Below are 57,671 nucleotides of genomic sequence, written 5' to 3'. Positions count from 1 at the left end.
GGCCGTAAGTAACGAAGTCTGATGCAAATGTCAGATCGTATGCGCCTGTTAGGGCGCGGCTGGTAACAGAGCCTTATAGGCGCATCCGAAAAACCTCCGGCTATGCCGGAGGATATTTATTTGCCTGAAAGCTACCAGTTCTGGTAGTCATCTTATTGATATTTCCACTAAAAAAAATTGCGCAACTGCCGATACTTTTTTCGCCATTGTGTGGCTACTGGCCGCGCGGTTAAGAGGCTCTGGATTCTCTATTACACGAAAAAAGGAAATAACATGTCTTTAAAAAAAATCGCGGTTGTTGGCATGGTTGTCGCGACAATGACGCTGACTGGTTGTGGCGCGATGACCACCGCCGTTAAAAAACGTAACCTCGAAGTGAAAACGCAGATGAGTGAAACCATCTGGCTGGAGCCTTCCAGCGAGAAGACCGTCTACATTCAAGTAAAAAACACTTCTGATAAAGACATGAGCAACCTGCAAACCCTGCTGGCAAACGACCTGTCTGCGAAGGGCTATAAAGTGACCAGTTCACCAGACAGCGCTTACTACTGGGTGCAGGCGAACGTACTGAAAGCGGACAAAATGGATCTGCGTGAAGCTCAGGGCTTCCTGAAGACCGGCTATGAAGGGGCAGCGGTGGGTGCTGCGTTGGGGGCGGGGATCACTGCCTATAACAGCAACTCCTCCGGCGCGGCGCTGGGCGTTGGCCTGGCGGCGGGGCTGATCGGTATGGCCGCGGATGCCATGGTAGAAGACGTGAACTACACCATGGTCACTGACCTGCAAATCTCTGAGCGCAGCAAAGCGAAAGTGACAACGGATAACGTTGCCGCACTGCGCCAGGGCACGTCCGGTATCAAGCTGCAAACCAGCAGCGCGCAGGGCGATCGCGCAAAATACCAGACCCGCGTCGTGTCTAATGCCAACAAAGTGAACCTGAAGTTCGAGGAAGCGAAACCGGTTCTGGAAGCGCAGCTGGCGAAATCCGTCGCTAACATCCTGTAATCTCTCGTGAGTTGGCCGGAGGGGCTTCGCTTCCCCGGTCAACTCACTATTTGACTGGCATTCAGGGCGCTACGGGCTGCCAGTTTTTATCCAGATGATATGCGGTTAACGCCTGGGCTTTCTGTTGTGAATCAACGCCGAGATCGGCCTGGTAGACTTTATCATCACCGTTAATCATAAAACTCATAACACCAGTGTGATCGTAGCTGACGGGCCAGGCAACCATCGCAAAGCCGCTGGTTTTATCGGGAAGGATACGGAAACGATAGCCGTGATAGCCCGTGCCAGGCTCCTGCGGACTAAAGGCCGGGCCAAGCGGGCTTGGCGCTTCGCCGGGCGAAACAGGCCAGTACAGACCATCTTTTTTCCCTTCAGAACTGACAATCTTTTGCGCGTATTTTTGGTTCATCGCAAAGTAGCTTTGCTGAGCATCTACATAGGCGTGTAATGCTTCAATAGCCGCAAGTTCGTTGCGCCCAATCTCACGGGTCAGGATCTCTTCAGCCGCTTCCTTGATATCAAATTGCCAGCCGGAAGCGCTTTTAACAACCGGGATCGGCAGTTGCCAGTCGCTGTCCCCGACCACCAGGTGCGCGGTATTGCCGTCGATGACGGTATTATGGCGGACCTTCCAGTCGCGCAGGAAGCGATCAACCGCATCAGGATCGACGCCTTCCGGTGGCAGAAACTCGCGCCAGTTTTCCCCGAGCAGGTTGTTCATCGCGCTTTCATTCTGCTCGCTTATCGCGGTTGCCAGGGCATCGGTCGCCTGGTCTGGTGTGCTGAAGGATTGCTGTGCCATCGCGGTGGTCGAAACCATGAATAACACCATTCCACTGAGTAGTTTATTTTTCATGTCGCTTCCCTTAACGATGACGGAATTCACGGTGTTCAGCACGGTCGCCGGATAGCTGGCGAGATGGCTGGTTGCGGGCGACCTGCCTGCTTTGAGCCCCTCGCTGCTGCTGCGCCTGCCAACTGGCGGAGCGACTGTCGTTGCCGCTCAGCGCATTGGCCCGCGGTTGGCTGGTCCGTTGTTGAAGATTGCGCTGCTGCACGTTGCGTTGCTGCGCTGGTTGCGTGACCCGTTTCTCTTGTCGCTGAGTGGCGGCCTGGCGATGTTCATGTTGCTGAGCGTTTGCCCGTTTTGCCGTTTGCGGTTTGGTATCGTAACCACGGTAGTTATTACGCTGGGAAATTTGCTTTAGTTGTTGGCTGGATGCCTGACGCTGGGCGTCTTTCGTTCCCGTACGCGCCGTCTGGGGGAAGGTTTTCCCCGTTGATTTTTCCATCTGGCTCAACGCGGCCTGACGCTGGCTATCACGGTTGACCGGTCTTTGCTGGGTTGAGCTTAGGCCCGTAGCCGTGTTAGTGGAGTGGAAGCGGTTATTGAGCTGGCTATTAGGGTACGGCACCCCTTCGCGATAGGCCGGGTTGTGCTGCCAGGTACGGTTGGCATCCGTCAGACGCTGTCCACTGATTTTATTGAAGTTATCAACGTTGATATTGATGTTGTTATCACCGTTGCGGTTATAGCCGCCATGGTTATCCCAGTCATCGTTATGATGGTGATCCCAGTCATCGTCGTCATCCCAGTCAATATTGCTGAAAATGGCATAAGTTGTGGCGACGCCGAGGCTGAAGCCTAAACCGTTAACGAAGCTGTTGCCAAACTGCTCGCCGGGCGTTGGCGGTAGATAGGTTGGCGGATAGGCGGTGTTCGGCCAGGTACCGTAAACCGTATTTGGGTTATAGGTGGGAACGTAAACTACCTGCGGGTCGGCGGATTCAATTTTGATTACCGTTGGGCTTGCTGAAGCAGCGGTCGTGGCTGTTGTGGTTGTTGACTCGCTGGTGACGGTTTTAGCCGGTGCTGCTTTGGTCACGGTGGTAACGGTCTGCTGCGGTGTTGATTGCAATGCTCCGGTCTGTTGCGCCAGCGCACGCAGGCGTTGAACGGAATCCATAACCTCTTTCGGCTGCGCAAGGAATGCATCGCCCAGGCTCTGTACCCACGGCGGATTTTCACCCATCAGCGACATCAGCTGTGGAAACGCCACCAGCGATTTCACGCTGGGATCCCAGGGTTGGCTGGCAACGGCCTGAATGGCGGCATCACCCTGCATTTTGGGATTGTCTTTTGACCACTGCGCGGCCTGGATGACGTTGGCCGGGTAGGTTGAGGCCATCAAAATTTGCGACAGCAGTGAATCCGGATAGAGCGCGATTGGCGCAACCCACTGATCGATTTGTGCCGATGTGTACGTAGGGGCTGCGGTGGGCGCTGGTTGATCGGCCGGGGCAGGGGCCGCTACGGGAGCTGGAGCCGGTGCGGACGGTTGCTGTGCGACGGGGGCTGGAGCTGCTGGCTCCGTTGCGCGACTTTTAACGAACATCACGCCAGAGGCGGCAAACAGCCCGGCACTGCACAGAAGGACAAGCAGATGTGGCTTAAAGGGCAACTTCATAAAATGACTCCAACGAGACAAGCGCTGTGCCGTGAGGCGTTCTGTTGCCGCGAGTATTATTCACCCGTGTTAGATAGTTTTGACTTTTATTGGGGATTCACCCGGCAGGTCCGGAAAAAGAGTGTGAAGATTTATTACACAATTATATCTGATGGCTGAAAAATCGCTGGAATATTCAGCATGTCGCGCTTGAAAATCAACCGTTTCACATCGTTTTTAGGGAACCTAAATTACGCCCCGCCTTGTCGCTACACCATTCTTAACGATTCAGCCAATTTTTTATGTTGCTTTTTTGTAAACGGATTAACACTTAATGAAAATCCTGTTATTGTGCCTTACGCGGTACCGGGCATTTACCCTACTAACTACTGTCTCACAGGAGCGTGAAGAGAATCGCCCATCTACAAAAGCGCCGCATTATGACAATGAGAGCGAGGAGATATCGTCGTGCTAGAAGAATACCGTAAGCACGTAGCTGAGCGTGCTGCCCAGGGGATTGTGCCAAAACCGTTAGACGCAACCCAAATGGCCGCACTTGTCGAGCTGCTGAAGACCCCGCCTGTGGGCGAAGAAGAATTCCTGTTAGACCTGTTGATCAACCGCGTTCCTCCTGGCGTAGATGAAGCCGCTTATGTTAAAGCGGGTTTTCTCGCTGCCGTCGCGAAAGGCGACACCACCTCCCCGCTGGTGACTCCAGAAAAAGCCATTGAACTGCTGGGCACCATGCAGGGTGGTTACAACATTCATCCGCTGATCGACGCGCTTGACGACGCAAAACTGGCGCCGATTGCCGCCAAAGCGCTCTCTTCAACGCTGCTGATGTTCGATAACTTCTACGATGTAGAAGAAAAAGCCAAAGCGGGCAACGAATATGCGAAGCAGGTAATGCAGTCCTGGGCCGATGCCGAATGGTTCCTGAACCGTCCTGCTCTGGCTGAAAAAATCACCGTTACCGTGTTTAAAGTGACGGGTGAAACCAACACCGATGACCTCTCTCCGGCACCGGACGCATGGTCTCGCCCGGATATCCCTCTGCACGCGCTGGCGATGCTGAAAAACGCCCGTGAAGGTATCGAACCGGACCAGCCGGGCGCGGTAGGCCCGATCAAACAGATTGAAGAACTGCAGAAAAAAGGCTACCCGCTGGCTTATGTGGGTGACGTTGTTGGTACCGGCTCTTCGCGTAAATCTGCAACCAACTCCGTACTGTGGTTCATGGGCGATGATATCCCTCATGTACCGAACAAGCGCGGCGGCGGTCTGTGTCTCGGCGGCAAAATTGCACCGATCTTCTTCAATACCATGGAAGATGCGGGCGCACTGCCAATCGAAGTGGACGTTTCGAACATGAACATGGGCGACGTGATTGACGTTTACCCGTTCAAAGGAGAAGTGCGTAACCATGAAACCGGCGAATTGCTGGCAAGCTTTGAGCTGAAAACTGATGTGCTGATCGACGAAGTGCGCGCTGGTGGCCGTATTCCGCTGATCATTGGTCGTGGCCTGACTACCAAAGCGCGCGAAGCGCTGGGACTGCCGCACAGCGACGTATTCCGTCAGGCGAAAGACGTGGCGGAAAGCAGCCGCGGCTTCTCTCTGGCGCAGAAAATGGTGGGCCGCGCCTGCGGTGTGAAAGGTATCCGTCCGGGCGCGTACTGCGAACCGAAGATGACCTCTGTGGGTTCTCAGGATACCACCGGCCCGATGACCCGTGATGAACTGAAAGACCTGGCGTGCCTGGGCTTCTCTGCTGACCTGGTGATGCAGTCCTTCTGTCACACTGCCGCGTATCCAAAGCCGGTTGACGTGACCACGCACCACACTCTGCCGGACTTCATCATGAACCGTGGCGGCGTGTCGCTGCGTCCGGGCGATGGCGTAATCCACTCCTGGCTGAACCGCATGCTGTTGCCGGATACCGTCGGCACCGGTGGTGACTCCCATACTCGTTTCCCGATTGGCATCTCCTTCCCGGCGGGTTCTGGCCTGGTGGCGTTTGCTGCTGCGACCGGCGTGATGCCGCTGGATATGCCGGAATCCGTTCTGGTGCGTTTCAAAGGCAAAATGCAGCCGGGGATTACCCTGCGCGATCTGGTACACGCCATTCCGCTGTACGCGATCAAACAGGGTCTGCTGACCGTTGAGAAGAAAGGTAAGAAAAACATCTTCTCTGGCCGCATCCTCGAAATCGAAGGTCTGCCGGATCTGAAAGTGGAGCAGGCGTTCGAACTGACCGATGCCTCCGCTGAACGTTCCGCTGCCGGTTGTACCATCAAACTGAACAAAGAGCCGATCGTTGAGTATCTGAACTCTAACATCGTTCTGCTGAAGTGGATGATCGCTGAAGGTTACGGCGATCGCCGTACGCTGGAGCGTCGTGTGCAGGGGATGGAAAAATGGCTGGCGGATCCGCAATTGCTGGAAGCCGACGCTGACGCAGAATACGCGGCGGTGATCGACATCGATCTGGCGGATATCAAAGAGCCAATCCTGTGTGCACCGAACGATCCGGACGACGCGCGTCTGCTGTCTGACGTGCAGGGCGAGAAGATCGATGAAGTCTTCATCGGCTCCTGCATGACCAACATCGGCCACTTCCGTGCGGCGGGTAAACTGCTGGATGCACACAAAGGCCAGTTGCCGACGCGTCTGTGGGTGGCTCCGCCAACCCGTATGGATGCGGCGCAGCTGACCGAAGAAGGCTACTACAGCGTGTTTGGTAAGAGCGGTGCGCGTATTGAGATCCCAGGCTGTTCGCTGTGCATGGGTAACCAGGCGCGTGTGGCTGACGGCGCAACGGTGGTTTCGACCTCTACCCGTAACTTCCCGAACCGTTTAGGTACCGGGGCGAACGTCTACCTGGCTTCTGCGGAGCTGGCGGCGGTTGCGGCGCTGATTGGCAAACTGCCGACGGCGGAAGAGTATCAGACCTATGTGGCGCAGGTTGATAAGACGGCGGTGGATACTTACCGTTATCTGAACTTCGACCAGCTGTCTCAGTATACTGAGAAAGCCGATGGTGTGATTTTCCAGACCGCGGTGTAATACGCTAACGCGATTTGTGTAAAAACGCATCAATGCCCGGAGAAGTCTGCTTCTCCGGGCATTTTTATTTCTATTCCTTATACCCGCTACGCTTTTTTTCTGCCGCGCTGCTGCGATAATTACAGCAAGGTGCAATGCGGTATTGGCGCATTGCCGGGAGCAGAGGAAGACATTATGGATTACGAATTTCTGCGCGATATTACCGGACTGGTAAAAGTGCGTATGTCCATGGGCCACGAGGTGGTGGGGCACTGGTTTAACGAAGAAGTGAAAGAAAACCTGGCCTTACTTGATGAAGTGGAACAGGCGGCGCATGCGGTGAAGGGCAGTGAGCGCTCCTGGCAGCGAGCAGGGCATGAATACACGCTCTGGCTGGATGGTGAAGAGGTGATGGTGCGCGCCAATCAGCTGGAATTCTCCGGAGATGAAATGGAAGAGGGGATGAGCTACTACGACGAAGAGAGCTTTTCACTCTGCGGCGTAGAGGACTTTCTTCAGGTCGTGGCGGCGTACCGCGAGTTTGTACAACAATCCTGAGATATTTCAGATATCAATGAAGCCGGGTGAGACGAACCCGGCTTTTTTTCATTGAAATGATTATTTGATTTTTATTAATCATTTTAAAACTGTGATCTGCCGCGTTTGCGATCTGTTTTTGATTGAATATAATCGTTATGATTTTATTTAATCACAACACAACAACAGGCGGGAAGACCATGAACATCAAGAAGGCAATAGAACGCGTACCCGGCGGCATGATGGTAGTGCCGTTGGTTATCGGTGCCATTATCAATACTTTTGCCCCGCAGGCGTTGCAGATCGGTGGATTCACCACGGCTTTATTTAAAAATGGTGCGGCTCCTTTGATCGGCGCGTTCCTGCTCTGCATGGGGGCGGGAATTAGTGTAAAGGCGGCACCACAGGCTTTGTTACAAGGCGGTACGATTACGCTGACGAAATTGCTGGTCGCAATCGCGATTGGTCTCGGGGTTGAACACCTGTTTGGTGCAGAAGGCATCTTTGGCTTGAGCGGTGTCGCCATTATTGCGGCAATGAGTAACTCCAATGGCGGGCTTTATGCGGCGCTGGTTGGGGAATTTGGCAACGAACGTGATGTCGGTGCGATTTCCATTCTGTCTTTGAATGACGGACCTTTCTTTACCATGATTGCACTGGGTGCTGCGGGTATGGCAAACATTCCTGTCATGGCGCTGGTGGCAGTTCTGGTACCGTTGGCGGTAGGTATGATCCTCGGTAACCTCGATGCCAATATGCGTGACTTCCTGACCAAAGGCGGTCCGTTGCTCATTCCTTTCTTTGCGTTTGCACTTGGGGCTGGCATTAATCTGGAAATGCTGCTGCAGGGTGGTCTGGCAGGCATTCTGCTTGGCGTGCTGACCACCTTTGTTGGCGGCTTCTTTAACATTCGTGCCGATCGTCTGGTAGGCGGAAGTGGTATTGCTGGCGCCGCTGCATCCAGTACAGCGGGGAACGCCGTCGCGACGCCGCTGGCGATAGCACAAGCCGATCCATCGTTGGCAGAGGTTGCCGCTGCGGCTGCGCCGTTGATTGCTGCGTCGGTAATTACCACCGCTATTCTGACGCCAATTCTTACGTCGTGGGTGGCGAAAAAACAGGCGCGTCAGGCGGTGCAGGAGAAGAAAGCATGAAAATGATCGTTATCGCCGATGATTTTACGGGGTCTAACGATACCGGCGTACAGTTGGCGAAAAAAGGCGCACGCACTGAGGTCATGCTTACATCGGCACAGAAGCCTTCTCGTCGCGTCGATGTTCTGGTCATCAACACGGAAAGTCGGGCGATGCCTGCAATGCAGGCCGCAGCAGCTGTACAACAGGCGTTAGCGCCATGGTGTGAAGAAGCAATAAAACCGCTGGTGTACAAAAAAATCGACTCGACATTCCGTGGCAACGTAGGGGCTGAAGTTACTGCTGCCATGCACACAGCTGGTCGGACGCAGGCCGTTATTGCGGCGGCGATTCCTGCCGCCGGGCGTACCACACGGGATGGATTATGCCTGGTTCATGGCGTACCGCTGTTGGAGACGGAATTCGCCAGCGATCCGAAAACGCCAATTCTCTCTTCACGTATTGCTGAACTGGTCGCGTTACAAAGCGATATCCCGGTACATGAGGTGTCGCTAGCGGATGTGCGTCGGGGAAGCTTGAGTGCGTTGCTGAGCGGATTCGCGACAGCAGGTGAATGTATGGTGGTGGTGGATGCGCAAGAGGAACGAGATCTCGCGTTGATTGCTCAGGCGGTCTGTGAGCAAAAACAGATGCCACTACTGGTCGGGGCGGCGGGGCTTGCCAATGCGCTACCGGCCGGAACGTTTATGCAAGAAAAGCAGGAATTGCCGGTGTTGGTTGTGGCGGGCTCAATGAGCGAAGCAACGCGACGTCAGGTGGAAAAGGCCTTGTGTCAGGACCGGGCAAAGGTGGTGGACGTTGATGCCGCACGCCTGGCAGGGTCAGCATTCGAGCAGGAAATGGCCTCCGTTATTGAGCAGGCTTGTGGGCTGTTGAGTCAACAACACCACACGATCCTGCGCACCAGTCGGCGTGCTGAAGACCGGGATATGATCGACGCGCTGTGTCGTAACGTGGAAATGAGCCGACAACAACTAGGAGAATTGCTGAGCCAGCGTCTCGGAGTGATAACGCTGCACATTATTGAACAGGCACGTATCGGCGGCTTGTTCCTGACCGGAGGTGATATTGCCACGGCGGTCGCCAGTGCGTTGGGAGCCGAAGGGTATCGCATTCAAAGTGAGGTTGCCCCCTGTATTCCGTGTGGAACGTTTGTGAATAGCGAGATTGATGACTTGCCTGTGATTACCAAAGCGGGCGGATTCGGTTCTGACACGACCCTTTGTGATGCGCTGTATTTTATTGAGGAGATGTACCGTGGTAACTAAAACAATTGCGATTACGATGGGAGATCCGGCGGGGATTGGTCCGGAAATTATTGTTAAAGCGCTACGCGAGGATGAGCTTAACGGTGCGCCGTTAGTGGTGGTTGGGTGCCTGAAAACGCTGCATCGATTGCAGGCCCAGGGGTTGGCCGAAGGGGTGACATTTCGCGCTATTGAACAGGTCGCCGATGCCCGATTTACACCAGATACGATTCATGTGATTGATGAACCGTTGGCACAACCCGATGAACTTGTTCCGGGAACCGTACAGGCGCAGGCGGGCGATCTGGCCTATCGCTGTGTGAAACGCGCGACGGAACTGGCAATGAAGGGCGATGTACATGCGATTGCGACCGCGCCGTTGAACAAAGAAGCATTGCATCTTGGTGGACACAATTATCCCGGACATACAGAACTGCTGGCAACGCTGACGGAAAGTCGTGATTACGCAATGGTGCTGTACACAGACAAACTGAAAGTCATCCATGTTTCCACGCATATCGCTCTGCGCAAATTCCTCGATACGCTCAATGGGCAACGTGTCGAAACGGTGATTGGCATTGCCGATACCTTCCTGAAGCGCGTAGGCTTTGCGCATCCGCGTATTGCCGTTGCGGGAGTGAACCCACATGCCGGTGAGAATGGCCTGTTTGGCGATGAGGAAATCCGTATTGTCGGGCCTGCGATTGAAAATACGAAGGCGAAGGGGATGGATGTTTACGGTCCGTGCCCACCGGATACCGTGTTTTTACAGGCTTATGAAGGCCAGTATGACATGGTCGTGGCGATGTACCACGACCAGGGACATATCCCACTGAAGTTGCTCGGTTTTTATGATGGCGTAAATATCACAGCAGGTTTGCCGTTCATTCGTACTTCTGCCGATCATGGTACGGCATTTGATATCGCCTGGACGGGAAAAGCAAAATCTGAGAGCATGGCCGTATCGATCAAACTGGCAATGCAACTGGCGTAATTTACTGTTATGAAAGGGCAACACCGTCTGGATAAGATAGTGGCGTATTTGAAAAATCATACGCTGGTTACCGTGGAACAATTGGTTGATGCGGTTGACGCTTCACCAGCGACGATCAGACGCGATCTCATTAAGCTGGATGAACAGGGTGTGATCAGCCGTAGCCACGGCGGTGTTGCGTTACGACGCTTTGAAGCGGCGCAGCCGACCACGAACGAAAAGCAACTGCGTTCGCGTGCTGAGAAACGGGCGATTGCGCGTTTTGCCGCCTCAATGGTGCGCGCGGGCGATGCCGTGGTGCTTGACGCCGGTACCACGATGCTGGAACTAGCAAAATGTTTGACGCATTTGCCGCTGCGCGTCATTACCGTTGATCTACACATTGCCCTGTTTTTGTCAGAATTTCGCCAGATAGAGGTGACGATCGTCGGTGGGCGCATCGATGACAGTAGCCAGTCCTGTATTGGTGAGTTTGGCCGGAAAATGTTGCGCAGCGTCTATCCTGATATCGCTTTTATGAGCTGTAACACCTGGAGTATGGAAAAGGGCGTAACCACGCCCACGGAAGACAAAGCGGGATTAAAGCAGGAAATTATTGCTAATGCTCAACGCAAGGTATTACTGGCGGATAGCAGTAAGTACGGCGCGCATTCGTTATTTAACGTCGCGCCGCTCAGCCGCTTTACCGATGTTGTTACCGATGTGAATCTAGCGCCAAACGCGCAGGCTGAATTAAAAGCGCAATCCGTTGCCCTCACGCTGGTTCATCCAGAGTAACGGTAATATCAACCGTGGTCGTGCCAGAGATTATTTAACGTAAGCCAACAGGCTCAGGGAGTCACGTGCCAGCGCTTTGCATTTCTTGGCCGTTGGGATGCCTATACCGCTGAGGTCGCGGTAGCTGTCTTCACCCAACGCTTTCATATTGAAGGTGTCGTAATTACTCAGGTCCCACTGGTTTTGCTGGGCAAAAAAGACCAGTGCGCGACGAATCTGCCCATTTGGCAAATTCTGGTATCCACAGTCATTTTTCAGAAAAACAAAAACTGCCGTTAAATCGGCCATATCTTCGGCTTCGGACTCACTAAGCGCGTAGCTGTTTGCGCATACGGCCATCAGGCTGCCGAACAAAACGGTTCTGAAAAACGTCTTCATTGCTTCTACCACTGCATCACGGAATTTAAACGTTAGCACACTGCGAGCGAAGCGACGACCTTTATTATTAGCCGTTTACTTGACCTTCCCGTAAGGGGAGGGCTTATGCTTAAAAGATAGCCTGCTTAAGCTGCTGAATATAAGGAAGTGATTATGCAACGTCGTGACTTTTTAAAGTACTCCGTGGCGCTGGGCGTCGCGTCAGCGTTACCTCTGTGGAGCCGGAGCGTATTTGCTGCAGACCGTCCCGCATTACCCATTCCAGACCTGTTAACCGCAGATGCCTCTAACCGTATGCAGCTGATCGTGCAAGCCGGACAGTCGAGTTTTGCCGGTAAAACAGCCACGACCTGGGGATATAACGGCAGTTTGCTCGGGCCGGCGGTCAAGCTGAGTAAAGGGCAATCGGTGACGGTGGATATCCATAACCAGCTTGCCGAAGAGACGACGTTGCACTGGCACGGGCTGGAAATCCCCGGTGAAGTCGACGGTGGCCCGCAAGGTATTATTCCGGCGGGTGGGAAACGTTCTGTGACCTTCACACCGGATCAGCGCGCGGCAACCTGCTGGTTCCACCCGCATCAGCATGGGAAGACTGGTCATCAGGTGGCGATGGGCCTGGCCGGACTGGTGCTGATTGAAGATGAAGAGATTCGCAAGCTGCTGCTGCCTAAGCAGTGGGGCATTGATGATGTGCCGGTGATTATTCAGGATAAACAGTTCTCTGCTGATGGTCAGGTTAACTATCAACTGGACATCATGACCGCTGCCGTCGGTTGGTTTGGCGATACGCTGCTGACCAATGGGGCGATTTATCCTCAGCATGCTGCACCGCGCGGTTGGCTGCGTCTGCGTCTGCTAAATGGTTGTAACGCACGCTCACTGAATATCGCGGCCAGCGACAATCGTCCTTTGTACGTTATTGCCAGCGACGGCGGACTGTTGGCGGAGCCAGTAAAAGTAACCGAACTTCCTATGCTGATGGGCGAACGCTTTGAAGTGCTGGTGGATGTGAGCGACGGTAAAGCGTTTGATCTGGTCACTCTGCCTGTGGGTCAGATGGGCATGGCGATTGCGCCATTTGATAAGCCGCATCCGGTGATGCGCGTTCAGCCGCTGCTGATTACCGCTTCCGGCACGTTACCGGGTACGCTGACATCCATGCCGGCGCTGCCATCGCTTGAGGGGCTGACGGTGCGCAAACTGCAATTATCGATGGACCCAATGCTCGACATGATGGGCATGCAAATGTTGATGAAGAAGTACGGCGCTCAGGCTATGGCGGGTATGGATCATGGCAAGATGATGGGCCATATGAATAATGACAATATGGGCCACGGGAGCATGAAGCATGGCAATATGAACCACGGTGAGATGGGGAATATGCAGCATGGTGACATGGGCAACATGAAGCATGGAACATTCGATTTCCATAATGCCAACCGGATTAATGGTCAGGCGTTTGATATGAATAAACCGATGTTTGCCGCGGCGAAAGGTCAACACGAACGCTGGGTGATTTCCGGTCAGGGCGACATGATGCTGCATCCGTTCCACATTCACGGCACGCAGTTCCGTATTCTGTCTGAAAATGGCAAAGCACCTGCTGCGCACCGCGCGGGATGGAAAGATACGGTGCGGGTTGAGGGCGGCGTGAGCGAGGTGCTGGTGAAATTTGACCACGACGCGCCAAAGGAACATGCCTATATGGCGCACTGCCATTTGTTAGAGCATGAGGATACCGGGATGATGCTCGGTTTTACCGTATAAACAGCGGCGGATAGCGGTGGCGCTATGCGCTAAATGTTTATTTCAAAAACGGATTATTACTCTATCGTCGAGTAAAGGCATTCATATACTGATGAGGTTACTCACTCATCACGAGGTATTCATGACCCTTTTGCGAAAAGTACTGACGGCATCTTTTATTATGCTTCTGGCGGTTTCGGCACAGGCTGCGATGAAGATGGAACGCCAACAGATTTCAAAACTGAATTTAAGTCTCGAAATTCCGCAGACGCTCACGCCAATGCCGGACGAAATGGCAAAAATCAAATACCCTTCTGAAAACCGTCCTCAGGTGATTTACGGTGACGAACGCGGTAAAGCGTCTCTAGGTATTACCGCCGGGCGCAACGCGTTGCCTGCCGCTCAGTTGGATATGGCAAAGGATGCGACGCTGAAGATGCTTACCAATTTCAAGCCGCAGGCGGAACCTGTCACGGTTGATGGACATAAAGCGTGGCTGATTACTTTCCGTTCTCAAGCGCCGGATACTGAAATTCTCAATATGCTGCTGATTACCTCGCAAAACGAAAAAGCGGTGCAGGTCTCCTTCAATATGACCAAAGATCTGGTGGCTCAGTATCAGGAAGCCGCAAAAGCGTCGTTACTGTCACTGAAGTTTGAATAAAAAAACGCCCGCTGATTAGCGGGCGTTGTCCATTTTACTTCGCGTCGTCCGGCAACGCATATGCCACAATATAATCGCCCATCTTGGTGCCAAATGAGCCGTGGCCCCCGGCGGATATCACCACATATTGCTTACCGTTAACTTCATACGTCATCGGCGTTGCCTGGCCGCCTGCCGGAAGCCGACCCTGCCACAGTTTTTCACCGTTGCTCATGTTGTATGCGCGCAGATAGTTATCGGCAGTCGCGGCTATAAACAGCACGTTACCCGCGGTGGAGATAGGTCCACCCAGCATCGGCATCCCCATATTGAACGGCACCGGAACCGGCATTGGGAATGGCATGCTGTCCTGTGGCGTGCCAATGCGTTTTTTCCATACCACTTGATTGGTTTTCAGATCTACGGCGGAAATGTAGCCCCATGCTGGCTGTTTACACGGCAGGCCAAATGGTGAAAGGAATGGATTAAGCGTTACGCCGAATGGTACGCCGTACTGCGGCTGAATACCGGACTCTGTGCCAGTACCTTTGGCATCTTTCGGCGGCTCCATCGGATTGCCGGGACCGCGTGGGATCAGCTTAGAAACGAACGGCAGCGCCATCGGGTTGGCAATGGCTACCTGACGGTTGGGATCAACGGAAATGCCGCCCCATTCGAACATGCCGAGGTTACCCGGGAACACCAGAGTGCCTTGCTCTGAAGGCGGGGTAAAAATGCCTTCATAGCGCAGCTGGTGGAACATTACGCGGCACACCAACTGATCAAACATGGTTGCGCCCCACATATCCGCACCACTGAGATCTTTTTGCGGACGGAAACTGAGATCGGAGAACGGCTGGGTTTTGCTGACATAATCACCTTTGGCTGCACCTTGCGGCACCGGTTTTTCCGGGGCAGGCACCACCAGTTCACCATTACGGCGGTCGAGCACAAAGATATTACCGGTTTTTGCCGGGGCATAAATGACCGGGATTTTCTCTCCATTGACGTTGATATCCGCCAGGGTTGGCTGTGCCGGTAAATCCATATCCCACAGATCGTGGTGAACGGTCTGATAGCTCCAGGCCAATTTCCCGGTCGTGGCATTTAACGCCAGAATGGCGCTGGCGTAACGTTCCTGTTCCGGTGTGCGGTTACCGCCCCAGATATCCGGCGTGGTAACGCCCATGGGCAGATACACCAGATCCAGCTTAGCGTCGTAGGCCGCAGGCGCCCAAGAGTTGGGTGAGTTAAAGGTGAAGGTATGTTCATCTGACGGGATGAAATTAGGATCCTTGGCACCGGGATCAAACGCCCACAGAAGCTTGCCGTTATTGACGTCAAAACCACGTATCACCCCGGATGTTTCGCGGGTTGAGTAGTTATCGGTTACCGACCCGGCAATAACGATAGTTTTATCGGTGATTATCGGGGGAGACGTCGGTTCGTACAGGCCCGGTGAGGTATCCGGCATATTGGTCTGCAGATTCAAAATACCTTTATTGGCGAAGGTTTCGCACAGCTTGCCGGTCTCGGCATTCAAGGCAAACAGTCGACCATCATTGACCGGCAAAAGGATGCGGCGCGGACAGTCGGCCATCACCTCTGCAGAAGCTGTATCCGGTCTGGCTTCATGATAAGAAACGCCGCGACAGGTTACGTGCTGGAAGCTGGTATTGGTATTGAGTTGGGGATCGAAATGCCACTTCTCTTTCCCGCTGGCCGCATCCAGGGCGAACAGCCGCTGATGGGCGGTACACAGATAAAGAGTATCCCCCACTTTTATTGGCGTGACTTCATTGGTGATTTCACCGGGATCGTTGGGTTGTTTTAAATCCCCGGTACGAAATACCCAGGCTTCTTTCAACTGATGAACGTTGTCAGCGTTAATTTGTTTTAACGGTGAGTAGCGTTGACCTTCCTGATTGCGACCGTAAGCCGGCCAATCCTCGTCGGCAACCGCTGAGATTGCATCGGCCTGAGAGGTATCTGCACTCAGCGTGCCGTGAACCTCTTGTGGGTCGTTGAAGCCAGCCCAGGTCAGGATACCGCCGCTAATCAGCAGGGCCACCACCAGCGCCGCTACTGCGCCACTGGAAGGGATAATCAGGCGATGCCAGACGAAAGGCAGGATAAGCCAGATACCAAAGAAGACCAGGATGTCGCTACGCGGCGTCAGCGCCCAGAAATCAAAGCCGACTTCCCAGACGCCCCAAATCATGGTGGCGAGAAGCAGGGCGGCATACAGCCAAAGGGCGGAACGGTTACTGCGCCACAGCAGGAGAGCCACACCGAGCATGGCAAGGCCCGCGATCGGGTAATACCAGGAGCCACCGATGGCGACCAGCCAGCCTCCACCAATCAGGAGATATAGTCCACAAAGTGCCGCAAACAGGGCGCTCAGGGTCACGATAAGCCGTTGAGAACGTACGTTGTTATTTGCCATAAAAAATACCATCACAGGTGTTATTTCTTTAATAGCAGTTAATTATAGGAGCTAAAACGCGTGATAAACGTCACATTATGAACTTTATCAACAGATGCCGCGTATGAATGCTTTTGCTGGTATACTGCGTGCCTTGCGCTTAGATGCTGGCTTATTAAAAGTTAGCATTGAGTGATTTGTTTTTAAATCATATGGTTAGAGATATGAAACATACTGTTGAAGTCATGATCCCGGAAGCGGAGATCAAAGCGCGTATTGCTGAACTGGGACGTCAGATTAACGAACGTTACAAGGACAGCGGCAGCGATATGGTGCTGGTTGGTCTGTTACGCGGCTCATTTATGTTTATGGCCGACCTGTGCCGTGAAGTGCATGTCTCCCACGAAGTCGATTTCATGACTGCTTCCAGCTATGGCAGCGGAATGTCCACCACGCGCGATGTTAAAATCCTGAAAGACCTGGATGAAGACATTCGTGGCAAGGACGTGCTGATTGTCGAAGACATCATCGACTCCGGTAACACGTTGTCCAAAGTGCGTGAGATTCTGAGCCTGCGCGAGCCGAAATCCCTGGCTATTTGTACGCTGCTGGACAAACCTACCCGTCGTGAAGTGGATGTTCCGGTTGAGTTTATCGGATTCTCTATCCCAGATGAGTTTGTTGTCGGCTATGGCATTGACTATGCCCAGCGTTATCGCCATCTGCCGTACGTTGGCAAAGTGGTGCTGCTGGACGAGTAATGTCGGGAGCGCCTGATGGCGCTTTGCTTATTCGGCCTGCACGATACTTCCCCGCAGGCCGAAAAGCGACTTAAGCGTCGCTGCCGCTTGTTGGTATCTGCTTGTGATTGGTATGTTTCTGGCTGAGGTTAGACAGCCCCTGGCGATAGCGCTGCTCCAGCGTCTCGCGACTGGTGGCGGTGACGTCCAGATCGCGCAGCAGGCCATCATGAATACCGTAAGCCCAGCCGTGAATGGTAACTTTCTGACCGCGCTTCCAGGCTGAACGCATGATGGTTGAGTGGCCCAAGTTGTAGACCTGCTCCATTACATTCAGTTCGCACAGGGTGTCAATGCGACGTTCCTGCGGCATTTCACCCAGCAGTGAACTGTGTTTAAACCAGATATCGCGAATATGCAGTAACCAGTTATCAATCAGCCCCTGTTCTTTATTTTCAATAGCTGCCTGTACGCCACCACATCCATAGTGGCCGCAAATAATAATATGTTCCACTTCCAGCACATCCACCGCATACTGAACCACTGAGAGACAGTTCAGGTCGGTGTGAATAACCAGATTGGCAACATTACGGTGAACAAATAATTCACCCGGCTCAAGACCGGTTAAACGTTCTGCGGGAACGCGACTGTCGGAACATCCAATCCATAAAAAGCGCGGATTTTGTGCGTGAGTCAGCGTTTCAAAAAATCCGGGATCCTCTTCTACCAGCATCTTTGACCATAGCGCGTTGTTGCTGATGAGTGTATCTATGTCTTTCATGGAGGCTGTAACCAATTGAATTGCGTTGCGCTAATATAGGTTAACTCCTGATTTATTAAAACCAAATATCAAGCATTAGAATGTAAGGTAAGTAAAAAACCATGACCATTGCTCTGGAACTTCAACAACTTAAAAAAACCTATCCCGGTGGCGTTCAGGCGTTACGCGGAATAGATTTGCAAGTCGAAGCGGGGGATTTTTATGCGCTTTTGGGACCGAATGGCGCAGGCAAGTCCACCACCATCGGGATAATCAGCTCGCTGGTGAATAAAACCTCTGGGCGGGTGAGCGTCTTCGGATACGATCTTGAAAAAGATACCGTTAATGCGAAACGCCAGCTTGGTCTGGTACCGCAGGAGTTTAACTTTAACCCGTTTGAAACCGTGCAGCAGATCGTAGTCAACCAGGCGGGTTATTACGGCGTTGAGTATAAAGAGGCGGTCAAACGCAGCGAACTATATTTAAAGCAGCTCGATTTATGGGAAAAGCGTAACGAGCGCGCGCGCATGCTCTCCGGCGGGATGAAACGCCGTCTGATGATTGCCCGCGCACTAATGCACGAGCCTAAATTACTCATCCTTGATGAACCGACTGCGGGGGTCGACATTGAGCTGCGTCGTTCAATGTGGGGTTTTTTAAAGGATTTAAACGACAAAGGCACCACGATTATTCTGACCACTCACTATCTCGAAGAAGCGGAAATGCTGTGTCGCAACATCGGCATTATTCAGCACGGCGAGCTGGTGGAAAACACCTCGATGAAGAGCCTGCTCTCTAAGCTGAAATCCGAGACCTTTATTCTCGATCTGGCGCCGAAAAGCCCGCTGCCAAAACTGGAGGGCTATCAATACCGGCTGGTGGATACCTCCACGCTGGAAGTGGAAGTACTGCGTGAACAGGGGGTCAACAGCGTGTTTTCACAGCTGAGCGCCCAGGGCATTCAGGTATTGAGTATGCGAAACAAAGCGAACCGACTGGAAGAACTGTTTGTTTCTCTGGTGCATGAAAAACAAGGAGATCGCGCATGATGCAGCTTTATTGGGTTGCGCTGAAAAGCATCTGGGCGAAAGAGATCCACCGCTTTATGCGAATCTGGGTTCAGACTCTGGTTCCTCCCGTCATTACTATGACGCTCTATTTTATTATCTTTGGTAACCTGATCGGCTCGCGTATCGGCGAAATGCATGGTTTTAGCTACATGCAGTTTATCGTGCCAGGGCTGATTATGATGGCGGTAATTACCAACTCGTACGCCAACGTGGCATCGTCATTCTTCAGCGCCAAGTTTCAACGCAACATTGAAGAGTTACTGGTCGCTCCGGTACCGACGCACGTGATCATCGCCGGTTTTGTTGGCGGCGGCGTGGCGCGTGGCCTGTGTGTAGGGATCCTGGTAACAGCGATTTCGCTGTTCTTCGTGCCGTTCCAGGTGCATTCCTGGGTCTTTGTGGCGCTTACGCTGGTGTTAACAGCGGTGCTGTTTTCGCTGGCCGGTCTGTTGAACGCGGTTTTCGCTAAAACCTTTGACGATATCAGCCTGATCCCAACCTTCGTGCTGACTCCGCTGACCTATCTGGGCGGCGTTTTCTATTCGTTAACGTTGCTGCCGCCGTTCTGGCAGGGACTGTCCCATCTGAACCCGATTGTCTACATGATTAGCGGTTTCCGTTACGGCTTCCTGGGGATCCACGATGTTCCGCTGGTCACGACCTTTGGCGTGCTGGTGGTGTTTATCGCGGCGTTTTATTTGCTGTGCTGGTACCTGATTCAGCGCGGACGCGGCCTGCGCAGCTAAGTCTTTCTTCCTCTCCTTACCCGGGAGAGGAAGACTTTTGATGCTTATCACCATTACGGATTTATCACCCTGATAAACTACTTGCCTGCTAAGGAGGTAGGCAATGCTAGGTTGGGTAATTACCTGTCATGATGATAAGGCACAGGATATGCTGCATCGTCTGGAGAAAAAGTACGGCCCGTTGGTTCAATGCCAGGCGGTGAGTTTTTGGCGTGGGCTTAGCTCGAATATGCTAAGTCGCATGATGTGCCATGCCCTGCATGCTACAGACTCTGGCGAGGGTGTGATATTCCTGACGGATATGGCCGGGGCCGCGCCTTACCGCGTGGCTTCGTTAATGAGCCATAAACATCCCCAGTGTGAAGTGATTTCAGGTATCAGTTATCCATTGCTTGAGCGAATGCTTTCGTCGCGGGAATCGATGAGCAGTTCTGCGTTTCGTGATAGCATCGTTGCGCTTGGCGGGCCCGAAGTCTCTAGCCTCTGGCATCAACAACAGAAAAATCCCCCCTTCGTGTTGAAGCATGATTTGTATGAGTATTAATCATTGGTATTGATGGCGCTTTTGCTACAATAGCCGGGGTTTCTCGCCTCGGTTATCTCATATGGTGATGCGCGTTCTGCTTGTTTTATTGCTCCTGTTTTCTGGCCGCATAGCTGCGGCTTTGCCTGCTCGCTACATGCAAACCACCGAAGCGGCCGCCGTGTGGGCGCAGATTGGCAACAAGATGGTGACGGTAGGAAATATTCGCGCCGGGCAGATCCTCGCCGTTGAGCCAATTGCGGCAGACTATTACGAATTTACCTTTGGTTTTGGTACCGGGTTTATTGATAAGGGGCATCTGGAGCCTGTGCAGGGGCGGCAGAAAGTCGACGATGGTCTGGGCGATCTCAATAAACCCCTCAGCAACCAAAGCCTGATCACCTGGAAAGATACGCCGGTTTATAACGCTCCGGATGTTGGTAGCGCCCCGTTTGGCGTGCTGGCGGATAATCTGCGTTATCCGGTTATCAGCAAGCTTAAAGACCGTCTCAACCAAACCTGGTACCAGATCCGTATTGGCGGCAGACTGGCCTATATCAGCGCTCTGGATGCGCAGGAAGACAACGGTATCCCGGTATTAACCTATCACCATATTCTGCGCGATGAAGAGAATACCCGTTTTCGTCACACCTCCACGACAACCTCCGTACGCGCCTTCAGCAACCAGATGGCCTGGCTACAGGACCGCGGCTACACCACGTTGACGATGTACCAACTGGAAGGCTATGTTCGCAACAATATGAATCTCCCGGCGCGGGCGGTGGTGCTGACTTTTGATGATGGTCTGAAGTCGGTGAGTCGTTATGCTTACCCGATTCTGAAGCAGCACGGCATGAAGGCAACGGCGTTTATTATCTCCTCACGTATCAAGCGCCACCCGCAGAAGTGGGATCCGAAATCACTGCAGTTTATGAGCATCGCGGAACTGAATGAGATCAGGGACGTGTTCGACTTCCAGTCGCATACCCATTTTTTACATCGGGTTGATGCGAATCACCGGCCAATCCTGCTGAGTCGCAGCTATCATAATATTCTGTTTGATTTCGCCCGTTCGCGTCGGGCGTTGTCTCAGTTTAACCCTCACGTTCTTTATCTTTCGTATCCGTTTGGCGGCTATAACTCCACGGCAGTAAAAGGGGCAGGCGACGCGGGATTCCACATGGCGGTCACCACGGTGAGAGGGAAGGTTAAACCGGGGGATAATCCGTTCTTATTGAAAAGACTTTATATTTTAAGAACGGATTCGCTGGAGACGATGTCGCGGCTGATAAGTAATCAGCCGCAGGGGTAAGGGCTGTCAGGCAACCTGTACCGGAATGGCTTTCGCGGTGCGCTTCATTTCGTTGTCGCCTTCAAAGTAGGCCACTTTCGGACGCCAGGTGCGGGCTTCTTCATCAGACATGGTGACGAAGCTGGCGATAATCACAATGTCGCCGACTTCAGCACAGTGTGCCGCTGCGCCGTTCACCGAGATGATTCTGGAGCCGCGTTCAGCCGCAATCGCGTAGGTTGAGAAACGTTTACCGTTGGTCACGTTCCAGATATCAATAGCTTCGTTTTCCAGAATACCAGAGGCATCGAGGAAATCCTGGTCGATGGCGCAGGAGCCTTCGTAGTGCAGGTCCGCCTGCGTGACTTTTACGCGGTGGAGCTTGCCTTGCAGCATGGTGCGAATCATAACTTCTATACCCTGTCGTTTACCTTGGCTAAGCAGGCACTACTGGCCTGCTTTGAGAAATTCTCAGGCAGTATTGCCTGATTTTTAACCCCTGTCTACTGGGCTAATGTAACGCTTTGATTATCGATCAGACGTGCCTGACCCAGCCAGGCGGCGGCCAGAATCACCGCGCGTTTACTGGTTTCCGTCAGCTCCAGCAGCGTGTCGGCATCACGAATCTGAATATCGTCGGCACGGAAGCCTTTTTCATTCAGTTCCTGCTCGGCAATGGCAATAATCTCTTCCTGGTCACGATGGCCAGCAAGCAGCTTTTCAGCGATGCCGTTCATCACTTTGTGCAGACCCGGCGCAATTTTTCGCTGCTCTGCGGTCAGATAGCCGTTACGTGAGCTAAGCGCCAGACCGTCTTTGGCGCGAATAATCGGCACGCCAACGATCTCAATGTCATAACCCAGATCCGCCACCATTTTGCGGATCAGCGCGAGCTGCTGGAAATCTTTCTCGCCAAAGCAGGCGATATCTGGCTGGATCAGGTTAAACAGCTTGCTGACGATAGTGGAAACGCCACGGAAATGGCCTGGACGGCTGGCGCCTTCCAGCATGGTGGAGAGACCGGGAACTTCAACGAACGTCTGGCCTTCCAGCCCCTGCGGGTAGATTTCCTCAACGGCTGGCGCAAAAACATAATCGACTTTACGCTTGTTCAGCTTTTCACAATCTTCCTGCAGCGTGCGTGGATAGCGCACCAGATCGTCCGGTCGGTCAAACTGCATCGGGTTGACGAAAATGCTGACGATCACCACATCAGCCCGCGCTTTTGCCTCATCGACCAGCTTCATATGGCCGTCGTGCAGGTTGCCCATGGTGGGAACCAGAGCGACGCGTTTGCCTTCCTGACGCAGACGACGAATATGCTGGCGCAGCAGCGGCAGGGTTTCAATGATTAACACGACAAGACTCCTTGAGTTGCCTGAGGAACCGTAGGCCGGATAAGGCGTTTACGCCGCCATCCGGCAACATGCAGCGAACCGCCTGATGGCGCTACGCTTTTCAGGCCGATATATGGCCTGAAAAATTAGTGGAAACTGTGTTCTTCGCCCGGATAAACGCCGGACTCCACTTCAGCCATATACTGCCGCACTGCGGCGCGCATGTCGCCTGCTTCATTGAGGAAATTCTTCGCAAATTTCGGGATGTGGCCACCGGTAATGCCAAAGGCATCGTGCATGACGAGGATTTGTCCATCGGTGACGTTACCAGCGCCGATACCGATAACCGGAATCGACAGCGCTTCGGTGACGCGCTTCGCCAGCTCAACCGGCACGCACTCCAGCACCAGCAACTGAGCGCCAGCGGCTTCTAAGGCCAGCGCGTCATCCAGCAATACCTGCCCGGCGTCGCCGCGGCCCTGAATTTTATAGCCGCCGAAAATATTCACCGACTGCGGTGTTAATCCCAGATGACCGCAAACCGGTACGGCGCGTTCGGTGAGCATTTTTACCGTATCCACCAGCCAGGCGCCGCCTTCAATTTTGACCATATTAGCGCCCGCCCGCATCACCACCGCGGCGTTTTCAAATGCTTGTTCCGGCGTGGCGTAAGCCATAAATGGCAGGTCGGAGAGCAGCAGACAGTTGGGGGCGCCACGACGTACGGCACGAGTGTGGTAAGCAATATCTTCAACGGTAACCGGTAGGGTGGAGTCATGCCCCTGAATCGTCATGCCCAGCGAGTCGCCAACCAGCATCACATTAATGCCTTCGTCGGCAAATAACTTAGCGAAGCTGTAGTCGTAGGCGGTAATGGTCGCGAAGCGTTTTTTCTCTTGCTTGCATTTCTGCAGCAGTGAAATGGTGGTGGGTTTCATAACATTTCCTGATGATGAAAGTCATATTTATCGGCATTCTAACAGTCACATTCAGGGGGGCAATTGTTTTAAGCAACCGTTTGGCACTAAAGTAGTAAACGCTGAAGGGGAGAGGATACTTTACCAGTGTGCAGGTTTTGCTGCACCAAGATGGGTGAGGTGCTGATGCAGGCTGATACCCTCCGGGAAGATAAGCTCAGGTGCGATTTCAGCGAGCGGCCACAGCATAAAACCACGGTTTTTCATGTCGTAGTGCGGCACGGTCAGACGTTCGGTGTTAATCACTTCATCGCCAAACAGCATAATATCGAGGTCCAGAGTGCGCGGCCCCCAGCGTTCGGCTTTACGTACGCGTCCCTGTTGCAGCTCAATACGTTGGGTATGATTAAGCAATTCTTCGGGAGCGAGAGTGGTTTCCAGCGCCACGGCAGCGTTCAGGTAATCTGGCTGATCCTGTGGGCCTAATGGCGGTGTGCGGTAAAAGGAGGAAACAGCGACGATACGGCTGTCGGGAATGTCGCCAATCGCTTTTACGGCAGCATTAACCTGCTCCAGAGGAGAGGCCAGATTACTGCCGAGAGCGATATAGGCGATGGTCACGCGGAACCTTCACGGCGCGGGGCGCGTTTACGCGGGCGACGATGACGACGGCGTTCTGGTTCTTCGTCGAGTTCGTTGAGCATGCCTTTTTGTTCCGGCGGTGCTGAAACCTGGAATTCTCCCCACCACTGCGCCAGACGCTGCAGTTCAGCGTTGTTTTCCACTTCGGCACGCAGGGCCAGCAGATCGTAAGCGGCGCGGAACTTCGGATGCTCCATCAGCTTCCAGGCGCGTTTGCCCTGGCGACGAGACATGCGTAGTTGCAACTGCCAGATATCACGGGTCAGCGAGGTCAGACGTTTCGGGATCGCCAGCGAGCGGCAGGCTTCATCCAGTACGTCGTTCATCGCCAGTGCGAAGGCATCGTAGTAAGCCAGACCGCTTTCCTGGGCAATTTTCTGCGCAGCTTCCAGTAACGGATACCAGAACATGGCGGCGAATAAGAACGCCGGGTTAACGCGCATATCATTGTGGATGCGGTTATCGGTATTCTTCAGCACCTGAGCGATGATGCGTTCCATTGGGCTGTCACCGTCTTCGGTGAAATAGCGCGTAATGGTGGGGAACAGCGGCTGGAACAGGCTGTACTCACGCAGTTTTTTATAGGTTTCATACCCATAGCCCGCCTGTAACAGTTTGAGCGCTTCTTCAAACAGGCGTGCGGGGGGAATATCGTTAAGCAGTGTTGCCAGACGCGGGATTGGTTCAGCGGTTTCCGGGCTGATACGCATGTCGAGCTTGGCGGCAAAGCGCACGGCCCGCAGCATACGTACAGGGTCTTCGCGGTAGCGCGTTTCCGGATTACCGATCAGGCGAACGATGCCCTCTTCGAGATCCTGCATGCCACCAACGTAATCACGTACGGTGAAATCGGCCACGCTGTAATACAGGCTGTTAATCGTGAAGTCGCGACGCTGGGCATCTTCTTCGATGGAGCCGAAGATGTTGTCGCGCAGCAGCATACCGTTTTGTCCGCGCTGTGAGGTTGTGCGATCGGACTCGCTGCCTTCATGATGACCACGGAAAGTTGCCACTTCGATAATTTCCGGGCCAAACATGACATGGGCCAGACGGAAACGGCGACCAACCAGACGACAGTTACGAAACAGTTTTCGCACCTGATCTGGCGTGGCGTTAGTCGTGACATCAAAATCTTTCGGCTTTTTGCCCAGCAAAAGATCGCGTACGCCTCCGCCAACCAGCCATGCCTCGTATCCGGCCTTATTGAGCCTGTACATTACCTTCAGGGCATTTTCACTGATATCTTTGCGGGAGATAGAGTGCTGCTCACGCGGGATTACCGTCATATGTGGACGGGCGACGGCGAGCTCGGCCTCGCGCTCCTCGCGGCTTAGCACCTTGCGGCAAAAATTAGCGACTCGGGTAAAAATAGTGCACCTCGGTAGTGTCAAACTTCAATCAGAACAAGTGTTGCTGTGTAAAAATAGCGGCTAATCATAGCTCAGCATGATGCATTTGAGAATGGCGGATTTACGATCGCCGATTCTGGCACCGCTGTCAGACTCCAGTTTTCAATGGCAAACGTGAGAATCTGATCCACGCGCATCTCCTGCCACGGGATATCGGAGTGCTGGCCGAGAAAGCGCAGCGCAGCAACAATCACCGGGCGTGGATCGCCTTGCGGCAGTGCAGGTGCATGATTTTGTTTTGAAAGTTTAGCGCCTTGTTCGTTGAGCGCCAGCGGCAGATGAATATAGTCCGGCGCTTGCCAGCCGAACTGTTGATACAACGAAATTTGCCGTACCGTCGGTTCGATAAGATCGGCACCGCGCACAATTTCCGTCACGCCCTGGAAGTGGTCGTCTACCACCACCGCGAGGTTATAGGCAAACAGCCCGTCGCGACGGTGAATAATAAAATCTTCCTTCGCAAGACGCGGATCAGCCAGAATCACACCGCGCAGTTGGTCCGTAAACTGCATCACCGGATGGCGTTGCTTAATGCGGACCGCCGCCTGTTCAGGCCCGTGGCGTAGCTCACGGCAATGACCGTCGTAAATGCCGCCGACGCTTTGAATACGCGCGCGCGTACAGGTGCAGTAATAGCTCAGTTCCTGCTGATGCAGCCAGGCCAGCGCCTCGCGGTAGGCGTCATGACGCTGGGATTGCCATAAAATATCGCCATCCCAGTGCAGTCCGTAATGTTCCAGCTGACGCAGAATCGTGTCTGCAGCACCGGGAACTTCACGAGGGGGGTCAATATCTTCAATGCGTACCCGCCAGATTCCGCGACGAGCACGGGCCTGCAGGTAACTCCCGAGGGCGGCAATCAGTGAACCAAAATGGAGTTCGCCAGAGGGGGAAGGGGCGAAGCGGCCAATATAATGTGAATCGCTCATTTTGCGGGCTAACAAATAATAAGGCGGGAGAAGCTCCCGCCTGTAGTAAACGTGGTAAAAATGACCGGAATTAACCTGCCATTTGTTTTTCGCGGATTTCTGCCAGCGTTTTACAGTCGATGCACAGATCGGCTGTCGGACGCGCTTCCAGACGGCGAATACCAATTTCTACGCCGCATGATTCGCAGTAGCCGAAATCTTCGTCTTCTACTTTCTTCAGCGTCTTCTCGATCTTTTTGATCAGTTTGCGCTCACGATCACGGTTACGCAGCTCAAGGCTGAATTCTTCTTCCTGTGCGGCGCGGTCCACCGGATCAGGGAAGTTAGCCGCTTCGTCTTGCATATGAGATACGGTGCGATCAACTTCATCCCTAAGTTGATTACGCCATGCCTCAAGAATACGCCTGAAGTGCGACAGCTGGGCTTCGTTCATATACTCTTCGCCCGGTTTCTCCTGGTACGGCTCCACCCCAGCGATGGCGAGAATACTCAGGGACGATGTTTTACGGTTTTGCCCTTCTTGCATGTTGCTTCTCCTTAACACGCACTATCGATCCCCATGTTCGGGGGAAAAATCAGGTCGCTATAAATAGCAGATGCTTTTCCGGATAGCAATTATCTAAACGTAACACTTGACAACCCTGTGAGGAAAAGCGTATTTGCCCACGCGCCCAGAATACTAATTAACCGAATATTTACACCATTACAAGGTAATGGGCAACGGCTCTTTAAGAGTCATACCATGGGCAGAAAGTTCCGCTTTATAAACCAGAATTTCTACCCCCTTAAGCTGTGCTTCAACTAATAATTGCGCATATTTTGCATCGATATGGCGCGCGGGTGAAAACCGTGTAATGGCTGAATGCAACACCGCGAAAAATATCACCGCGCGCTTGCCTTCGGCCGCTACGCTCATCAATTCCCGAAGATGTTTCTGACCTCGTTCAGTGATGGCATCGGGAAAATAACCCTGATCTTTTTCCGCCAACGTGACTGATTTCACTTCAATATAGCAGTCAGGTCGGGAATCCGCCTGTAACAAAAAGTCGATGCGGCTCCCTTCGGCGCCGTATTTTACTTCACTTTTCAAGGTGCTGTAGTCTGAAACTTCCGAAATTAACGAACGCTGAATAGCCTCTTTCGTTAATCTATTGGCCCACAGCGTGTTAACACAAATAAGTGCACCGGATTGGGTTTGCGTTAATTCCCAGGTATGTGGATATTTTCGTTTAGTATTTTCTGATGTCGAATACCAGACAGTATCTCCCGGCGTTGCGCAGCCGGTCATCGCTCCCGTATTGGGGCAGTGTAGCGTTAACGTTGTGCCATCCGGTGTGATCACATCCGCTAAAAAACGCTTATAGCGCTGAATGAGCGTTGCAGGTTGTAAAGGTGGAGAAAATTGCATGAACAGTTCCTTTGATTATTCAGTCAGCGTCCAGCGTTGCAACTGCGTGTAACGCGTGCGTCCTCGCATGAATGAGGAGGAATAAAGCCCAAACTCCGTTACCGGAAACGACCAGCCAAACCCTGGCGGAGGGATAGATACCGCGTGACCGGCGTCACGCAGCAGCGTGATATGCGGGTGAAAAGGCTGCGGGCTCTGGTGGCACCCACTGCGTGCGGCTTGTGCCCGCAACATGTTCGCCAACTGCAGCAGCCCGCGCGGCGGCTGACGCATTCCCAACCACACGACTCGCGAGCGCAGCCATTGCCCGGCATCGTCGAGTTTGAGCGTAAAACCCGGCTGGCGAATACGCCCTGCAAGCTGCGTTAACGCATGCTGCTTCTCAGCGCTGACGTCGCCCAAAAAGGCGAGCGTCAGATGCAGATTATCGGCGGCGACGGGACGACCCGCTTCAGGGGGGAACTGCGCGGCCCGCCAGTGGATTAACTGCTCCCGAACCTCGCCAGGCAATTCAATCGCAAAGAACAGCCTTTTTGGCTCAGACATGATGGATACTCGGTTATGAATTAACGCGATGCTACAATGCAGCGCGAAGAATGTTAACCCTCTGGAGTCATTTGTGACGTCGTTGCCCGTTGCCGCCGTAGTGCCTGAACTACTTACCGCCCTTGATGCCTCGTCGCAGGTTTTGCTGACGGCGCCGACCGGTGCCGGAAAATCAACCTGGCTGCCGTTGCGACTCCTTGAACATCGCGGTATCAAGGGACGGATTATTTTGCTGGAGCCGCGGCGTCTGGCAGCACGCAATGTGGCGCAGCGGTTGGCGGAATTGCTGAATGAAAAGCCTGGCGAGACCGTGGGGTATCGCATGCGTGCGCAAAGCTGCGTAGGGCCGCAGACCCGCCTTGAGGTGGTGACGGAGGGGGTTCTGACACGCATGATCCAGCGCGACCCCGAATTGACGGGCGTTGGACTGGTCATCCTCGACGAATTTCACGAACGGAGTTTGCAGGCCGACCTGGCGCTGGCGCTGTTGCTGGATGTGCAGCATGGGCTGCGTGACGATCTGAAACTGTTGATCATGTCCGCCACTTTGGACAACGGACGTTTGCAGCAGATGTTGCCCGATGCGCCGACGATCGTTTCTGAAGGCCGCGCATTTCCCGTTGAGCGACGATATCAGCCGTTGGCGGCGCATCTGCGTTTTGCTGAAGCGGTAGCGGTAGCGACGGCAGAACTCCTGCGCCATGAAAGTGGGTCGCTGCTGCTGTTTTTACCGGGTGTAGGGGAAATCCAGCGCGTGCAGGAGCAACTGGCAACGCGTGTGGGCAGCGATGTGTTGTTGTGCCCACTGTACGGCGCGCTGACGCTTGCCGAGCAGCGTCAGGCGATTTTGCCCGCTCCGCAAGGCAAGCGCAAAGTGGTGCTGGCGACCAATATTGCCGAAACCAGCTTAACGATCGAAGGCATCCGGTTGGTGGTGGACAGCGCCCAGGAGCGCGTGGCGCGCTATGACGCGCGTACCGGTTTGACGCGACTAATTACCCAACGCATAAGCCAGGCCTCGATGACCCAGCGAGCGGGACGCGCGGGCCGTCTGGAACCCGGTATCTGCCTACATTTGCTTGCCAAAGAGCAGGCGGAAAGAGCGGCGGCGCAGGGAGAACCGGAGATTTTACAGAGCGACCTGTCCGGACTGCTGATGGAGTTGCTGCAATGGGGATGCACCGACCCTGAGCAACTGAACTGGCTGGATACCCCGCCCGCCATCAACCTGCAGGCGGCAAAGCGGCTGCTGCAGATGCTGGGGGCGCTTGAGGGTGACAGGCTCAGCGCCACGGGGCGGAAAATGGCGACGTTGGGTAACGACCCCCGTTTAGCGGCTATGCTGGTTAGCGCCAACAATGACAATGAAGCGGCAACGGCGGCAAAACTGGCTGCGATTCTGGAAGAGCCGCCGCGCGGTGGCAGTACCGATCTGGCTGTAGCGTTTTCACGAAATCAGCCCGCCTGGCAGCAGCGCAGTCAACAATTACTGAAACGGCTTAACGTTCGCAGCGGACAGCCGGACAGCGCGCTGCTCCCCTCATTACTGGCGCAGGCGTTTGCCGATCGGATCGCGCGTCGGCGCGGGCAGGAAGGGCGCTATCAACTGGCGAATGGCATGGGGGCAATGCTGGATGCCGATGACGCCTCCGGACGCCATGAATGGCTAATTGCGCCGCTGCTACTGCAGGGCAGCGCTTCGCCGGATGCGCGTATTCTGCTGGCTCTGCCGCTGGATATCGAAGCGCTGATACAGGCATGCCCTGAACTGCTACAACAATCTGACACCATCGAATGGGATGAAACTCAGGGAACGTTAAAAGCATTGCGTCGGTCGCGCATTGGCCAGCTAACGGTAAAAGTACAGGCGCTGGCCAAACCCTCGGAAGAGGAGTTGCACCTGGCGATGTTGAACGGCATTCGCGATAAAGGGCTAAGTGTGCTCAACTGGACGCCGGAAGCCGAGCAGTTTCGCCTGCGTCTGCAATGTGCGGCAAACTGGTTGTCAGAGTATAACTGGCCTGCGGTAGATGAGGATTCTCTGCTGGCGACGCTGGAGAGCTGGCTGCTGCCGCACATGAGCGGTGTGCATTCGCTACGCGCGTTAAAAGCGCTAAATGTGGGTCAGGCGTTGCGCGGTTTGCTGGATTGGTCAATGCTGCAACGTCTGGATAGTGAACTGCCAGCGCATTACACTGTGCCGACGGGAAGCCGGATTGCCATTCGCTATCATGAGGATAACCCTCCGGTATTGGCGGTTCGGATGCAGGAAATGTTTGGTGAAGCGAAGACCCCAACCATCGCCGAGGGGCGCGTGCCGCTGGTGCTGGAACTGCTGTCTCCGGCCCAACGACCGCTGCAGGTAACGAGTGATTTGAGCGCGTTCTGGCAGGGATCGTACCGTGAGGTGCAAAAAGAGATGAAAGGGCGCTATCCCAAACATGTCTGGCCGGACGATCCGGCGAATACCGCGCCAACGCGGCGAACAAAGAAGTATTCGTAATGAAACTGTAGGCCGGATAAAGCGAAGCCGTCATCCGGTATAAACACGGCAGTAAATTGAGAGATTTCTTCTTCTGTTAACTGACGGAAGAACAGAGAATCGGGCCCTTGCGCCTGAATGTTGCGGAGAAAAAGCATGGCGGGGAATGACCGCGAGCCAATTGGACGTAAAGGGAAACCCTCGCGTCCGGTGAAACAAAAGGTGAGCCGTCGTCAACTCAGAGATGAAGAGTATGACGACGATTATGATGATGATGACTATGAGGATGAAGAACCGATGCCGCGTAAGGGTAAAGGCAAAGGGCGTAAGCCTCGTGGTAAACGCGGCTGGTTCTGGCTGCTGGTAAAACTGTCGATTGTTTTTTTGGTGCTGATCGCCATTTACGGCGTTTATCTGGACCAAAAAATCCGCAGCCGTATAGATGGTAAAGTCTGGCAGCTTCCTGCGGCAGTATATGGCCGTATGGTTAACCTTGAGCCAGAAATGCCGATCGGCAAGAACGAGATGGTGAAACTGCTGGAGGCTACGCAGTATCGTCAGGTGACGAAGATGACGCGCCCTGGCGAATTCACCGTGCAGGCGAAAAGCATCGAGATGATCCGTCGTCCGTTTGATTTTCCGGACAGTAAAGAAGGGCAGGTGCGCGCGCGTCTGACCTTTGATGGCGACCATCTGGATACCATCGAGAATATGGATAACAACCGCCAGTTCGGTTTCTTCCGTCTCGATCCGCGACTGATTACCATGCTCTCTTCGCCTAACGGTGAGCAGCGCCTGTTTGTCCCGCGCAGTGGATTCCCGGATCTGCTGGTGGACACGCTGCTGGCGACCGAAGATCGTCACTTCTATGAGCATGACGGTATCAGCCTCTATTCCATTGGCCGTGCGGTGCTGGCGAACCTGACGGCGGGGCGCACGGTACAAGGGGCCAGTACGCTGACCCAGCAACTGGTGAAAAACCTGTTCCTGTCCAGCGAACGTTCCTATTGGCGTAAAGCCAACGAAGCCTATATGGCGCTGATCATGGATGCGCGTTACAGCAAAGACCGCATTCTTGAGCTGTACATGAACGAAGTCTATCTCGGTCAAAGCGGTGACAATGAGATCCGCGGCTTCCCGCTGGCGAGCCTCTACTACTTTGGCCGTCCGGTGGAAGAGCTGAGCCTCGACCAGCAGGCGCTGCTGGTAGGGATGGTTAAAGGAGCGTCAATCTATAACCCGTGGCGTAACCCGAAGCTGGCACTGGAGCGTCGTAACCTGGTGCTGCGTTTACTACAACAGCAGCAGATTATCGACCAGGATCTGTATGACATGCTGAGCGCGCGTCCGTTAGGCGTACAGCCGCGTGGTGGGGTGATCTCACCGCAGCCCGCCTTTATGCAGATGGTGCGCCAGGAGCTACAGGCGAAGCTGGGCGATAAAGTTAAAGATCTCTCCGGCGTGAAGATTTTCACCACCTTTGATTCCGTGGCGCAGGATGCTGCAGAAAAAGCGGCGGTGGAAGGTATTCCGGTGCTGAAGAAACAACGTAAGCTAAGCGATCTGGAAACCGCGATTGTGGTGGTCGACCGCTTTAGCGGCGAAGTGCGTGCCATGGTTGGTGGGGCAGAACCGCAGTTCGCTGGTTATAACCGTGCGATGCAGGCACGTCGTTCGATTGGTTCTTTGGCTAAACCAGCGACCTATCTGACCGCGCTCAGCCAGCCGAAGCTGTATCGTCTAAATACCTGGATTGCCGATGCCCCGATTGCGCTGCGTCAGCCTAACGGCCAGGTGTGGTCGCCGCAGAACGATGACCGTCGCTATAGCGAAAGCGGAAAAGTGATGCTGGTGGATGCGTTAACGCGCTCAATGAACGTGCCAACGGTAAATCTGGGGATGGCGCTGGGCCTGCCTGCCGTCACCGATACCTGGCTGAAGCTGGGCGCGCCGAAAGATCAGCTTAACCCGGTTCCGGCCATGCTGCTGGGGGCGTTGAACCTGACGCCGATCGAAGTGGCGCAGGCGTTCCAGACTATCGCCAGCGGCGGGAACCGCGCGCAGCTGTCGGCGCTGCGTTCGGTGATTGCCGAAGATGGGACGGTGCTGTATCAGAGCTTCCCGCAGGCCGAGCGTGCCGTTCCGGCGCAGGCGGCGTATATGACGCTGTGGACCATGCAACAGGTGGTTCAGCGTGGTACGGGCCGCCAGCTTGGCGCGAAATATCCTGGGCTTCATCTGGCAGGGAAAACCGGGACCACTAACAACAACGTGGATACCTGGTTTGCCGGGATCGACGGCAGCCAGGTAACCATCACCTGGGTGGGTCGTGATAACAACCAGCCAACCAAGCTGTACGGTGCCAGCGGTGCGATGTCGATTTATCAGCGTTATCTGGCCAACCAGACGCCAACACCGCTGGTGCTGACGCCGCCGGAAGATGTGGTGGATATGGGCGTGGACTACGACGGTAACTTCGTTTGTAGTGGGGGGATGCGTACGCTTCCGGTATGGACTACCGATCCTGATTCGCTGTGTCAGCAGGGTGAAATGATGCAACAGCCGACCGGGAATCCGTTCGATCAGTCAACGCCGCAGCAGCAGCCTCAACAGCAGCAGCAACAACCGGCGCAGCAGGAAAAGAAAGATAGCGACGGTGTCGCTGGCTGGATAAAGGATATGTTCGGCAGTAACTGATATTGCTCAAAACCCGCTTCGGCGGGTTTTTCTTCTTTGGTCCATTCTCAGGGCCGAATAACATTCCAGCCTAATTTATTAACCCTTTCTTTTCATCTGGTTATTTCTTAACCCCTCAGTTTTAGTAGGGACGCGTATTGCTTGCTATCTCGCCAGAGTTTCGAATATTATGCTGCCGTTATAATAATAATTCTCGTTTACGTTATCATTCACTTTCATCAGAGAAATACCAATGGCGCGTCTTAAAACTGCTCAGCCAAGTTCATCGCTGCGTAAAATCGCAGTAGTGGTAGCCACAGCGGTTAGCGGCATGTCTGTCTATGCACAGGCGGCGGTTGACCCGAAAGAAGAAACCATCACCGTAACTGCTGCACCTGCCGCACAAGAAAGCGCATGGGGGCCTTCGCCGACAATTGCCGCGAAGCGTTCCGCCACCGCTACCAAAACCGACACGCCGATCGAAAAGACGCCACAGTCTGTTTCGGTAGTGACAAACGAAGAGATGCAGATCCATCAGTCTCGTTCCGTCAAGGAAGCGCTGGGTTATACCCCAGGGGTTGTGGTCAGTAACCGTGGTGCTTCAAATACATACGATTTTGTCAGCATCCGTGGTTTTACCTCTGTCGGTTTAAGCCAGAACAACTATCTGGATGGTCTGAAGCTACAAGGGAACTTCTATAACGACGCGGTTATCGATCCTTACATGCTGGAGCGTGTAGAGTTGATGCGTGGGCCAACTTCCGTGTTGTACGGTAAGAGTAACCCTGGCGGTATTATTTCGATGGTCAGCAAACGTCCAACCACCGAGCCGCTAAAAGAAGTTCAGTTTAAAATGGGAACAAATAATCTGTTCCAGACAGGATTTGATTTTAGTGATGCATTGGATGATAACGGTGAATTCTCTTACCGTTTAACCGGTCTGGCTCGTTCCACAAATGAGCAGCAGCAAGGTTCTGAATCACAGCGTTATACCGTTGCTCCGTCCTTCTCATGGCGTCCTGACGACAAGACTAACTTTACATTCCTTTCTTATTTCCAGAATGAACCCGAGACGGGTTACTACGGTTGGTTGCCGAAGGAAGGTACGGTTGAACCGCTACCTAACGGCAAGCGTTTGCCGACTGATTTTAATGAAGGTGCTTCAAATAACACTTATTCCCGCAATCAGAAAATGGTGGGGTACAGCTTTGAACACGACTTTAATGACACCTTCACTGTCCGGCAGAATTTACGTTTTGCTGAAATGAAAACGTCGCAGCAGAGCGTGTACGGTACGGGTATCTGTACAACAAATGCGTTTAACGCGCCTTGCCAGGCAATTCCGGCCGATCAGCGCGACCATTATCTTGGTCGTGGCACGGTTGTCGATGATGAACGTTTGCAGAACTTCAGTGTTGATACCCAGTTGCAGAGCAATTTCGCGACAGGAACGGTGGACCATACGTTGCTGACAGGTGTTGACTTCATGCGTATGCGTAATGATATCAATGCTAAATTTGGCACAGCTCCTGTTCTGGATCTTTATAACCCACAGCCTCTGGAAGATTTTGATTTCGACTCTACCGAGCCTTATCAGATGAACGAAACCAAACAAACCGGTATCTACATCCAGGATCAGGCGGAATGGGATAAGTGGGTCTTTACGCTGGGTGGTCGTTATGACTGGTCACAGCAAGCGACGACGATTCGTCAGAATTCAACCACTCCGCAAGCGGGTTATATTGAGCGTAACGATCATCAGTTCACATGGCGTGGCGGTGTAAACTACCTGTTTGATAATGGTATTTCTCCGTACGTTAGTTATAGCCAGTCATTTGAACCAAACGCATTCGATCTCTACAGCACTCCACGCATGGCTTTTGCGCCATCCAAGGGTGAACAGTATGAAGCGGGTGTAAAATATGTGCCGAAAGATCTGCCTGTGGTTATTACGGCTGCGGCATATCATCTGACGAAGACGAATACGCTGACAACCGATCCGACCAACTCGAATCTGCAAGTTCCGTCAGGCGAAGTACGTTCTCAGGGCTTTGAATTTGAAGCTAAAGCGGCCTTGAATGCCAATATCAATGTGACTGCTTCATATACTTACACTGATGCGGAGTACACTAAGGACACCAATCTCAAAGGGAACAACGTAGAACAAGTTCCTGAAAATATGGCATCACTCTGGGGCGACTATACCTTTAACGAAGGCGTTCTGTCGGGACTGACCCTGGGAACCGGTGGACGTTTTATCGGTTCAAGCTATGGCGATCCTGCAAACACCTTTAAAGTGGGAAGTGCTGCTGTAATGGATGCTGTCGTGAAATACGATTTAGCGCGTTTTGGTATGGCTGGCTCTAGTGTTGCTGTCAACGTTACCAACCTGCTGGATCGTGAATACGTTTCTAGTTGCTTCCAAACCTATGGCTGCTTCTGGGGCGCAGAACGTCAGGTCGTTGCAACCGCAACCTTCCGTTTCTAATTTCTTTTTGGGCACGCTTTGCGTGCCCGTTTTACAAGTTGGCTGCTATGCAGGAAAACAGATCCCATCCCGACACCACTTTCGCGTTGCGTAATGTCTCCTTTCGTGTGCCTGGCCGCACGCTTTTGCATCCTCTCTCATTAACTTTTCCGGTAGGGAAAGTAACCGGCCTTATCGGCCACAACGGGTCCGGAAAATCGACGTTATTGAAAATGCTGGGACGTCATCAGCCGCCGTCGGAAGGTGAAATCCTGCTCGACGAACAGCCGCTGGAGAACTGGGGCAGTAAAGCGTTTGCCCGCAAGGTCGCCTATCTGCCGCAGCAGTTGCCGCAGGCCGAAGGGATGACGGTGCGTGAACTGGTGGCGATTGGCCGCTATCCGTGGCACGGGGCGCTGGGACGTTTTGGCGTTGCCGACAGAGAGAAAGTAGAAGAAGCTATTTCGTTGGTCGGCTTAAAACCGCTGGCGCACCGCCTGGTGGATAGCCTGTCCGGCGGAGAACGCCAGCGTGCGTGGATTGCCATGCTGGTGGCGCAGGACAGCCGCTGTCTGCTGCTTGATGAGCCGACTTCCGCGCTGGATATCGCTCATCAGGTTGACGTGCTGGCGCTGGTGCATCGCTTAAGCCAGCAGCGTGGGCTAACGGTGATTGCGGTGCTGCATGATATCAACATGGCGGCCCGCTACTGCGATTACTTAGTTGCGCTGCGCGGTGGTGAAATGATTGCGCAAGGAACGCCTGCTGAACTGATGCGCAGTGAAACTCTGGAACAGATTTACGGTATCCCGATGGGCATTTTGCCGCATCCGGCCGGTGCCGCACCCGTGAGTTTTGTCTATTAATGATTGAATTACATCATATTACCCGTCGGCGTCTGCTTACGGCGATGGCGCTCTCGCCGCTGCTGTGGCGGATGAATACGGCGTCCGCCGCGGCGATTGATCCGCAGCGTATTGTGGCGCTGGAATGGCTGCCGGTAGAGCTGTTGCTGGCGCTGGGTATTACGCCGTATGGCATTGCGGATATCCCTAACTACAAGCTGTGGGTCAGTGAGCCACCTCTACCGGACTCGGTGATTGATGTCGGGCTACGCACGGAACCCAATCTCGAACTGCTGACCGAAATGAAACCCTCGTTTCTGCTCTGGTCGGCAGGCTATGGTCCTTCCCCGGAAAAGCTGGCGCGTATTGCACCTGGTCGGGGATTTAACTTCAGCGACGGTAAAAAACCGCTGATCGTTGCGCGACAATCGCTGCAGGAAATGGCGCAATTGTTTAATCTGCAGGACTCTGCTGAACGCCATCTGACTGAGTACGATCATTTTATTGCCAGCCTGAAGCCGCGCTTCATTCAACGCGGCGCGCGCCCTGTGCTTCTCACCTCCCTGCTTGATTCGCGGCATATGCTGGTGTTTGGCCCAAACAGCCTGTTTCAGGACGTGCTGGACGAATATGGGATCCCCAACGCCTGGCAGGGAGAGACAAACTTTTGGGGCAGCACTGCCGTGAGTATTGACCGTCTGGCTGCTTTTCAGGATGTCGATGTATTGTGCTTTGATCACGGCAACGATAAAGAGATGGCTGCACTGATGTCTACGCCGTTGTGGCAGGCGATGCCCTTTGTTCGCAGTGGACGTTTTCAGCGCGTGCCGGCCGTCTGGTTCTATGGCGCAACGCTATCGGCCATGCATTTTGCCCGCATTCTGGATAATGCGCTGGGAGGCAAAGCGTGAGTAAACGTATCGCACTGTTCCCCATTCTCCTGCTGACGGTTCTGTTTGTTGCCGCCTGTTGGCTCACATGGGTTAACTTCTCCGTTGCGCTACCGCGCAGCCAATGGCAACAGGCTATCTGGTCACCGGATATCGATGCCATTAAACAGATGGTTTTCCACTACAGCCTGCTGCCGAGGCTGGCGATTTCGCTGTTGGTCGGGGCCGGGCTGGGACTGGTCGGCGTATTGTTTCAGCAGGTGCTGCGTAACCCACTGGCTGAGCCAACCACGCTAGGCGTTGCGACCGGTGCGCAGTTGGGCATTACCGTCACGACGCTGTGGGCTATTCCCGGTGCGCTCACCACGCAATTTGCTGCGCTGGCAGGTGCTTGTGTCGTTGGGGCGCTGGTGTTTGGCGTCGCCTGGGGCAAACGTCTTTCTCCGGTGACGTTAATCCTTGCCGGACTGGTGGTCAGCCTGTACTGCGGGGCGATTAACCAGTTGATGGTTATCTTCCATCACGATCAACTGCAAAGCATGTTTTTATGGAGCAGCGGCACGCTAACCCAAACCGACTGGAGCGGCGTACAGCGACTGTGGCCACAGCTGCTGGGCGGCGTGATGCTGACTCTGCTGCTGTTGCGTCCAATGACGCTGATGGGACTGGATGACGGCGTGGCGCGTAACCTCGGTCTGGCGTTGTCGCTGGCGCGCCTGGCGGCCTTATCGCTGGCGATTGTCATCAGCGCCTTGCTGGTTAACGCGGTTGGGATTATCGGCTTTATTGGCCTCTTTGCACCGCTGCTGGCGAAAATGCTCGGCGCGCGGCGTCTGTTGGCGCGTCTGATGCTGGCCCCGCTGATTGGTGCGTTGATCCTCTGGCTCTCTGACCAAATCATTCTGTGGCTGACCCGCGTATGGATGGAAGTCTCCACCGGTTCGGTGACGGCGCTGATTGGCGCGCCATTGCTGCTGTGGTTGTTGCCGCGCCTTAGAAGTATGAGCGCACCGGATATGAATGCCAGCAACCGTATCGCCGCAGAGCGTCAGAATGTACTGATGTTTGCGCTGGCGGGCGGGGTGGTTTTGCTGCTGACTCTGGTGGTGGTGCTGTCGTTTGGCCGCGATGCGCACGGCTGGACATGGGCCAGCGGCGCGATGCTGGATGAACTGATGCCCTGGCGCTGGCCACGTATTCTGGCGGCGTTGATTGCCGGGGTTATGCTGGCGGTAGCGGGCTGTATTATTCAGCGTCTGACCGGAAACCCAATGGCTAGCCCGGAAGTTCTGGGCATTAGCTCCGGCGCGGCATTTGGCGTGGTGTTAATGCTGTTTCTGGTCCCCGGAAATGCCTTTGGCTGGCTGCTGCCCGCAGGGAGCCTCGGGGCTGCGGTCACCTTGCTTATCATTATGATTGCCGCCGGGCGCGGTGGTTTTTCGCCGCACCGTATGCTGCTGGCAGGGATGGCGCTCAGTACGGCGTTTACTATGTTGTTGATGATGCTGCAGGCCAGCGGCGATCCGCGTATGGCGGGCGTGCTGACCTGGATCTCCGGCTCAACTTATAACGCGACGGGCGAACAGGTACTGCGCACCGGGATTGTGATGGTTATCCTGCTGGCGCTGACGCCGCTGTGCCGTCGTTGGCTGACGATTTTACCGCTCGGCGGCGATACGGCGCGTGCGGTGGGTATGGCGATCACGCCGTCACGCGTGGGGTTACTGCTGTTGGCTGCGGGACTGACGGCGACAGCAACCATGACCATTGGACCGTTGAGTTTTGTCGGGCTGATGGCTCCGCATATTGCCCGAATGATGGGTTTTCGTCGCGCGATGCCGCATATGCTGATTTCGGCGCTGGCGGGAGGTGTGCTGCTGGTCTTTGCTGACTGGTGCGGCAGGATGGTGCTGTTTCCGTATCAGATCCCGGCGGGATTACTGTCGACGTTTATTGGCGCGCCGTACTTTATCTATCTGCTACGTAAGCAGAGTCGCTGAGGTTAATCTCTTCCATTTAGGCTGCGTCGCCATCCGGCAATAAAAAAGCCGGGTGGCGGCTTCGCCTTACCCGGCCTACGTTATTTCTGGGCGTTATCTTTTACAATTTCGCAAACACCCGGCGCGCGGCGTCGATGGTGTTATTGATATCGTCTTCACTGTGCGCGACGGACATAAAGCCCGCTTCGAAGGCGGACGGCGCCAGGTAAATCCCTTCATCCAGCATCATGTGGAAGAAACGCTTGAAGCGTTCAACGTCGCATGCCATCACATCCTGATAGCAGGTCACGGTTTCTGCATCGGTGAAGAAAATCCCGAACATCCCGCCCACATGGTTAACCACCAGCGGAATATTCGTCTCTTCGGCGGCTTCCAGCAGACCTTCCGCCAGACGCGTCGTCAGTTCATTCAGCGTTTCATGAATACCCGGCTGGGCCACTTCGTTCAGACAAGCAAAGCCTGCCGCCATCGCAATCGGGTTACCTGAAAGCGTACCCGCCTGATACACCGGACCGGTCGGCGCCAGCGCGTCCATCACATCACGGCGACCGCCGAATGCGCCAACGGGCATCCCGCCACCGATGATTTTGCCAAGGCAGGTCAGATCCGGAACGACGCCGTAATAATCCTGCGCACCGGCTAGCGCCACGCGGAAACCGGTCATGACTTCATCGATGATCAACAGTGCGCCAAACTCATCACACAGGGCACGCAGGCCCGGCAGGAATTCTGGCAGCGGCGGGATGCAGTTCATGTTGCCTGCGACCGGCTCAACGATAATGCAGGCGATCTCCTGCGGATACTGTTCAAATGCCGCACGAACTGAAGAGAGATCGTTGTAGGTGCAGGTCAGGGTGTGTTTCGCGAAATCGGCTGGAACGCCCGGGGAGTTTGGCTGACCCAGCGTTAACGCGCCGGAACCAGCTTTAACCAGCAGGCAGTCGGCATGACCGTGATAGCAGCCTTCAAATTTGATGATCTTATCGCGACCGGTGAAACCGCGCGCCAGACGGATTGCGCTCATCGTCGCTTCCGTACCGGAGTTCACCATACGCACCATATCCATGGTCGGCACAAGTTCAGTGACCAGCTCCGCCATTTTCACTTCCATCTCGGTCGGCGCGCCGAAGCTTAAACCGCGCTCCGCGGCTTCAATCACCGCATTGCGAATTGCCGGGTGGTTATGGCCCAGTACCATCGGTCCCCAGGAACCGACGTAATCGACATAGGCTTTACCATCGACATCGTACAGATACGCGCCGTCCGCTTTTTCGATAAACAGCGGAGTACCACCCACGCCAGTAAAGGCGCGAACGGGGGAGTTAACGCCGCCAGGGATAAGTTCGCGTGCTGCGCTGTAGAGATTTTCAGACTTACTCATGGATGGGGTCCTGGTTCGTAGAAAAAGTAAATGCCCGCTATTCTAGTTATTCAGAGAAGGTTATGAAAGTTTTACGCATTTGAAACAATGCGATTTGCAGGGGATTTTCGTGAAATGTGCGAGTAGAATGCCGATTCCGTATTTGTATTACCAATTAATGATCATCTGATGAAGACTGACTCTCCCTCTTTTGAAGCACAACAAATTGTGCGTTTACGCCGCAGGGATCAAATCCGTCGACTCCTGGAACGCGATAAAACGCCGCTGGCGATCCTGTTGATGGCCGCCGTTGTCGGTACCGTGACGGGGCTTGTTGGCGTGGCATTTGAGAAAGCGGTGACCTGGGTGCAAAATCAGCGCATTGGCGCCCTGGCCCAGGTTGCGGACCATGCCATTCTGCTTTGGCCGCTGGCGTTTATTCTCTCTGCATTGCTGGCGATGGTCGGCTATTTTCTGGTTCGTAAATTTGCGCCGGAAGCGGGAGGCTCGGGGATCCCTGAGATTGAAGGCGCGCTGGAAGAGCTACGACCTGTGCGCTGGTGGCGCGTTCTGCCGGTGAAATTTATTGGCGGCATGGGCACGCTGGGAGCCGGTATGGTGCTCGGGCGAGAAGGGCCGACCGTACAGATAGGCGGGAACATTGGGCGCATGGTGCTGGATATTTTCCGCATGCGCAGCGCTGAAGCGCGACATACCCTGCTGGCCACCGGTGCGGCTGCGGGTTTGTCGGCGGCGTTTAATGCGCCTCTGGCGGGGATCCTGTTCATTATTGAAGAGATGCGCCCGCAGTTTCGCTATAACCTCGTCTCGATCAAAGCCGTGTTTACCGGCGTTATTATGTCGAGCATCGTGTTTCGTGTGTTCAACGGTGAAGCACCGATTATTGAAGTCGGGAAGCTGTCTAATGCGCCGGTAAATACGCTGTGGCTGTATCTTGTGCTGGGGCTTATTTTTGGCTGTGTCGGGCCGTTGTTCAACACCATGGTGTTGCGTACCCAGGATATGTTCCAGCGCTTCCACGGCGGTGAAATTAAAAAATGGGTGCTGATGGGTGGCGCGATTGGTGGCCTGTGCGGGATCCTGGGATTAATTAAACCGGAAGCGGCAGGCGGCGGGTTTAACCTGATTCCTATCGCCGCGGCGGGTAATTTTAGCGTCGGTTTACTGCTGTTTATATTTATTACCCGGGTGATCACCACGCTGTTGTGCTTCTCGTCCGGCGCGCCCGGTGGGATTTTTGCCCCGATGCTGGCGTTGGGCACATTACTTGGCACTGCGTTCGGTATGGCCGCGGCGGCCTCTTTTCCACAGTATCATCTGGAGGCCGGAACTTTTGCCATTGCCGGAATGGGGGCTTTGCTGGCGGCTTCGGTACGTGCACCGCTAACCGGTATTGTACTGGTGCTGGAGATGACCGATAACTATCAGCTCATTTTGCCAATGATTATTACCTGTCTTGGCGCAACACTATTAGCCCAATTTATGGGTGGAAAGCCGCTATACTCGACTATCCTTGCCCGCACGCTGGCAAAACAGGAAGCGGAGCAAGCGGCAAAAAGCCAGAGTACCGCCGCTGGCGAGAATACTTGAACGAAATACCAGGGTATTAGATAATGGCCTTAACCATTGGGTTATAATTTGCCCAATTGCCAATGTCGTTTGGAGCAAAATATGAGTGATGACGTAGCGCTGCCACTGCAATTTACTGAAGCAGCAGCCAATAAAGTAAAAAGCCTGATCGCTGACGAAGATAACCCGAATCTGAAATTACGCGTGTATATCACCGGCGGTGGTTGCAGCGGTTTCCAGTACGGTTTCACCTTTGATGATCAGGTGAACGATGGTGATATGACCATTGAGAAACAAGGTGTGGGTCTGGTGGTTGATCCGATGAGCCTGCAATATCTGGTGGGCGGCGCGGTTGACTATACCGAAGGTCTGGAAGGTTCCCGCTTCGTTGTGACTAACCCCAATGCGAAAAGCACCTGCGGGTGTGGTTCTTCTTTCAGCATCTGATTGCTGCCTGTAATACCGATGGTCTGATGGTGTAGGCCCGGTAAGCGTAGCGCCACCGGGCAATGTGCCGGTTGGCGGCGTAAACGCCTTATCCGGCCTACATGTTCTGCATCATCACATCAGCGCCCGTTATCATCCAGTGCAAACGTCGGCAATTTCAAATGCCAGCGAATGGCGGCAAGCCTAATCAGCAGGGTGACGATCATCCCCATCATACTGGCGTTTTCCAGCGATACATTAAAGGTATAAAACGCTGTCGCATGCACGATCCCGCCGATAATACATGCCGTGGCGTAGATTTCGGTGCGCAGAATCATCGGGACTTCACGAGCTAACACGTCGCGAATGATCCCGCCGCCGACGCCGGTAATCACTCCCATACAGATCGCCACCAGGGGGCCCGTCCCGGCGAGAAATGCTTTATTGACGCCAATCCCCACGAACACCGCCAGGCCAACGGCATCCAGCACTGGAAGGATCCACTTCGGTAAACGTCGTGGCTGACGTATCAGCAGGATTGTCAGCATGCTGGTGATCATGGCCACCACCAGATCGGTGGGATCCTTAACCCAAAATACCGGCCCATGATCCAGCGCCATATCGCGGATCGTTCCGCCGCCAACGGCGGTAACCACCCCGAGGACCAGGACGCCAAACGGGTCCATACGCAATTTTCCGGCCAGTAAGACGCCAGAGATAGCAAATACCGCGGTGCCGACAATATCCAGCCAATAGACGAGCATTTTTAAATCCTCACAACAGACCTGGTGGGGGCAGGCGCTAATTTATCTGTGAAAGCGCATTACAGAGTTGTTTTGCGGCGAGGATAATACGCGGGCTCGCGCGTTCGAACCAGTCACTATTAAGTGTAATAATGGGTATTTTTAGCTGGTTTCCCCAGTATTGTTCAATTTTCAGAGTTTCGCCTGGCCCTCCGGTTGCAACAATAGCCTGGGGCGCTCGTGCCAGGACCTGCTCACGGCTAACCTGTGGCCAGGGGACCCGACTGCCGGCAAAGATGTTTTCTCCACCGCATACCTCAAGAACTTCGTGCTGAATGGAGCCTTTTCCACTGGTAAACAGAGGATTTGCGCCAAACTGGAGAAACACGCGTTTTTTCGGTTTGTTGGCATACCGAGATTTTAGTAAAGCATAGTCATCAAGCATGGTTTGCGCCGCCTGTTTGGCCTGCTCAGGCTTTGGGCTCCACGCTGCCAGCTGGCGGAGCGCATCGGCGACCTGCTCGATGGTAACGGCGTCCACCCAGATGACCTTAATTCCCAGGGCGGTCAGCTGATTCACCTGCCGCTCAGCATTTCCCCCGCGCCAGGCGACGACTAAATCCGGTTTAAGCGCCACAATGCGTTCAAGGTTCATACCTTGCCAGGTGGAAACCTCCTCGATATTTTTGGCCGCTGGCGGGTAGTTTGAGTAGCTACTGACGCCTACGGGTGTAATGCCGGCGGCAAAGGCGAGTTCGGTATTGGCAGGAGAAAGCGTCACAACACGCGGTGCGGCGTACAGGAACGCCGGAAGAGTGAATAGCAGGGCGACCAGCGCCCTGGAGAGTAATTTAGCCATGCGCCAGTTTCTGTACCAGCGTTTCAACCATCAGGCTTGACTGTTTCGCGGCAACAACCAGGAACTCGTCAAAGCTGAGATGGGACTGCTGATCGGCGACGTCAGAGATGGCGCGAACCACGACAAACGGCACATTGAAGTTATGGCAAACGTGCGCAATCGCGGTCGCTTCCATCTCAACGGCAATGGCCTGCGGGAAGTTATGCTTAATTTTAGCCAGACCCACGGAGCCATTAATGAAGGCATCGCCGCTGACGATAAGTCCGCGAACGGCGTTCAGATTGAGTTGCGCAATGCAGGATTCTGCTGCAGCAATCAGCGCAGGATCGGCTTTAAAACCAGCCGGGCAGCCCGGTAACTGACCAAATTCATAGCCAAAGGCGGTAACGTCGGCATCGTGATAGCGCGCTTCGTCAGAAACCACAATATCGCCGACTTTCAGCGTAGAGGCCAGGCCGCCCGCGGAACCAGTGTTAATGATGGCATCCGGCTTGCAGCGTTCAAGCAGCAGCGTAGCGCCCAGCGCCGCCGCCACTTTACCGATACCTGATTTCAGTAGCGCAACCTCTGTACCGTTCAGTTGGCCGGTGTAAATTTCACAACCGCCGAGAGAGAGGGTCTGACGGTTTTCGATTTTGTCACGCAGCAGCGTAACTTCTTCTTCCATTGCACCAATGATGCCGATTTTCATAGATTTACTCGCGATAAGCCAGATTTGAGGGCATAGTCTATCATGCGCTTAAGGGGTAGCGCATTTCTCAGGCGGGAGAGGATATGGTACAGATCGATTTCCGAAAAAAAATAAACTGGCATCGTCGTTACCGTTCGCCGCAGGGCGTGAAGACGGAGCATGAGATCCTGCGTATTTTCGAAAGCGATCGTGGACGTATTATCAATTCTCCGGCTATTCGCCGACTGCAACAAAAAACCCAGGTCTTTCCGCTGGAGCGTAACGCGGCGGTGCGCACGCGCCTGACGCACTCGATGGAAGTTCAGCAAGTTGGGCGCTATATCGCTAAAGAGATCCTCAGCCGGCTGAAAGAACTAAAACTGCTGGAGCAGTATGGTCTGGATGAACTGACGGGACCGTTTGAGAGTATTGTCGAAATGTCGTGCCTGATGCATGACATTGGCAATCCGCCGTTTGGTCATTTTGGTGAAGCGGCGATTAATGACTGGTTCCGCCGGCGGCTGTATCCCGCCGACGCGGAAAGTCAGCCCCTCAGCGACGACCGCTGCCTGGTGGCGGCGTTACGTTTGCGCGAAGGCGAAGAGTCGCTGAATGATATTCGCCGTAAGGTGCGCCAGGACCTGTGCCATTTTGAAGGTAATGCCCAAGGGATTCGTCTGGTGCATACTTTGATGCGTATGAATCTTACCTGGGCTCAGGTTGGTGGTATTTTAAAATATACCCGTCCGGCGTGGTGGCGTGGAAGTACGCCTACGACGCATAACTATTTAATGAAGAAACCGGGCTATTACCTTTCTGAAGAACCCTATATTGAACGGTTACGTAAAGAATTATCATTAGCGCCCTACAGTCGCTTTCCATTAACCTGGATAATGGAAGCTGCCGATGATATCTCTTATTGCGTGGCCGACCTGGAAGATGCCGTTGAGAAAAGAATCTTTAGCGTCGAACAACTTTATCACCATCTGCATGAGGCGTGGGGGCATCACGAAAAAGGTTCCCTGTTTAGTCAGGTTGTTGAGAATGCCTGGGAGAAATCACGTTCAAATACATTAAGCCGGAGCACGGAAGATCAGTTCTTTATGTATTTACGCGTCAATACGCTGAATAAACTGGTGCCGTATGCAGCCCAGCGGTTTATTGATAATTTACCGCAGGTTTTTGACGGCAGCTTTAATCACGCGCTGTTAGAAGATGCCAGTAGCTTTAGTCAGTTGCTGGGGGTCTATAAAAATGTGGCGGTAAAACACGTATTTAGTCATCCGGACGTTGAGCAGTTGGAATTGCAGGGGTATCGGGTGATCAGCGGGTTGCTGGAGATCTATCAGCCTTTATTAAAAATGTCCCAGTCAGATTTTACTGAGCTGGTCGACAATGAAAGAGTTAAACGTTTTCCTATCGAATCACGATTATTTCAGAAGTTGTCTACTCGACATCGTCTTGCTTATGTCGAGGCGGTTAGTAAAATATCAACGGGTTGCGCTGAGTTTTCGGTAATGGAATATTATTATCGCTGCCGGCTGATTCAGGATTATATCAGCGGGATGACCGATCTGTATGCCTGGGATGAATATCGTCGCTTGATGGCCGTAGAGCAATAAATACTCATTTGTAAAGACGGCCAATAAAATTTTACTTTTTCCTTAAACTCAATTCTGGAACTTAGCGCTATAAAACGACTCTGACGTATACAGCAATTTTGCGTTACCTGTTAATCGAGAACGAAACACATGAAAAAAACCACATTAGCAATGAGTGCACTGGCTCTGAGTTTAGGTTTGGCGTTGTCCCCCCTGTCTGCCACAGCGGCTGAGACGTCGTCTTCAGCAATGACCGCCCAACAGATGCCAAGCCTGGCCCCGATGCTCGAAAAAGTGATGCCATCGGTGGTAAGTATTAACGTCGAGGGGAGCACGACGGTAAATACGCCGCGTATGCCGCGTAATTTCCAGCAGTTCTTCGGTGATAATTCACCATTCTGCCAGGACGGTTCACCGTTCCAGAGTTCACCGTTCTGCCAGGGCGGCGCGCCGGGCGCTGACAACGGCGGCGGCCAGCAGCAGAAATTTATGGCGCTGGGTTCCGGCGTAATTATTGATGCCGCGAAAGGGTATGTCGTGACCAACAACCACGTGGTGGATAACGCCACGGTGATTAAGGTTCAGTTGAGCGATGGCCGTAAATTTGATGCGAAGATTGTGGGTAAAGATCCGCGCTCCGATATCGCGCTGATCCAAATTCAGGATCCGAAAAACCTGACGGCGATTAAGCTGGCAGATTCCGACGCGCTGCGTGTGGGTGATTACACCGTAGCAATTGGTAACCCGTTTGGCCTCGGTGAGACCGTGACCTCCGGTATTGTTTCTGCGCTGGGCCGTAGCGGCCTGAACGCGGAAAACTACGAAAACTTTATTCAGACGGATGCCGCGATCAACCGGGGTAACTCCGGTGGCGCACTGGTCAACCTGAACGGTGAGCTGATCGGTATTAACACCGCGATCCTTGCGCCGGACGGCGGCAACATTGGTATCGGCTTTGCAATCCCGAGCAACATGGTGAAAAACCTGACGTCGCAGATGGTTGAGTTTGGTCAGGTTAAACGCGGTGAGCTGGGTATTATGGGTACCGAGCTGAGCTCTGAGCTGGCGAAAGCGATGAAAGTTGATGCTCAGCGTGGCGCATTTGTCAGCCAGGTGATGCCGAACTCTTCCGCAGCGAAAGCAGGTATTAAAGCCGGGGATGTGATTACCTCCCTGAACGGTAAACCGATCAGCAGCTTCGCCGCCCTGCGTGCGCAGGTGGGTACGATGCCGGTAGGCAGCAAAATTAACCTTGGCCTGTTGCGTGACGGTAAGCCGGTCACTGTGAATCTGGAACTGCAGCAGAGCAGCCAGACTCAGGTTGATTCCAGCTCTATCTTCAAAGGCATTGAAGGGGCTGATATGAGCAACAAAGGCCAGGACAAAGGGGTCGTGGTCAGCGAGGTGAAAGCGAATTCTCCGGCTGCACGGATTGGCCTGAAGAAAGGGGATGTGATTATCGGTGCGAACCAGCAGCCGGTGAAAAATATCGCCGAACTGCGCAAAATCCTCGACAGCAAACCGGCTGTACTGGCGCTGAACATTCAGCGTGGTGACAGCTCCATCTATCTGTTGATGCAGTAATCTCCCTCAACCCCTTCCTGCACAGGAAGGGGTTTCTTTTTGTGATACTTCCCACAACTCCATACTTCTCCCTCTCGCTTTGTGCAGTTGCACAATGCCGCCGCTTATTATCTTCCCTATGCTTGAGCTCTGCTCACAGGAGGGGTTTATGGCTGGCTGGCATCTTGATACCAAAATGGCGCAGGATATCGTAGCGCGAACCATGCGCATCATTGATACCAATATCAACGTAATGGATGCCCGCGGGCGGATCATTGGCAGCGGCGATCGCGAACGAATTGGTGAATTGCACGAAGGCGCGCTGCTGGTGCTTTCACAAGGTCGGGTGGTCGATATTGACGATGCGGTAGCCCGGCATTTACACGGTGTGCGTCAGGGGATAAACCTGCCGCTGCGTCTGGAAGGCGAAATCGTTGGCGTTATCGGTCTTACCGGCGAGCCGGAACATCTGCGCAAGTATGGCGAACTGGTGTGCATGACCGCCGAAATGATGCTGGAACAGTCGCGTCTGATGCATCTGTTAGCGCAGGATAGCCGTCTGCGTGAAGAGCTGGTGATGAACCTGATTCAGGCTGAAGAGAATACCCCGGCGCTGATGGAATGGGCACAGCGATTGGGCATTGATTTGAACCAGCCGCGCGTGGTGGCGGTAGTGGAGGTCGACAGCGGTCAGCTTGGCGTTGATAGTGCGATGGCGGAGCTACAGCAATTGCAGAACGCGTTGACTACACCCGAACGTAATAATCTGATTGCGATTGTTTCTCTGACCGAGATGGTGGTGCTGAAACCAGCGCTCAATCAGTTTGGCCGCTGGGACGCTGAAGATCATCGCAAGCGCGTTGAGCAACTGATTGCCCGCATGAAAGAGAATGGACAACTGCGTTTTCGCGTGTCGCTGGGCAACTATTTTACTGGGCCCGGCAGCATTGCCCGTTCGTATCGTACGGCGCGCACCACCATGATGGTCGGCAAGCAGCGAATGCCGGAAAACCGGAGCTATTTCTATCAGGACTTGATGCTGCCGGTGCTGCTGGACAGCCTGCGCGGCGGCTGGCAGGCCAATGAGCTGGCGCGCCCGCTGGTAAGGCTGAAAGCGATGGATAACAACGGTTTGCTGCGTCGAACATTATCAGCATGGTTTCGACATAACGTTCAGCCGCTAGCGACCTCAAAAGCATTGTTTATTCACCGCAATACGCTGGAGTATCGCCTGAACCGTATCTCAGAGCTGACCGGGCTGGATCTGGGGAATTTTGACGATCGACTGCTGCTGTATGTGGCGTTGCAGCTGGATGAGCAGCATTGATTAATTGCCTGATAAGCGTAGCGCTATCAGGCAACAATCTACCTATTTGCGCGTCAGTTTTTCCAGATCGGCTTCAATCTCGCTGATCTTGTTGGTCACGACGCTTTCCAGATGACGTAAATCATCGAGGATCTTGCGTTTAAGATCGACTTCGCTGCGATCTCGCTGGCAGATCTGATCCAGTTCGTCGATCACGTAGCGCAGGTTGGGACTGATCTCCTGCACTTCTTTGTAACCCTGGCCGACGCCATCGGCGACAACCGTTTTACGTTGACGGGGATATTTGAACTTCACGCTCTTGGCAAAAAACTCGCCTTTATCCTTCTGGAAATAGATTTTCAGGATATCGTTGTTGGCTTCTTGCCGCAGGCTGTAACGATCGATCTCTTCAGGATTAGTAATGCCCAGACTTTTCAGATTGTCATACATAGCGGTACCCTTAAGCTCACTATAACCATTGAATAATTAACGAAAAGCCTTGTTTATGCCACTCGCAGATGTAAAAAAAGCGGGCTAAGCCCGCTTTTTCAAATCGCTGTTAGTCGATGGTGCGTAACAGTTCGTTGATTCCCACTTTGCCACGCGTTTTGGCATCGACTTTCTTCACAATCACCGCGCAGTACAGGCTGTATTTGCCATCTTTCGACGGCAGGTTTCCGGAGACGACCACGGAGCCCGCCGGAACGCGGCCGTAATGCACTTCGCCGGTTTCGCGATCGTAAATACGGGTGCTCTGGCCGATATACACACCCATGGAAATGACAGAGCCTTCTTCGACGATCACGCCTTCAACCACTTCAGAGCGCGCGCCGATGAAGCAGTTGTCTTCGATGATGGTCGGGTTAGCCTGCAACGGTTCCAGTACGCCACCAATACCAACGCCACCGGACAGGTGTACGTTCTTACCGATTTGCGCACAGGAACCCACGGTCGCCCAGGTATCAACCATCGTACCTTCATCAACATAAGCGCCGATGTTCACGTAAGACGGCATCAGCACGGTGTTACGGGCGATAAACGCGCCCTGACGCACTGCCGCAGGCGGAACCACGCGGAAACCTTCTTTCTGGAAGCGCGCTTCGTCGTAGTTGGCGAATTTCATCGGCACTTTATCGAAGTAACGGCTTTCCGCACCTTCGATAACCTGATTATCGTTAATACGGAAAGAGAGCAGGACCGCCTTTTTCAGCCACTGATGCGTGACCCACTGACCCTCAATCTTTTCTGCGACGCGCAGTGCACCGGAATCCAGTAAAGAAATAACCTGATTCACCGCTTCGCGGGTTACGGTATCTACATTTGCCGGAGTAATGTCGGCACGGCGCTCGAAAGCGGACTCAATAACGTTCTGTAACTGCTGCATTGTTAAACTCTTTCCATAATAAATAAAAACATTACCCTTTATCGTTTGGATTGAGGGCCTCTGTCAACCGTTGATGCACTTCCTGCTGCAGCTCATTATTAAGGGCGCGCCGGTCGGCGGTGGCGATTATGAATAAATCTTCTACTCGCTCGCCAATAGTTGTAATTCGGGCGCCATGCAGCGAAATTCCCAGATCGGCAAAAATCTGCCCGACCCGCGCCAGCAGTCCTGGCTGGTCGAGAGCGATAAGCTCAAGAAATGATTTTCGGTCGGTATGGGTCGGCAGAAAAGTGACCTCGGTATCGACGGTAAAGTGACGTAATTTTGCCGGCTGGCGACGCGGTTGCGGCGGCTGCCAGCTACGCTGGGTGATCGCCTGTTCAAGCCCAAAACGGATCGTTTCGTGTCGGTCTGACGACAGCGGGCTACCGTCTGGTTCCAGCACAATGAACGTATCCATCGCCATCCCATCGCGGGTGGTGAAAATCTGCGCATCGTGGACGCTAAGGTTGCGCCTGTCCAGTTCGGCGCAGACGGCAGCAAACAGGTAAGGGCGGTCAGGGCTCCAGATGAAAATTTCCGTCCCGCCTCGCGTGGCCTGCGGGCTGAGCAGGATCAGCGGCTTGCTGAGATCGTGTTGCAGCAGATGACGTGCATGCCAGGCCAGCTGATTTGGGCTGTGACGTACGAAATAGTTGGCGCGACAGCGCGACCAGATATGGTGTAGCGCTTCTTCATCAATGTTGTCCATGCGCAGTAGCGCCAGCGCCTGAAGCTGATGATGGCGTACGCGCTCACGCATATCCGGCGTGTTTTGCATCCCGCGCCGTAACTGTTTTTCCGTCGCGAAGTACAGCTCGCGCAGCAAGCTTTGCTTCCAGCTATTCCACAGCGTTTCGTTGGTGGCGCAAATATCTGCGACGGTCAGGCACACCAAAAAGCGCAGACGATGTTCCGTTTGCACCTCTTCGGCGAATTGCTTAATGACTTCGGGATCCTGAATATCGCGGCGTTGAGCGGTAACCGACATCAGCAAATGCTGGCGCACCAGCCACACGATCAGTTGCGTTTCGCGGGAGTTCAGACCGTGCAGTTCGGCGAATTTGAGCACATCCTGGGCGCCGAGAACCGAGTGATCGCCGCCGCGACCTTTGGCGATATCGTGGAACAGCGCGGCAATCAGAATCAGCTCCGGCTGTCGCAGACGCGGCCACAGATCCACGCACAGCGGATGGCGCTGACGGGTCTCTTCGTTAGCAAAACTTTCCAGCTTGAGCATTACGCGAATAGTGTGTTCATCCACCGTATAGGCATGAAACAGGTCAAACTGCATTTGGCCGACAATATGCGACCATTGCGGCATATAGGCCCACAACACGCTGTGGCGATGCATAGGCAGCAGGCCGCGACTTACCGCGCCCGGATGGCGCAACATACTGAGAAACAGCGAACGCGCCTCCGGGATGTAGCACAGCGGCTGCGTTAAATGACGGCGGGCATGACGTAAATGGCGCAGCGTAGTGGAGTAAATTCCGCTGATCGCGCTATTACGCACCATGATGTAAAACATCCGCAATATCGCTTCGGGTTTGCGAATAAACAGGTCGTCGTCGCGCAGATCAATCAACGTGCCGCGCAGTTGAAAGTCGTCATCAATCGGACGTGGTTTTTCATCGGCGGGCAGGGCGAGGATCGCCTCGTCGAACAGTTGCAACAGCATGTGGTTCAGTTCGCTGACCCGTCGTGTGACGCGGAAATAGTCTTTCATCATCCGCTCGATAGGCTCATTGCCTTCACCGCCGTAGTTCAGGCGTTGCGCCACGCTGAGCTGACGATCAAACAGCAGACGGTTGTCGTAACGACTAACGACCAGATGCAGGGCAAAGCGAATGCGCCACAGGATATGCAAACATTCATTCAGCTCGGCACGTTCTGCCTGCGTCAAAAAGCCGAAACCGACCATTTCATCCAGTGAGGTGGCGCCAAAATGGCGGCGGGCCACCCATTGCAGGGTATGAATATCGCGCAGGCCGCCGGGGCTACTTTTGATATCCGGCTCCAGGTTGTAGCTGGTGCCGTGATAGCGCTGGTGGCGCTGATTCTGCTCTTCAACTTTGGCTGCGTAAAACTTATCGGATGGCCAGAAACCTTCGCTAAAAATATGCTTTTGTAGCTCAAGAAACAGCGCCACATCACCAATCAGCAGGCGTGTTTCAATCAGGTTGGTGGCGACGGTTAAATCTGACAATCCTTCCAGCAGACACTCTTCCAGCGTGCGCACGCTGTGCCCAACCTCGAGCCTCACGTCCCATAGCAGCGTTAACAATTCGCCAACTTTTTCGGCCTGCGCGTCTGGTAGCTTTTTACGACTCAGGATCAGCAGGTCAATATCGGAAAGCGGATGCAGTTCGCCGCGCCCGTAACCGCCAACGGCAACCAGCGCCAGGTCGGCAATTTGACCGAAACCGGCTTCAATCCACAGACGTTGCAGTAACTGGTCAATAAACTCGGTGCGGGCTTCAATCAGCTGTTCTGCGGAAATCCCGCTGTCAAACGCGTCACCTAACCAGTGCTGGAAAGTGTCGATATGCGCTTTAATGCCGGGGCAGTTGAGATCGTGCTGCGGCCAGGTTCCGGGGTTCTGCGGTTGGCCTGGCAGGGTGGGGAGGGCAGTATTTGCGTGTTGTTCAGGAAGAGTATTCATTATGCGCCACCCATTAAAAAAGCCGGATGACGGCGTGAACGCCTTACCCGGCCTACGAAGTAGTACAATTTGTAGGCCTGATAAGATGCGGGTGCATCGCCATCAGGCAAAACATTATTCGTCGTGTGTGATGATCGCCGGGATGGTGTCATCCTTGCGTAATGTCAGAATTTCACAGCCTTTTTCCGTCACCACAATAGTATGCTCGTACTGAGCAGACAAGCTCCGATCTTTGGTTTTCACCGTCCACCCGTCTTTCATGGTGCGGATGCGGTAATCACCGGCATTCAGCATGGGTTCTACGGTGAAGGTCATGCCCGGCTGCAGTACCACACCGCCGTCGTCTGCATCGTAGTGCAGAACCTGCGGCTCTTCATGGAAGCCGCGACCGATGCCGTGACCGCAATATTCACGGACCACAGAGAAGCCTTCGCCTTCCGCGTATTTTTGAATCGCAGCGCCCAGCGTGCGCAGGCGAATACCCGGTTTTACCATCCGCAGCGCCAGATACAGGCTTTCCTGCGTGACGCGGCACAAACGCTCGCCCAGAATGGTTGGTTTGCCGACGATGAACATTTTCGAGGTATCACCGTGGAACTCGTCTTTAATCACGGTTACGTCGATGTTGACGATATCGCCGTCTTTCAGGAGCTTGGCGTCGTCCGGGATCCCATGGCACACCACTTCATTAATAGAGATGCACACGGACTTCGGATAACCGTGATAGCCCAGGCAGGCGGAAATGGCCTGCTGCTCATTCACGATGTAGTCATTACAGATGCGATCCAGTTCGCCGGTGCTGACGCCTGGCTTAACAAACGGTTCGATCATTTCCAGTACATCGGCGGCCAGACGGCCAGCGACGCGCATTTTTTCGATTTCTTCAGGGGTCTTGATTGAGATAGCCATGAATTCTGTCCATCAGTGCCGATGATATCGGCAATAATTGTTTAAGTGGTGCCAATGGTATCAGTCCGGCATACATGCTGCCAAATTGAGAATCATTCTGAACTTCGCCTTTCGTGCCACAGGTGTGTTGGCTGAAATTTTTCACTCCAGTCGCTTACTGCATGTAAGCGCCGGAGATGCAAAAAATTGGCTGCCTCCCTGTAACACGAAATTCATCGTTCATTCAGCACGCACCGCCAACAATTATTGGTGTCGGTAGCGTATTTGTGGTATAAAGCGCGCCGGACTTCCGATCCATTTGAAGACTACACACGATGGACGGGAGCGACAAATCTCACTTTGTGTAACAACACACACGTATCGGCACATATTCCGGGGTGCCCTTTGGGGTCGGTAATATGGGATGCGTGGAGGCTTAACCCCAACTTTTATATATAGAGGTTTTAATCATGGCAACTGTTTCCATGCGCGACATGCTCAAGGCTGGTGTTCACTTCGGTCACCAGACCCGTTACTGGAACCCGAAAATGAAGCCGTTCATCTTCGGTGCGCGTAACAAAGTTCACATCATCAACCTTGAGAAAACTGTACCGATGTTCAACGAAGCTCTGGCTGAACTGAACAAGATCTCTGCTCGTAAAGGTAAAATCCTTTTCGTTGGTACTAAACGCGCTGCAAGCGAAGCGGTGAAAGAAGCTGCTAACAACTGCGACCAGTTCTTCGTGAACCATCGCTGGTTGGGCGGCATGCTGACTAACTGGAAAACCGTTCGTCAGTCCATCAAACGTCTGAAAGATCTGGAAACTCAGTCTCAGGACGGTACTTTCGAAAAGCTGACCAAGAAAGAAGCGCTGATGCGTACTCGTGAGCTTGAGAAACTGGAAAACAGCCTGGGCGGTATCAAAGACATGGGCGGTCTGCCGGACGCTCTGTTCGTAATCGATGCTGACCACGAGCACATTGCTATCAAAGAAGCAAACAACCTGGGTATCCCAGTATTTGCTATCGTTGATACCAACTCTGATCCGGACGGTGTTGACTTCGTTATCCCGGGTAACGACGACGCAATCCGTGCTGTGACCCTGTACCTGGGCGCTGTAGCTACTACCGTTCGTGAAGGCCGTTCTCAGGATCTGGCTTCCCAGGCGGAAGAAAGCTTCGTAGAAGCTGAATAATAAGGCACGCTCGTTCGAGCCCCCTTATAAACCAGGTAGTATCACGTTTGGTTAGGGGCCCTTTAGGCCCCTTTTTCACTTTTAAATCTGTGCGGTTTCATGCCGGGCAGATCAAATCTTCCGAGGATTTTAGAATGGCTGAAATTACCGCATCCCTGGTAAAAGAGCTGCGTGAGCGTACTGGCGCAGGCATGATGGATTGCAAAAAAGCACTGACTGAAGCTAATGGCGACATCGAGCTGGCAATCGAAAACATGCGTAAGTCCGGCGCAATCAAAGCGGCGAAAAAAGCAGGCAACGTTGCTGCTGACGGCGTAATCAAAACCAAAATCGACGGCAACATCGCTTTCATTCTGGAAGTTAACTGCCAGACTGACTTCGTTGCTAAAGATGCTGGTTTCCAGGCATTTGCTGACAAAGTACTGGACGCTGCCGTTGCTGGCAAAATCACTGACGTTGAAGTTCTGAAAGCGCAGTTCGAAGAAGAACGTGTTGCTCTGGTTGCTAAAATCGGTGAGAACATCAACATCCGTCGCGTTGCTTCCCTGGAAGGCGAAGTTCTGGGTAACTACCAGCACGGTGCTCGTATCGGTGTTCTGGTTGCTGCAACTGGCGCTGACGAAGAGCTGGTTAAACAGCTGGCAATGCACGTTGCTGCAAGCAAGCCAGAATTCGTTAAGCCGGAAGACGTTTCTGCTGAAGTGGTAGAGAAAGAATACCAGGTTCAGCTGGACATCGCGATGCAGTCTGGTAAGCCGAAAGAAATCGCAGAGAAAATGGTTGAAGGCCGCATGAAGAAATTCACCGGCGAAGTTTCTCTGACTGGTCAGCCTTTCGTTATGGATCCGAGCAAATCTGTTGGTCAGCTGCTGAAAGAGCACAACGCTGATGTAACAGGCTTCATCCGCTTTGAAGTGGGTGAAGGTATCGAGAAAGTTGAGACTGACTTTGCAGCAGAAGTTGCTGCGATGTCCAAGCAGTCTTAATTTTTAAAGGAGCCGCCTGAGGGCGGCTTCTTTTTGTGTCTGGCTTGTAAATTCAGCGAACCGCTATAGTGGTCATGCTGAAAAGCGACATACAATGTCGCCGGAATTAATTCATCTCATTCGTTGACAGTCTCAGGAAAGAAACATGGCTACCAATGCAAAACCCGTCTACAAACGTATTCTGCTTAAGTTAAGTGGCGAAGCTCTGCAAGGTTCAGAAGGCTTCGGTATTGATGCAAGCATCCTTGACCGTATGGCTCAGGAAATCAAAGAGCTGGTTGAGCTGGGTATCCAGGTTGGCGTAGTGATTGGTGGT

General features: G+C 53.7%; 51 protein-coding genes and 1 pseudogene (2 of these 52 only partly in view). 30 read left to right on the top strand and 22 right to left on the bottom strand.

The window, feature by feature from the left end; all coding sequences use genetic code 11:
- Both tnpA and traT read left to right on the top strand, forming a co-directional pair.
- Window positions 1-12, top strand: partial view of an IS200/IS605 family transposase gene (gene tnpA / locus HV243_RS20495; protein ID WP_149330718.1) — the 3' portion only. It extends 447 nt beyond the left edge of the window; only the last 12 of its 459 coding nucleotides appear in the window; its start codon lies off the left edge, out of view; it ends in the stop codon at window positions 10-12.
- Window positions 13-273: 261 nt separating this feature from the next.
- Window positions 274-1,005 carry a conjugal transfer complement resistance protein TraT gene (gene traT, locus HV243_RS20490; protein ID WP_043018444.1) on the top strand — a complete coding sequence of 244 codons (732 nt, stop codon included), beginning with the start codon at window positions 274-276 and terminating at the stop codon, window positions 1,003-1,005.
- A 61-nt stretch (window positions 1,006-1,066) separates the two neighbouring features.
- Here traT and HV243_RS20485 read toward each other — a convergent pair whose 3' ends face one another.
- Both HV243_RS20485 and HV243_RS20480 read right to left on the bottom strand, forming a co-directional pair.
- Entirely contained in the window at window positions 1,067-1,861 is a 795-nt protein-coding gene (locus HV243_RS20485; protein ID WP_053390263.1) for a DUF2950 family protein, read from the bottom strand.
- 10 nt (window positions 1,862-1,871) lie between these two features.
- The gene (locus tag HV243_RS20480; protein WP_095715626.1) at window positions 1,872-3,473 is read right to left on the bottom strand and encodes a DUF3300 domain-containing protein; all 1,602 of its coding nucleotides are present in this window, start codon (window positions 3,471-3,473) and stop codon (window positions 1,872-1,874) included.
- A gap of 447 nt (window positions 3,474-3,920) precedes the next feature.
- Here HV243_RS20480 and acnB point away from each other — a divergent pair, with 447 nt between their 5' ends.
- The 6 genes from acnB to HV243_RS20450 all read left to right on the top strand — a co-directional run bounded on the left by acnB (window position 3,921) and on the right by HV243_RS20450 (window position 11,206).
- A complete protein-coding gene (gene acnB / locus HV243_RS20475; protein WP_016151723.1) occupies window positions 3,921-6,518 on the top strand; it encodes a bifunctional aconitate hydratase 2/2-methylisocitrate dehydratase in 2,598 nt (865 codons plus the stop codon).
- Between the two features lie 174 nt (window positions 6,519-6,692).
- Complete coding sequence (gene yacL, locus HV243_RS20470; protein ID WP_046275362.1) at window positions 6,693-7,055, top strand: protein YacL; 363 nt, start codon at window positions 6,693-6,695, stop codon at window positions 7,053-7,055.
- A 179-nt stretch (window positions 7,056-7,234) separates the two neighbouring features.
- The gene (locus tag HV243_RS20465) at window positions 7,235-8,188 is read left to right on the top strand and encodes a 2-keto-3-deoxygluconate permease 1 (RefSeq protein ID WP_016151725.1); all 954 of its coding nucleotides are present in this window, start codon (window positions 7,235-7,237) and stop codon (window positions 8,186-8,188) included.
- Complete coding sequence (locus HV243_RS20460) at window positions 8,185-9,456, top strand: D-threonate kinase (protein ID WP_053389231.1); 1,272 nt, start codon at window positions 8,185-8,187, stop codon at window positions 9,454-9,456. The genes HV243_RS20465 and HV243_RS20460 overlap by 4 nt, the downstream gene beginning before the upstream one ends.
- Window positions 9,446-10,429 (top strand): D-threonate 4-phosphate dehydrogenase, encoded by a 984-nt coding sequence (locus HV243_RS20455; protein WP_081000486.1) that lies wholly within the window; start codon window positions 9,446-9,448, stop codon window positions 10,427-10,429. Before HV243_RS20460 ends, HV243_RS20455 begins: the two co-directional genes overlap by 11 nt.
- A gap of 9 nt (window positions 10,430-10,438) precedes the next feature.
- On the top strand, window positions 10,439-11,206 hold the full coding sequence (locus HV243_RS20450) for a DeoR/GlpR family DNA-binding transcription regulator (RefSeq protein ID WP_053389229.1): 768 nt from the start codon (window positions 10,439-10,441) through the stop codon (window positions 11,204-11,206).
- A 30-nt stretch (window positions 11,207-11,236) separates the two neighbouring features.
- On the opposite strand, the gene HV243_RS20445 is transcribed toward HV243_RS20450, so the two are convergent.
- Window positions 11,237-11,584, bottom strand: coding sequence for a YacC family pilotin-like protein (locus tag HV243_RS20445; protein WP_003018667.1), 348 nt, complete (start codon window positions 11,582-11,584; stop codon window positions 11,237-11,239).
- Between the two features lie 153 nt (window positions 11,585-11,737).
- Between HV243_RS20445 and cueO the strand changes: the two genes are divergently transcribed.
- Together cueO and HV243_RS20435 are read left to right on the top strand one after the other, a co-directional pair.
- Window positions 11,738-13,354: a multicopper oxidase CueO gene (cueO, locus tag HV243_RS20440; RefSeq protein WP_053389228.1), complete on the top strand. Its 1,617-nt coding sequence runs from the start codon at window positions 11,738-11,740 to the stop codon at window positions 13,352-13,354.
- 121 nt (window positions 13,355-13,475) lie between these two features.
- Entirely contained in the window at window positions 13,476-13,997 is a 522-nt protein-coding gene (locus HV243_RS20435) for a hypothetical protein (protein ID WP_016155709.1), read from the top strand.
- Window positions 13,998-14,031: 34 nt separating this feature from the next.
- Here the strand turns inward: HV243_RS20435 and HV243_RS20430 are convergent, their stop codons facing one another.
- Window positions 14,032-16,422 carry a glucose/quinate/shikimate family membrane-bound PQQ-dependent dehydrogenase gene (locus tag HV243_RS20430; protein ID WP_032931273.1) on the bottom strand — a complete coding sequence of 797 codons (2,391 nt, stop codon included), beginning with the start codon at window positions 16,420-16,422 and terminating at the stop codon, window positions 14,032-14,034.
- Window positions 16,423-16,625: 203 nt separating this feature from the next.
- Here HV243_RS20430 and hpt point away from each other — a divergent pair, with 203 nt between their 5' ends.
- On the top strand, window positions 16,626-17,162 hold the full coding sequence (gene hpt, locus HV243_RS20425; RefSeq protein ID WP_016151732.1) for a hypoxanthine phosphoribosyltransferase: 537 nt from the start codon (window positions 16,626-16,628) through the stop codon (window positions 17,160-17,162).
- 70 nt (window positions 17,163-17,232) lie between these two features.
- On the opposite strand, the gene can is transcribed toward hpt, so the two are convergent.
- Window positions 17,233-17,922, bottom strand: coding sequence for a carbonate dehydratase (gene can / locus HV243_RS20420; protein WP_016151733.1), 690 nt, complete (start codon window positions 17,920-17,922; stop codon window positions 17,233-17,235).
- A gap of 101 nt (window positions 17,923-18,023) precedes the next feature.
- On the opposite strand from can, the gene HV243_RS20415 reads away from it, so the two are divergent.
- From HV243_RS20415 to HV243_RS20400, 4 genes are all read left to right on the top strand, one after another.
- Window positions 18,024-18,950, top strand: coding sequence for an ABC transporter ATP-binding protein (locus HV243_RS20415; protein WP_046275357.1), 927 nt, complete (start codon window positions 18,024-18,026; stop codon window positions 18,948-18,950).
- On the top strand, window positions 18,947-19,717 hold the full coding sequence (locus HV243_RS20410; RefSeq protein ID WP_003829467.1) for an ABC transporter permease: 771 nt from the start codon (window positions 18,947-18,949) through the stop codon (window positions 19,715-19,717). Before HV243_RS20415 ends, HV243_RS20410 begins: the two co-directional genes overlap by 4 nt.
- A gap of 103 nt (window positions 19,718-19,820) precedes the next feature.
- Window positions 19,821-20,261, top strand: coding sequence for a PTS sugar transporter subunit IIA (locus HV243_RS20405; RefSeq protein WP_016151735.1), 441 nt, complete (start codon window positions 19,821-19,823; stop codon window positions 20,259-20,261).
- Window positions 20,262-20,322: 61 nt separating this feature from the next.
- Window positions 20,323-21,552, top strand: a complete 1,230-nt coding sequence (locus HV243_RS20400) for a polysaccharide deacetylase family protein (RefSeq protein ID WP_053389227.1) — start codon at window positions 20,323-20,325, stop codon at window positions 21,550-21,552.
- Window positions 21,553-21,558: 6 nt separating this feature from the next.
- Here HV243_RS20400 and panD read toward each other — a convergent pair whose 3' ends face one another.
- The 9 genes from panD to thpR all read right to left on the bottom strand — a co-directional run bounded on the left by panD (window position 21,559) and on the right by thpR (window position 28,719).
- Complete coding sequence (panD, locus tag HV243_RS20395) at window positions 21,559-21,939, bottom strand: aspartate 1-decarboxylase (RefSeq protein WP_000621526.1); 381 nt, start codon at window positions 21,937-21,939, stop codon at window positions 21,559-21,561.
- A 95-nt stretch (window positions 21,940-22,034) separates the two neighbouring features.
- Entirely contained in the window at window positions 22,035-22,889 is an 855-nt protein-coding gene (gene panC / locus HV243_RS20390; RefSeq protein WP_016151737.1) for a pantoate--beta-alanine ligase, read from the bottom strand.
- Window positions 22,890-23,014: 125 nt separating this feature from the next.
- Window positions 23,015-23,806, bottom strand: coding sequence for a 3-methyl-2-oxobutanoate hydroxymethyltransferase (gene panB / locus HV243_RS20385; RefSeq protein ID WP_003829230.1), 792 nt, complete (start codon window positions 23,804-23,806; stop codon window positions 23,015-23,017).
- A gap of 120 nt (window positions 23,807-23,926) precedes the next feature.
- The gene (gene folK, locus HV243_RS20380; RefSeq protein WP_016151739.1) at window positions 23,927-24,406 is read right to left on the bottom strand and encodes a 2-amino-4-hydroxy-6-hydroxymethyldihydropteridine diphosphokinase; all 480 of its coding nucleotides are present in this window, start codon (window positions 24,404-24,406) and stop codon (window positions 23,927-23,929) included.
- On the bottom strand, window positions 24,403-25,797 hold the full coding sequence (gene pcnB, locus HV243_RS20375) for a polynucleotide adenylyltransferase PcnB (RefSeq protein WP_203457720.1): 1,395 nt from the start codon (window positions 25,795-25,797) through the stop codon (window positions 24,403-24,405). Before pcnB ends, folK begins: the two co-directional genes overlap by 4 nt.
- A 71-nt stretch (window positions 25,798-25,868) precedes the next feature.
- Entirely contained in the window at window positions 25,869-26,765 is an 897-nt protein-coding gene (gluQRS, locus tag HV243_RS20370) for a tRNA glutamyl-Q(34) synthetase GluQRS (protein WP_046275356.1), read from the bottom strand.
- Window positions 26,766-26,835: 70 nt separating this feature from the next.
- Window positions 26,836-27,291 carry an RNA polymerase-binding protein DksA gene (gene dksA / locus HV243_RS20365; RefSeq protein ID WP_003018625.1) on the bottom strand — a complete coding sequence of 152 codons (456 nt, stop codon included), beginning with the start codon at window positions 27,289-27,291 and terminating at the stop codon, window positions 26,836-26,838.
- A 177-nt stretch (window positions 27,292-27,468) separates the two neighbouring features.
- Entirely contained in the window at window positions 27,469-28,173 is a 705-nt protein-coding gene (gene sfsA / locus HV243_RS20360) for a DNA/RNA nuclease SfsA (RefSeq protein WP_016151742.1), read from the bottom strand.
- Window positions 28,174-28,188: 15 nt separating this feature from the next.
- Window positions 28,189-28,719, bottom strand: coding sequence for an RNA 2',3'-cyclic phosphodiesterase (gene thpR / locus HV243_RS20355; RefSeq protein WP_016155716.1), 531 nt, complete (start codon window positions 28,717-28,719; stop codon window positions 28,189-28,191).
- A gap of 73 nt (window positions 28,720-28,792) precedes the next feature.
- Between thpR and hrpB the strand changes: the two genes are divergently transcribed.
- The 6 genes from hrpB to fhuB all read left to right on the top strand — a co-directional run bounded on the left by hrpB (window position 28,793) and on the right by fhuB (window position 40,079).
- Window positions 28,793-31,222: an ATP-dependent helicase HrpB gene (hrpB, locus tag HV243_RS20350; RefSeq protein WP_053389226.1), complete on the top strand. Its 2,430-nt coding sequence runs from the start codon at window positions 28,793-28,795 to the stop codon at window positions 31,220-31,222.
- Window positions 31,223-31,357: 135 nt separating this feature from the next.
- The gene (gene mrcB / locus HV243_RS20345; protein ID WP_053389225.1) at window positions 31,358-33,898 is read left to right on the top strand and encodes a bifunctional glycosyl transferase/transpeptidase; all 2,541 of its coding nucleotides are present in this window, start codon (window positions 31,358-31,360) and stop codon (window positions 33,896-33,898) included.
- A 232-nt stretch (window positions 33,899-34,130) separates the two neighbouring features.
- Window positions 34,131-36,365 (top strand): ferrichrome porin FhuA, encoded by a 2,235-nt coding sequence (gene fhuA / locus HV243_RS20340; RefSeq protein WP_016155718.1) that lies wholly within the window; start codon window positions 34,131-34,133, stop codon window positions 36,363-36,365.
- A gap of 47 nt (window positions 36,366-36,412) precedes the next feature.
- Window positions 36,413-37,210, top strand: a complete 798-nt coding sequence (fhuC, locus tag HV243_RS20335; protein WP_053389224.1) for a Fe3+-hydroxamate ABC transporter ATP-binding protein FhuC — start codon at window positions 36,413-36,415, stop codon at window positions 37,208-37,210.
- Window positions 37,210-38,100, top strand: a complete 891-nt coding sequence (fhuD, locus tag HV243_RS20330; RefSeq protein ID WP_053389223.1) for a Fe(3+)-hydroxamate ABC transporter substrate-binding protein FhuD — start codon at window positions 37,210-37,212, stop codon at window positions 38,098-38,100. The genes fhuC and fhuD overlap by 1 nt, the downstream gene beginning before the upstream one ends.
- Window positions 38,097-40,079: a Fe(3+)-hydroxamate ABC transporter permease FhuB gene (gene fhuB, locus HV243_RS20325; RefSeq protein ID WP_053389222.1), complete on the top strand. Its 1,983-nt coding sequence runs from the start codon at window positions 38,097-38,099 to the stop codon at window positions 40,077-40,079. The genes fhuD and fhuB overlap by 4 nt, the downstream gene beginning before the upstream one ends.
- Before the next feature lie 100 nt (window positions 40,080-40,179).
- Here fhuB and hemL read toward each other — a convergent pair whose 3' ends face one another.
- Window positions 40,180-41,460: a glutamate-1-semialdehyde 2,1-aminomutase gene (gene hemL / locus HV243_RS20320; RefSeq protein ID WP_016155721.1), complete on the bottom strand. Its 1,281-nt coding sequence runs from the start codon at window positions 41,458-41,460 to the stop codon at window positions 40,180-40,182.
- A gap of 168 nt (window positions 41,461-41,628) precedes the next feature.
- Between hemL and clcA the strand changes: the two genes are divergently transcribed.
- The 3 genes and pseudogenes from clcA (at window position 41,629) to erpA (ending at window position 43,476) form a co-directional block, all read left to right on the top strand.
- Window positions 41,629-43,050 (top strand): H(+)/Cl(-) exchange transporter ClcA, encoded by a 1,422-nt coding sequence (gene clcA / locus HV243_RS20315; protein ID WP_019078400.1) that lies wholly within the window; start codon window positions 41,629-41,631, stop codon window positions 43,048-43,050.
- Between the two features lie 23 nt (window positions 43,051-43,073).
- Window positions 43,074-43,139, top strand: a pseudogene (gene yadW, locus HV243_RS25415) (small protein YadW).
- Window positions 43,132-43,476 carry an iron-sulfur cluster insertion protein ErpA gene (gene erpA / locus HV243_RS20310; protein ID WP_003018581.1) on the top strand — a complete coding sequence of 115 codons (345 nt, stop codon included), beginning with the start codon at window positions 43,132-43,134 and terminating at the stop codon, window positions 43,474-43,476. The pseudogene yadW and the gene erpA overlap by 8 nt, the downstream one beginning before the upstream one ends.
- 119 nt (window positions 43,477-43,595) lie before the next feature.
- On the opposite strand, the gene HV243_RS20305 is transcribed toward erpA, so the two are convergent.
- Genes HV243_RS20305 through mtnN form a run of 3 tightly spaced genes read right to left on the bottom strand, consistent with a single transcriptional unit; the run spans window position 43,596 to window position 45,748 of the window.
- Window positions 43,596-44,219 carry a TRIC cation channel family protein gene (locus HV243_RS20305; RefSeq protein WP_046275349.1) on the bottom strand — a complete coding sequence of 208 codons (624 nt, stop codon included), beginning with the start codon at window positions 44,217-44,219 and terminating at the stop codon, window positions 43,596-43,598.
- Between the two features lie 37 nt (window positions 44,220-44,256).
- Window positions 44,257-45,057: a vitamin B12 ABC transporter substrate-binding protein BtuF gene (btuF, locus tag HV243_RS20300; protein ID WP_016155723.1), complete on the bottom strand. Its 801-nt coding sequence runs from the start codon at window positions 45,055-45,057 to the stop codon at window positions 44,257-44,259.
- Entirely contained in the window at window positions 45,050-45,748 is a 699-nt protein-coding gene (gene mtnN, locus HV243_RS20295; RefSeq protein WP_016151752.1) for a 5'-methylthioadenosine/S-adenosylhomocysteine nucleosidase, read from the bottom strand. Before mtnN ends, btuF begins: the two co-directional genes overlap by 8 nt.
- 83 nt (window positions 45,749-45,831) lie before the next feature.
- Here mtnN and dgt point away from each other — a divergent pair, with 83 nt between their 5' ends.
- The 3 genes from dgt to cdaR all read left to right on the top strand — a co-directional run bounded on the left by dgt (window position 45,832) and on the right by cdaR (window position 50,218).
- Window positions 45,832-47,349: a dGTPase gene (dgt, locus tag HV243_RS20290; protein ID WP_181603869.1), complete on the top strand. Its 1,518-nt coding sequence runs from the start codon at window positions 45,832-45,834 to the stop codon at window positions 47,347-47,349.
- A 129-nt stretch (window positions 47,350-47,478) separates the two neighbouring features.
- Complete coding sequence (degP, locus tag HV243_RS20285) at window positions 47,479-48,912, top strand: serine endoprotease DegP (protein WP_016151754.1); 1,434 nt, start codon at window positions 47,479-47,481, stop codon at window positions 48,910-48,912.
- Between the two features lie 148 nt (window positions 48,913-49,060).
- A complete protein-coding gene (cdaR, locus tag HV243_RS20280) occupies window positions 49,061-50,218 on the top strand; it encodes a DNA-binding transcriptional regulator CdaR (RefSeq protein WP_053389221.1) in 1,158 nt (385 codons plus the stop codon).
- Window positions 50,219-50,260: 42 nt separating this feature from the next.
- Here the strand turns inward: cdaR and HV243_RS20275 are convergent, their stop codons facing one another.
- The 4 genes from HV243_RS20275 to map all read right to left on the bottom strand — a co-directional run bounded on the left by HV243_RS20275 (window position 50,261) and on the right by map (window position 55,194).
- Window positions 50,261-50,647, bottom strand: coding sequence for a DUF3461 family protein (locus HV243_RS20275; protein ID WP_003018562.1), 387 nt, complete (start codon window positions 50,645-50,647; stop codon window positions 50,261-50,263).
- Between the two features lie 109 nt (window positions 50,648-50,756).
- Window positions 50,757-51,581 (bottom strand): 2,3,4,5-tetrahydropyridine-2,6-dicarboxylate N-succinyltransferase, encoded by an 825-nt coding sequence (gene dapD, locus HV243_RS20270; protein WP_003829186.1) that lies wholly within the window; start codon window positions 51,579-51,581, stop codon window positions 50,757-50,759.
- A 31-nt stretch (window positions 51,582-51,612) separates the two neighbouring features.
- The gene (glnD, locus tag HV243_RS20265; protein ID WP_053389220.1) at window positions 51,613-54,285 is read right to left on the bottom strand and encodes a bifunctional uridylyltransferase/uridylyl-removing protein GlnD; all 2,673 of its coding nucleotides are present in this window, start codon (window positions 54,283-54,285) and stop codon (window positions 51,613-51,615) included.
- Between the two features lie 114 nt (window positions 54,286-54,399).
- The gene (gene map, locus HV243_RS20260; protein WP_016151757.1) at window positions 54,400-55,194 is read right to left on the bottom strand and encodes a type I methionyl aminopeptidase; all 795 of its coding nucleotides are present in this window, start codon (window positions 55,192-55,194) and stop codon (window positions 54,400-54,402) included.
- Between the two features lie 449 nt (window positions 55,195-55,643).
- Between map and rpsB the strand changes: the two genes are divergently transcribed.
- From rpsB to pyrH, 3 genes are all read left to right on the top strand, one after another.
- Complete coding sequence (gene rpsB, locus HV243_RS20255; RefSeq protein ID WP_016151758.1) at window positions 55,644-56,369, top strand: 30S ribosomal protein S2; 726 nt, start codon at window positions 55,644-55,646, stop codon at window positions 56,367-56,369.
- 134 nt (window positions 56,370-56,503) lie between these two features.
- Window positions 56,504-57,355: a translation elongation factor Ts gene (gene tsf, locus HV243_RS20250; RefSeq protein WP_016151759.1), complete on the top strand. Its 852-nt coding sequence runs from the start codon at window positions 56,504-56,506 to the stop codon at window positions 57,353-57,355.
- A 145-nt stretch (window positions 57,356-57,500) separates the two neighbouring features.
- Window positions 57,501-57,671, top strand: partial view of a UMP kinase gene (pyrH, locus tag HV243_RS20245; RefSeq protein WP_005132114.1) — the beginning only. It continues 555 nt past the right edge of the window; the window shows 171 of its 726 coding nt (coding positions 1-171); it begins with the start codon at window positions 57,501-57,503; its stop codon lies beyond the right edge, outside the window.

Source organism: Citrobacter sp. RHBSTW-00599, from assembly GCF_013784065.1.
In the GTDB taxonomy this organism is placed as follows: Bacteria; Pseudomonadota; Gammaproteobacteria; order Enterobacterales; family Enterobacteriaceae; genus Citrobacter; species Citrobacter braakii.
This window is presented reverse-complemented; position numbering and strand designations above follow the sequence as displayed.

What these genes read in the sequence shown, in the direction of transcription:
- mrcB (WP_053389225.1), top strand. Translation starts at nt 31,358, where the DNA reads ATGGCGGGGAATGACCGCGAGCCAATTGGACGTAAAGGGAAACCCTCG.
- degP (WP_016151754.1), top strand. Translation starts at nt 47,479, where the DNA reads ATGAAAAAAACCACATTAGCAATGAGTGCACTGGCTCTGAGTTTAGGT.
- HV243_RS20305 (WP_046275349.1), bottom strand. Translation starts at nt 44,219, where the DNA reads ATGCTCGTCTATTGGCTGGATATTGTCGGCACCGCGGTATTTGCTATC.
- HV243_RS20445 (WP_003018667.1), bottom strand. Translation starts at nt 11,584, where the DNA reads ATGAAGACGTTTTTCAGAACCGTTTTGTTCGGCAGCCTGATGGCCGTA.
- HV243_RS20480 (WP_095715626.1), bottom strand. Translation starts at nt 3,473, where the DNA reads ATGAAGTTGCCCTTTAAGCCACATCTGCTTGTCCTTCTGTGCAGTGCC.
- thpR (WP_016155716.1), bottom strand. Translation starts at nt 28,719, where the DNA reads ATGTCTGAGCCAAAAAGGCTGTTCTTTGCGATTGAATTGCCTGGCGAG.
- HV243_RS20405 (WP_016151735.1), top strand. Translation starts at nt 19,821, where the DNA reads ATGCTAGGTTGGGTAATTACCTGTCATGATGATAAGGCACAGGATATG.
- HV243_RS20415 (WP_046275357.1), top strand. Translation starts at nt 18,024, where the DNA reads ATGACCATTGCTCTGGAACTTCAACAACTTAAAAAAACCTATCCCGGT.
- HV243_RS20450 (WP_053389229.1), top strand. Translation starts at nt 10,439, where the DNA reads ATGAAAGGGCAACACCGTCTGGATAAGATAGTGGCGTATTTGAAAAAT.
- dapD (WP_003829186.1), bottom strand. Translation starts at nt 51,581, where the DNA reads ATGCAGCAGTTACAGAACGTTATTGAGTCCGCTTTCGAGCGCCGTGCC.
- HV243_RS20400 (WP_053389227.1), top strand. Translation starts at nt 20,323, where the DNA reads ATGGTGATGCGCGTTCTGCTTGTTTTATTGCTCCTGTTTTCTGGCCGC.
- HV243_RS20465 (WP_016151725.1), top strand. Translation starts at nt 7,235, where the DNA reads ATGAACATCAAGAAGGCAATAGAACGCGTACCCGGCGGCATGATGGTA.
- dksA (WP_003018625.1), bottom strand. Translation starts at nt 27,291, where the DNA reads ATGCAAGAAGGGCAAAACCGTAAAACATCGTCCCTGAGTATTCTCGCC.
- btuF (WP_016155723.1), bottom strand. Translation starts at nt 45,057, where the DNA reads ATGGCTAAATTACTCTCCAGGGCGCTGGTCGCCCTGCTATTCACTCTT.
- fhuC (WP_053389224.1), top strand. Translation starts at nt 36,413, where the DNA reads ATGCAGGAAAACAGATCCCATCCCGACACCACTTTCGCGTTGCGTAAT.
- clcA (WP_019078400.1), top strand. Translation starts at nt 41,629, where the DNA reads ATGAAGACTGACTCTCCCTCTTTTGAAGCACAACAAATTGTGCGTTTA.
- HV243_RS20460 (WP_053389231.1), top strand. Translation starts at nt 8,185, where the DNA reads ATGAAAATGATCGTTATCGCCGATGATTTTACGGGGTCTAACGATACC.
- cueO (WP_053389228.1), top strand. Translation starts at nt 11,738, where the DNA reads ATGCAACGTCGTGACTTTTTAAAGTACTCCGTGGCGCTGGGCGTCGCG.
- dgt (WP_181603869.1), top strand. Translation starts at nt 45,832, where the DNA reads ATGGTACAGATCGATTTCCGAAAAAAAATAAACTGGCATCGTCGTTAC.
- fhuD (WP_053389223.1), top strand. Translation starts at nt 37,210, where the DNA reads ATGATTGAATTACATCATATTACCCGTCGGCGTCTGCTTACGGCGATG.
- panB (WP_003829230.1), bottom strand. Translation starts at nt 23,806, where the DNA reads ATGAAACCCACCACCATTTCACTGCTGCAGAAATGCAAGCAAGAGAAA.
- map (WP_016151757.1), bottom strand. Translation starts at nt 55,194, where the DNA reads ATGGCTATCTCAATCAAGACCCCTGAAGAAATCGAAAAAATGCGCGTC.
- glnD (WP_053389220.1), bottom strand. Translation starts at nt 54,285, where the DNA reads ATGAATACTCTTCCTGAACAACACGCAAATACTGCCCTCCCCACCCTG.
- traT (WP_043018444.1), top strand. Translation starts at nt 274, where the DNA reads ATGTCTTTAAAAAAAATCGCGGTTGTTGGCATGGTTGTCGCGACAATG.
- HV243_RS20430 (WP_032931273.1), bottom strand. Translation starts at nt 16,422, where the DNA reads ATGGCAAATAACAACGTACGTTCTCAACGGCTTATCGTGACCCTGAGC.
- HV243_RS20485 (WP_053390263.1), bottom strand. Translation starts at nt 1,861, where the DNA reads ATGAAAAATAAACTACTCAGTGGAATGGTGTTATTCATGGTTTCGACC.
- hpt (WP_016151732.1), top strand. Translation starts at nt 16,626, where the DNA reads ATGAAACATACTGTTGAAGTCATGATCCCGGAAGCGGAGATCAAAGCG.
- HV243_RS20435 (WP_016155709.1), top strand. Translation starts at nt 13,476, where the DNA reads ATGACCCTTTTGCGAAAAGTACTGACGGCATCTTTTATTATGCTTCTG.
- HV243_RS20275 (WP_003018562.1), bottom strand. Translation starts at nt 50,647, where the DNA reads ATGTATGACAATCTGAAAAGTCTGGGCATTACTAATCCTGAAGAGATC.
- erpA (WP_003018581.1), top strand. Translation starts at nt 43,132, where the DNA reads ATGAGTGATGACGTAGCGCTGCCACTGCAATTTACTGAAGCAGCAGCC.
- cdaR (WP_053389221.1), top strand. Translation starts at nt 49,061, where the DNA reads ATGGCTGGCTGGCATCTTGATACCAAAATGGCGCAGGATATCGTAGCG.
- can (WP_016151733.1), bottom strand. Translation starts at nt 17,922, where the DNA reads ATGAAAGACATAGATACACTCATCAGCAACAACGCGCTATGGTCAAAG.
- gluQRS (WP_046275356.1), bottom strand. Translation starts at nt 26,765, where the DNA reads ATGAGCGATTCACATTATATTGGCCGCTTCGCCCCTTCCCCCTCTGGC.
- HV243_RS20410 (WP_003829467.1), top strand. Translation starts at nt 18,947, where the DNA reads ATGATGCAGCTTTATTGGGTTGCGCTGAAAAGCATCTGGGCGAAAGAG.
- panD (WP_000621526.1), bottom strand. Translation starts at nt 21,939, where the DNA reads ATGATTCGCACCATGCTGCAAGGCAAGCTCCACCGCGTAAAAGTCACG.
- mtnN (WP_016151752.1), bottom strand. Translation starts at nt 45,748, where the DNA reads ATGAAAATCGGCATCATTGGTGCAATGGAAGAAGAAGTTACGCTGCTG.
- fhuA (WP_016155718.1), top strand. Translation starts at nt 34,131, where the DNA reads ATGGCGCGTCTTAAAACTGCTCAGCCAAGTTCATCGCTGCGTAAAATC.
- rpsB (WP_016151758.1), top strand. Translation starts at nt 55,644, where the DNA reads ATGGCAACTGTTTCCATGCGCGACATGCTCAAGGCTGGTGTTCACTTC.
- tsf (WP_016151759.1), top strand. Translation starts at nt 56,504, where the DNA reads ATGGCTGAAATTACCGCATCCCTGGTAAAAGAGCTGCGTGAGCGTACT.
- yacL (WP_046275362.1), top strand. Translation starts at nt 6,693, where the DNA reads ATGGATTACGAATTTCTGCGCGATATTACCGGACTGGTAAAAGTGCGT.
- sfsA (WP_016151742.1), bottom strand. Translation starts at nt 28,173, where the DNA reads ATGCAATTTTCTCCACCTTTACAACCTGCAACGCTCATTCAGCGCTAT.
- hemL (WP_016155721.1), bottom strand. Translation starts at nt 41,460, where the DNA reads ATGAGTAAGTCTGAAAATCTCTACAGCGCAGCACGCGAACTTATCCCT.